We start from the raw sequence: 57,671 nt of genomic DNA, 5'->3' as shown, positions 1-57,671 counted from the left end.
CCTGGTATGATGTTAAGCTTTATGCTGGCGATCGCTTGATTGTTTTAGCCACAAGCAGTAGTTTGCAGCGCATTGAATGGGGTGAAATGCTGCCTCGCCTTTGGCAGGTGCAGATTGAAAAAGCTCTGACTACAAATGCTATGATCTATGGTGCTGAAGAAATAGTCTTGATTACGGGATGTAGTTCTGCTACTGCTAGGCAATGGATGAATAATTTGCCTGGAGTGTTACCAATACAACTTTATAAACATCAAGCTCAACGTCTTGTGCGTGAGCTAACAAAAATACAAGTTTTGGCAAATGTAATCTTCATTGGGCAAGGTAGTAGCTCAACTTGAGCGAACGGGTCTGTAGTTGTAGGGGCGCAATATCAATGTATTATGCCCCTACGCGTGTGGTCTAACCGCTGTAATAGCCTAAAGTTTAGATAAAATAAACGTCGGTTGTACGTCTTTTACAGTGTGGTGAATACTATTTAGAACGAGGAGAACCTGTTACTTCATCAGGATCGCTATAAGCCCGGATTTTATCACGATTACGAGGCAGAAAACCAAATAAACCGGCTAGACCAAGTAAACCTAGCCAACCCCAATCGAAACCGCGATCGCGAGTTCCTTCGGAAGCTGCGATGCCTGTATTCCTGTTAGTACCTGTAGTGTCAGTGCCTGTACCACTACCTATTGTACCACTGCCTGTAGTGTCAGTGCCTGTACCACTACCTGTTGTACCACTGCCTGTTGTGTCAGTGCCTGTACCACTACCTGTTGTACCACTGCCTGTTGTGTCAGTGCCTGTACCACTGCCTGTTGTGTCAGTACCTGTACCACTACCTGTTGTGCCACTAGCTGCGCCACCACCTGTTACACCTGTACCTGTACCTGTTGTACCAGCGCCTGTACCAGTGCCTGTACCGCTACCCGTTGTACCAGTGCCTGTACCACTACCTGTTGTACCAGCGCCTGTACCCGTGCCTGTAGTACCAGCGCCTGTACCCGTACCTGTAGTACCAGCACCTGTACCCGTGCCTGTAGTACCAGCACCTGTACCCGTACCTGTAGTACCAGCACCTGTACCTGTGCCTGTGCCTGTGCCAGGACTTGTACCCGTGCCTGTGCCTGTACCCGTTCCTGTGCCAGGACTTGTACCCGTGCCTGTACCAGCACCTGTACCCGTGCCTGTGCCAGCACCTGTACCTGTGCCAGCGCCTGTACCAGTACCTGAGCTAGAGCTACCACTAGAGCCTCCACTGCCGGAGCCTCCACTGCCGGAGCCTCCACTGCCGGAGCCTCCGCTGCCAGAGCCTCCACCTTGGGCAAAAACAGAAGGAGGTAAGGACACAGAAGCAAAACTCATGGCAAAGACAGTAGCTAAAACAGCTTTAGATAAATAAATTGGCTTCATGGTTATGGTTCCTTTTTTGTTCTAAATTTCTGTGATTGATTTTAAAAACCGATATTGCTTACTCAATCCACTACTAAATTAGGTAAATTTTGATAAGACAGATTGAAAAGTCTATCATCTAGTTTATTTTGGAAGAGTTGAAAGCATTTGAAGTTCCTACAATAACTGACTATTCCTCAGAGTCAAACTAATTCATAAAAAGTAACTACTAATTCATGATTAGGAACCGACAACCAAAGTCGCTTGTTCACAACAAGCAAGGAATAATAATGTTTATTCATCATAAAAAACTACCTTCACTTGCGATCATAATTTTTAATTACTTATTGTGAATTATTTTGTCATTCTTATTCAGGATAACTGCTAGTTTTTTGCAAGACTTCTACCATAAGAGTAAAACCATTTATATCGCAGGAATGAATTTGGCATTAAAGTTAGTTTATGAATATGAAAATAATGGAACGTTTTCAAGCTTGCAATTAGATAAGCAGACCTTAAGATAAGCACAATCTTCCCATTGGGGGTTTTATTCGAGATTGGTACATCCATAGGAAGAGTTCACAAAACATTCAGAAGGATCTTTATATGTCCAAGATTTTTTGAATATAAAGCTGCTTACTTATAGACAAAAAATATAGTATCGTACCAATCATAATGAATATAAGGATTTTTGAGTTACTTATCTTATTTAGATGCTGGACGGTGGGTACCGAGGCGAAGAATTTATCCGATGGGTGATGGATATGTTTTGGTGGATTGTAGAAATTGTTCTTAGACATTTGGAAAAAAGGGTTTTGTCTATTTACCAAAGCGTTGAGTTGTCGAACGAACTTTTGGCTGGCTTAATTGGTGCCGATGCTTGAGCAAAGATTATGAAAGACTACCCGAATCCTCAGAGACATTTATCTATATTGCCATGATTCGTATTATGGTCAGACGACTGGCATGATTTTTGACTGGTTTCGACTTTTAAAACATCCTTTTAGAAAATAAAGCCTTAAACCTTGAGCAGAAATTATATTACATCTTCATTGCTAATGGTGTGCTTACAATTGGGATAATTTTTGCAATTCCATCTTACAGACTTTCATCAACCACCAAACCATTGGATAAATTTTATACCTATGATGGTTATTTATCATTTGTTTGTAATAATAAATACTTGCCTTCTAATTACTAACGTAGACAGTTTATTTGAATAAATTATCAAATCATTGACCATAAATATTTTTGAAGATACCAAAAAGATAACTTGTGGTACAGACTAATCTATTTTATGTAATAAAGATTACTTAGTTTTCAGTATTAGCCATCGGGATGGCTACGCTCGCCGTTCGCCTTGGTATCGTAGAGAAGACATCGCTCCCCTTTTAGGGTGATCTAACAAAATCGCATTGCTCTTACTCCCACTTACCAATTGCTTTGTCAAAAAAGTTGACATAAGTAGTTTTTATGTGGTACAGTATATTACATAAAGGATGAGTTAAATTAAAAAGACTTCCTAGCCAGTAGAGCACAGTGGAAATAAAATTACCATTTGTACGCAATTAGTTGATATTATAAGAAAAATTTTTCAAAATATTATACTTCACACAAAATAACTCAATTAATGCTGCATAACTAACAAATATGGATTTTGACTATTTTAGAAGTAATGAAGGCAATCCTACAAATAATACCCGGCAAAGCTTGCTTGCTAGCGGTTGGCGACCGTTTAACCGAGAATTAGACTGGGAGTTTTTGTGGCAACTATTGTACAGTGACTCCCGCGAATTAACTCAAAAAAGTTTGAATTTAGCGAGTAATGTTGCTGATATTTTGGGACGAAATAATTATGCTTGGTGGGCTAATTTATTAAGTGTTGTATCTGATAATACCCGCTACGAAGTTGAAAAGTTTTGGAATTACATCACGCCAGATCCTCAATCACCAGATCATCGCTACAAAGATGTTTTGAGTACGGAAACACCCATTGTGCAATTTGTCAGTCGTAGTAGCATTCCCATTGATTATGTTCTTAACCGACTCCAAGAAATTACTATATTGCGAGTTTTACATGTGTTGGGTAGTCCCGACATTATTACCCAGTATTATTCAGAAAGAGATTTTTATTTTCCTAGAGATAAATTTGTTAATTGGGAACGTTTAGACGTTATCAATACTGTTTATGCTTACTGGTCGAAGGATGACGTTTGGTTGCAAATTGACCCCTACGATCGCGGACGACGACAATATAGTTTAATGGCAAAAAATCTCGCGCCCCTAATTAACAAAGCGACTTACGACTTAGCAGTTATGCTGAGTGGATATCAAAGTCGTGTAGGCAAAGTTCATAGTCAATTTCCCATTCGGACATTTCCCGCAGATATACAAAACTTTACTGATTCTGTACAGCAAGCGATTCTTAATCAAAACCAGTTAGCGGTTGTTGTACATGGGCAACCAGGTACAGGTAAAACAGTCTGGACACAGGCAGTGGCAAAAGAAATTCTTGTACCTTTAGGGTATGTAATTTTTATTTTAGATCATGATGCGATCGCTAATTTTGTCCCACCAACTTACATAGAGCGTATTTGTATCGTTATTAACGAAGCTGATAATCTAGCGCAAAATCGTGCTTCCGAGGTAGCGCAATACAATAACAAAACCGAACACATTCTGAGTTTGCTGGATGGCACTTTGTATCAGAGTGTAATTGATGACTCTGGTATTCAGATGCAGCAACGGTTAGTTGTCTTGATGACTTGCAACACTACTGAAAGATTAGATCCAGCCATGTTACGTAAGGGCAGGGTGGATTTAATATATGAGTTTACCCAACTATTTATTTGAATTGGGTAACTCAATTGCACCGTAGCCTTTTAGGGGAGAGGAATGGAAGTGAGGTTTCTAGATAAGAGTGAAAAGTCAGATATCAGGCTACCTATTTTTTTTAAGTTCGTGCATACTTCTCACGATCTTTGTGACTAAATTTCTGGGTGTAAATCTGACACTTTCAGTCAATATCTTATTTTTCATCCCAGGAACGATAACAGTTTTGTTTGTCATTAAGCCCTGATAACCAATCTTAGCAACGGTTTCTGTCTCCATCATTCTCTTAATGCGAGCAATTTTTGAATCTTTCATTGCAGCTGTTCGTTGAAATTCCGATGCTGGTGGCCCTGGACAAAGAACAGTCACGCTAACACCTGTGCCCTCTAATTCATTAGCGATCGCTTCTGAAAATGATAAGACATAGGCTTTAGTAGCAAAATAAACTGCCATTAAAGGCCCTGGTTGAAAAGCAGCGGATGAGGCCACGTTTAATATTTTTCCATAGTTTTGCTCGATCATATTCTTGAGGAATAACTTAGTTAAATGAGTTAGACTCCCTATATTTAGCTGTAGCATTTTCAGTTCAATGGTGAGGTCTGTTTCGTTAAATACTCCATAAGTACTAAAGCCAGCATTGTTAATCAGCACATCAATTTTGATGGATGCTTGCTGTAGTTCGGTGAAGATTTCTTCTGGGGATGTTGGGATAGATAAATCCTTAGCAAAAATTTTCATAAAAATGCCAAATTTTTGCGGAAATTCATCTATAATTTCATTAAGTTTTTCTTCATTATTATCCACTAACACCAGATTATAACTATGACGAGCAAAAATCTGGGTTAATTGATAGCCTATCCCACTAGCCGCTCCTGTAATTAGAGCAGTTTTTTTTCGCCGACTTTCAGATGTTTGATTCATGTTACAAAAATGACTAATTTGAATTAATGAATTTAACTTTTATAAAAGTAGCTACAGCAATATATAATATTTGCTGTAGCTATTTTTATGGTGACAAAGAATGATGCTATCCACCTGAAATCAGTATGTTTCAATCCAGCATATTAAGCGCAAATATAAAAATCTGTATCCATATAAACAAGAGCAAGAATATTTCATATCGTTATCAATGCCACAGCATAATTCCGTTGCTATAACTGACGTGCAAGCAGCACAAGAGCGGATTTTGGGGATTGCCCACCGCACGCCTGTGCTGACTTCTAGAATTGTTAACGATCGCACCAATAGTCAAGTGTTCTTTAAGTGTGAAAACTTTCAACGCACTGGGGCATTTAAATTTAGAGGGGCGTATAATGCTCTAGCCCAACTATCGGTAGCAGAAAAACAAACAGGCGTTCTCACCTATTCATCGGGAAATCATGCCCAAGCGATCGCTTTAGCTGGACAACTACTAAATATTCCCACCACCATTGTCATGCCTGATGATGCTCCGGCTGTCAAACAAACTGCGACTCGTAGTTATGGTGCAGAGATAATTTTGTACAATCGCCAAGCCACAAACCGGGAAGAATTAGCCCAAAATCTAGCACAGAAGCGCTCTTTGACACTCATTCCCCCTTACGATCATCCCCATGTAGTCGCTGGACAGGGGACAACTGCTTTAGAACTGATCCAAGAAGTTGGTGAATTGGACTTACTATTAGTTTGTTGTGGCGGTGGCGGATTACTTTCCGGTTGTGCGATCGCAGTCAAAGCATTGTTACCCAATTGTAAAGTAATCGGGGTAGAACCAGCACTTGCCGACGATGCTACCCGCTCCTTTCACACCAAAACGCTGCAAACCGTCGAGAATCCTGATACCATCGCTGATGGTGCGCGAACTCCTAGCCTTGGTCAAATTACTTTCCCCTTAGTGCTGCATTACGTCGATGATATGGTGACGGTATCTGAAGAAGCGATTCTTCGCACCATGTTTTTCTTGTGGGAACGTCTGAAAATTGTAGTTGAACCCACCGGAGTCCTCGCAGCCGCAGCCTTGCTAGAAGGTGTGGTGACAGCACCAGAGGCGAGGATTGGTGTGATCATCAGCGGTGGAAATGTAGATTTGGCACAAGTTGGTAAATTGTTTTCTGTAGGATTGTATTGAACCGAGTATGCACTGCCCAATTTATCAAGTGTCTGTTAACCCAGAAAGGAGAGCGTGGTTTCTATTTTTACGATCCAAATGGTCATAACCTGGAAATATTAATCTGTGCATAGATTTTTAGTTGACACATCTTATGCTAAATTACCCGCTTTTGCGAACAGGGAATTTGAATGATAAACTCTGCACCCTGTCCAGGTGCAGAAATGCACTCTATTGTACCGTGATGTTTATCTACTACGATTTGATAAGTGATTGATAATCCTAAACCAGTACCTTGTCCTACAGGTTTAGTAGTGAAAAAAGGATCAAATATTTTTTGTCTAACACTATCACTTATACCTACCCCATTATCCTTAATGGAAATGACGACTAAATCAGGATTGACTATTTGGGTACGAATAGCGATCGCACTAGAATTACTCTTAATCTCCTCTACTTTTCTTTCCTGATTGAACTTTTCCAAAGCATCAATCGAATTATTCAGAATATTCATAAATACCTGATTGAGTTGCCTAGCATAACATTCAATTTTTGGCAAATCACCGTAATTTTTGATAATCTCAATTGCAGGCTTACCTGGTTTGGCTTGGAGACGGCTTTGCAAAATTAATAAGGTACTCTCAATTCCCTCATGAATGTTAACAGGTTTCATGTCAGCCTCATCTAACCGAGAGAAATTACGCAATGTCAGCACAATTTCCTCAATGCGTTGCGTACCAATTCTCATAGAAGATAAAGTTTTAGGCATATCTTCCTTAAGAAAATCAACATCAATATTCTTTAAAATCTCTTTAATTTCTGGTGTGACATCGGGATAAAGATTTTGATAAATATTAATTAAATTAATTAAATCTTGTGTGTAATTTTCAATATAATTTAGATTGCCATGAATAAAACTTACAGGGTTATTAATTTCATGAGCAATACCAGCAATCATTTGCCCAAGACTGGACATTTTTTCTGTTTGAATAAGCTGGCTTTGAGTTAGTTTCAATTTGTGCAGCGTTTGCTTTAATCGCACATTTTTTTCATTTAATTCCCTAGTTCTTTCCTGTATTTTCTCTTCTAAGTTAGCGTAGAGTCGGGCATTTTCTAAAGAAATAGCTGCTTGTGAAAACAGGATTTTTAATATTCGTATTCTATCCGAAGTAAATGCTCCCACTATTAGATTATTTTCTAAATAAAGTAAACCAATTAATTTCCCTTGATTCACGATAGAAGTACACATGAGCGATTTTATTTGATGGTCAATAATATATTGATCTATCGTAAAACTTCCTTCGTTAATGGCATCAGATAAAACTACATCTGTTTGGGTTCTTGCAACATAATTAATTACAGAAATAGGTAATTGTTGATTATTTTCTAATGGTATTGATTGACCAACAGTTAAATCATCTTGCTCTACACTTGCTTGAGCTTCAATAAATAACCTTCCTCCTTTCTCTAGAAGCAAAATACCAGTCTGAGCGCCAGCATTCTCAATCACAATTTCCATTAATTTTTCTAGTAAGTTTTCCAATAAAATTATTTCTGATAAAGCTTGTGATGCTTTAATAACTGTGAGCAAATCTAGTCCACTTGACTTTTCATTGATAGTGGAAGTAGTAATAGTATTACTTGTAAACCCTACTTGAGAATGAGTAGAAATCTTAGCAATTAATTCTGGGTATTTTAATTCTAAATCTTTAAATTTAGCACCTGCTCCCCAATAACGATAACCATAATGTGCCTTTGTCATATATAACGAAGCAAATTCATTTCTTCCTAGACTAAGATAAAATTCTGCTGCACATTCATAAGCTAGCGCTTCTTCATGAATATATCCAGAATTATGAGCACCTTGAATTGCACGATCATAGTGTTCCATTGCTACTAATACTTGTCCTAAAAATCGTGCTTTTTCTGCTTCTACTAGTTCATATTTGTGCTGATTATTTACAGGTGCGTGAGTCGCCCATTCTTTTAATTGTTTTTGATTGTCTTCTACTTTCTCCATAACAGTTTTTATATCTGTTTCAGAAGTAGTATTTAAACAGACAGCCAACAATGCTAGAGAATAATAAAACTTATATTGAGGTGGATAAGCAGTCCCACTAGCTGCAACTTCATACTGTTGTGCTAATTGAGCATTTTTAACAGACTGCTCATAATCTTTAAAAAAATAGCTTAAAATACTTTTTGCAAGATAAGCATAAAAAATGGCTGTAATATTTCCTGCCATTCTCTGCATTACTGATTCATTAAAGCTCTCACCCTCTAAGTAAGATTTATTATCCTGTCCTTGAACTAGTTCAATTACCATCTGTTTTAAGATAAGCAAACAAATAGTAAAATGTTCTTGGTGTATCTTCTGTGCTAAATTAATATATTGTTCTAATCTTTTTTCAAGAATATCTAAATTTTCTCCAGCCCAGAAACAATGCCAACAAACTAATAACCCATTGTAACCCACATACTCAATATCGCCTGTATCTAAACCGCTTTGAACACCATCTTGTAAAGGTTCTATAGTTGCTTGAATATGTTCTTTCCAATGTCTAACAAAAATATTAAATAAGGCGTAAACTTTAGATTTAATTTCTCTAGCGTTGAATTGATCTAAAATTTGTAAAGATAATTTACCAAAACGATATCCTGATTCAATATTCTTAAGAGGGCCACATAAAATTAGCCCATAAAAACCATAGGCATAAGCTGCAAAAGATGAATTGCCATATTGCACACATAAATCAACCATCGTAAAAGCAATCAGTGGTAAAAGTGCAGGATCTGCTAAATAAGCGGGAGGCATGGCTGTCATTAGTATCCTCATTGCAGCTAGCTTATGAGCATCAGTCATTTCTGGCAGATTGACTAATTCTTCAATTGTTAGCTCTGCTGGTGGAGTTTGAGACAATGAAACTCCCAGTATCTCTAGCACCTGCAAATCTAAATCTAATGCTTCTCGCATTCGATTTTGAGCCACATAAAACTGAATTTTTTTCTCATATACTTTAACAGCATCAAGAATAGTTTTACTGTTACTTGTAACAATGATGAATAATGCTTCTGCCTGCTCAAAATTTATATTTAAATATTCTACTTCTACAGTTTTTACATGAAGGTCGAGAGTTAATTCATAATAATTTTGCCAACAATCGACTGCAAGCAAACTTAGACCTTTCTTAAGAAAATTTCCAGCAGATTCGTAAGCAGCAGAATCCTTAGCTTTACGTCCAGAAATAAGATTTAATTCAGCTAGTTTATATCTTTCATAGGGAGAATAAATTAGTTCACTACCGATATTTAACTGGTTAACAATATCGAAGATTTTTTCTTCTAGTAAACTTTCGTCTATATTCTTTAATAGCAGTCTACCAATATTTAAGTGAATCTCCTTTTTCTGTTCATCGGGTATCAATGCATAGGCTGCTTGTTGCACGCGATCATGAAGAAACTTATAATCAATTACAAAAATAGCAACATTATCTAATAGCTGTGGTAGTTTATAGCTATCACTTAAAGGTATAACCAAACCAGCTTGTAGTGCTTCCCAAATATCTAATGCTGTGTCATTATGAGATTTTCCGTTAACACAAGAGAGTATATTTAAATTAAATCGATTGCCAATACAGGCGGCTATTTTTAAAACATTTTGTGTAGTATCTTTGAGTTTTTGAATTTTATTTATCATTAATTCAACAACATTGTCAGTAATTTCTAAGCTCTGAATGTGCTGAATATTCCATTGCCATTGACTAGTAACAAAGTTAAAATGAAGTAGATTTTCTTGATGAATAAATTTGATTAATTGATTGATAAAAAACGGATTGCCAGCAGTTTTATTGAAAATTAATTTTGCTAATTTTTTAGAGTTTTTTAAACTAGATTTTAAGGTGTCGCTAACTAATTGAGAAACATCAGCAATTTTAAGATTTTGACAATGAATAATCTTTACAGAGCGACTATTTTTTTCAATTTCCTGCAAAACTAACATTAAAGGATGACTAATATCAACTTCATTATCTCGAAAAGCTCCGATTATCAATAAATATTGAATATCAGTATCTGTAGCTAATAACTGAATTAATTTTAATGTAGCTAAATCTGCCCATTGTAAATCATCTAAAAATACAACTAATGGATGCTCTTTTTGAGCATACAAATTGATAAACTTTTGAAAAACCAAATTAAAGCGATTTTGTGCTTCTGCTGAAGCTAGTTGTGGTACTTCTGGTTGTTTACCGATAATCAGTTCTAGTTCAGGAATAACATCAATAATAATTTGAGCATTTGGGACTAGAGCTTCTAAAAGTTTTACTTTCCAAGTTGCTAGTTGTGCTTCACTTTCTGTCAGTAATTGCTGCATTAACTCTTGAAATGCTTGAATCAGGGAAGCATAAGGAATATTGCGCTGAAATTGCTCAAATTTACCAGCAATAAAATAGCCTTTATTTTTGATAACAGGTTTATGGATTTCATTCACTAATGCTGATTTACCAATACCCGAATAACCAGCAACTAATATTAATTCTTTATTGCCTTGATTAACTTTTTCAAAAGCAGTCATTAAGATATCTATTTCTGCTTCTCGTCCATACAACTTTTCGGGAATTTGTAGTTGGCTAGACTGATCCTGCTGACCAATGGAAAATTCGATTATAGAATTAGTTTGCTTTAACTGATTGAGACAGTTTTCTAAATCAGCTTTAATCCCAAAAGCACTTTGATATCTTTCCTCAGCAGTTTTGCTGAGTAATTTCATAATAATTGCAGAAATTACTTGAGGGATTTCTGGGATTAACTGATCTACTGTTGTAGGTTGTCTGGCAATATGACAATGAATTAACTCCATTGGATCAATTACTCGAAATGGTAACTGACCTGTGAGCATTTCATAAAAAGTTACACCTAACGAATAGAAGTCTGTACGGTAATCAACTGTTCGGTTCATTCTTCCTGTTTGCTGTGGAGACATATAGGCTAGAGTTCCTTCAAGCAAATCAGGATTACTGAGTTTGGGTTTTTCTTCAAAAAGCAGTGATGAGATAGAAAAATCAATAATTTTAACTTGATGAGTTTCTAAATTAACAATGATATTCTGTGGTTTAATATCTTTATGAATAATATAATTTTGGTGTAATTCACCTAGAGCTTGAGTAATTTGAATGCCTATATTGAGAAAATCAAGTAACCCTATTTTTTCTGTCTGGATAATTTTGGAGAGAGAAGTACCATCAAAATTTTCTAACACAATGGCAAAACCATTGTTGTATTTTTCTAGGCTATAAGCTTTGATAACTCCTGGAATATCTAAATTTTTGAGTAGTTCATATTCATGTTTGAATGCCGCTATATCTTTTAGCTCAGGGTATTGTATTTTTAAAAGTTTAATAACTACTAGTTTACTATCTTTATTTCTACTAGCTCGATAAACAGTAGTTTTGGTTCCTTCATAAATTAATTCTATAATTTGGTAATTAGATAATGTAATCATTTGTTATATTAATAATTGAAGCAATTTTTCAAATTCGGGAAATGAGGATTTTATTATTTATCTAATAAATATATTTTTAAAGTCGGTAGATAAGAAACTTTAAAAATGTATAGTGACACCAAATAATATAGGTTTTTTCAACCTAAATAATGCTAAATTTTGTTGAGTTTGTCAAAATGCACCTGATTAATTTGAATATACCTTTATAACCAAGAATCCCACTCACCAATAATTTTTTTGGTGTATTTTATATGGAAGCATTGGTGTAGAATAGCTCGTGTTGCTTGCATTGCAGACATTACTGTGGCTTCCACGCAACCAGAATTGTAACCGTTGTTAATCCAGTCCCCAGTTAGATAAAGATTATCAAATCCAGATTCATCAGTTTTGAGTCGATACTTGGTACTTCCAGGTACAGAAAGTACATAGCGTTCTGATGGGTTAATGTTAATTCGCCAGTATTGAGCTTGAAAGCGTTCCACTCCCTGACGGTTTTGAAAATCTACTAGTAAATTCCAATTCAAACCTTGGGGATTTTTAGGGTGAGTACGATCAGCCCAAAGGTGTCCGATGTAATTATTGAGGAAGTGAATTGCTTGTTGCTCTACTTTTTTTTGGGCTTTGGCTGGAAAATCATATTCTGTGTGGGGAGGAATACCTGGATCTGCAATTACGCCGGTGAAATAAGCTACAGTGTAAGGATAATGCTGAGAAGGCCAATTTTCTCGTACTATTGACTCGCTCATATCTGCATAAACATCAAGTGGTTCAATATAAGCTCCTAGTACGTGACTAGATTTTTGCCATCCCAATTGCTGTAAGGTAGGCTTAAGCCATATTTGTCCGCCTTGAGTAGTTACTGTCTTAACTTGAGTTAACATATTGTACCATTTTTGATGCACTGGATTTTTTTTGGCATGGAGCAATTCACCACAAATAGAGGGTAAGGCGGCTATAGAAATTCCCAGCAACACAATATCAAAATCATCGCCTTTGGTGAGGGTAATTTTGTCTACATTCTGCCAAGGTGTCCAATATGACTCAAGGTTAATTTCTTGGTCTTGGAGTTTTTGGGCTTCTTCATCGACAATCTGATCATAAAGAGGTTCACTAGGCCAGCAACGAATGTCTTTAACTTTGATGAGTGGTTGATATTCTTGCTCTGGGTTTTTTAAATTTACTTGGCGAGCCAAAGTGATACTTGCAATTGATTGCTGATCTTTATCTAAGTGCAACTGCTTGGCAACATGGAAAAACTTAAATTTTACACCGCGACGCTTTAGCACTTCATATAGTGGAGTGATGACTACCTCCGCCATCCCTGATTGCATTTTCCACATGATTGCGCCATTGTATTTGAACAACATGGTGGTGAGGATACGGATAGCTGTTCCTGCTGCTAGTTGCGGTTCATTGGTATTACCTTCTGGAAAACCATACACTAAATCGTATAAGACACGAATAAATGCTGATTTAATACTTGATTCTCTAGCTCCGTGTTTTCGTAGCCAGTCTATGTAGTTGTACTCATCTAAACTATCTAGGGAACGAAAATGAATTACCTCATCTACAAATAAACCCCGGATGTTTGCTAATGCTAGGTCGATGAGTGTTAAACGCCAAAAGATGTCAGGATTTTGCCCGCTTTTAGATTCTATCTGAAGGCTCAAATGTTCTTTAAAACGGTCTATTAGCTTAAGAATTAACTGGTGATATTCACGTCTATGAGTTTTGATATTTTGAGGCAGTGATTGAGCTATGTTATAGGCAAGATTTAAAAATATTCCTTCAGAAGTAAAGTCTAGATCTTGGAAGATATCGCCAATGTATTGGTTGATATTGTTAAGCCATTTTCCCCAAAAACTAGGTTCTTGGAAAAATAACTGAATCAACTGGCTAGGAAATTGCAAAAGACTACTATCTGAGAAAAATTCTATTACCTCTTTGCCTAATGCTATTTGTTTGGCAATAGATGCTGAGGAACTTTTAAAACCATAGGACTGGTCGTAATTATCAATTTCTGCGTAAGTCTGAATGACGAATTTGATGGTGCTACAAATATGTTCCCAAAGAGAAGAAATATCGCCACCTTCCCAAGGAACTAGAGAATTGGTAGAAAAGTTAAAAGGCAAAGTTACCCAACTTTGATTGATGTATTCTTCTAAGACGATGAAACTATGGGGTTTGAATGCGTCTTCTATGGTGCTGAAAGGCCCGTTGCCACCAAGTTCGTCATAGCATTGCTTGAGTAGACGAAAGGCATTTTCGTAGAATCCAAAAAAAATGTGGAGTCCATGTTCTTCGATGCGGTAGTCTGGTTCATAATCAGGTGCATGGGGTTTGATATTGCGTCCAGTTGCACATTTACCACCTAAACGCCAACCTGTTTGATAAATAGTAATCTCGTAGAGACTATCCCACCCTGGTTGACTGGTTAATTCATAGGCGGTGGTTAATGATGCTATTCCACCGCCTAAGATAGCGATCTTTTTTGGCTTAAAAATTTCAGACATATTTGTTTTACTTTGCGTAGTAAGGGTAAAGAAGGAAACAGAAGATAAAGGAGATAATTTAATCAGTATGGGCTAAACTATAGCTATCCACTAACAGCACTCACTAATTTTTTTGTGGTGCTTGCCAAACAGTTTTCCCATCTTTGAGGGTGAAGTCGAAATGCATCACAAAACCAAGCTTTACGGAGATATTTACTGATTCGCTACCTGCGGGATAACCTTTGTCTAGTCCTAAGTCTTGGACGATTGGTTGGCTAGCAAAATTATTGATTTTTAATTGAAATTGATCGCCAAAACCATTGAATCCAAAAAGTTTTCCACCATAGAAGGTTTGTAGTTGCATGGGGGATTCAATCAGTGCTTGATAGCAGGCTTTTTTGCTGTTTTCTACGTCGCGGATTTGTTTGAGGGTAACCAGAGGGACGACTCTGTTTAGGAGATATTCGAGGAGATTCAAGGGTAACTGTAAGCCAGGAATGGCAATCTCATTATTGTTAAATAATAAGTTAGCGATCGCTCTTACTGCTTCTTCAAAAGTGTCCCAAGTTTTGATAGCTTGATGTTTATCTCCTGTACTGATGCGTTGAACTTCCAGCAGGCGCGTATCTAGAGATTGACTGGTAGAAGAAAATTCTTTAAATACTAAAGTATCTACGGTTAATAAATCCGGTTCTTGATTTAAGTCAGGAATCTGAAATGTACCAAGTTGTTTAAAGAAGCCGTAGACTTCTCTACCAGAAATTAGGATGGGAGAATTATTCACGTACAAGTAAGGCATGAACCAAGCTAGACGTTCAGCAATGAATAAAGGCCCAACTCTTTTACCTACCACTGTTAACATCCAAAAGATGGCTTCTTCTTCATGCACAGTTCCTTTGTCATAGTCGGGTGGATAAATAGAAGTTAAAGAATCTATCTTATTGAATGTCAAAATGAGATAGTTCATCGCTGGGCGATATTCAATCTCCCCGTTATTAGGATCATTGAGATATTTATCACACACCTCTTGTAACTTCGTCATTGAACCTTCAACGACAAAGCCGTACATTTTTGTCCCTTTGATTTCGTAGGGTTGATTAAACGCCTGTCCATCTGCTCGTTCTATATATTTGGGGTATAGTGATTTGTTACCACCTCCCCAAAAGTAACTGTTGAAAAAACTAGTCATATCTTGTTCCATATTTTTGCCTTTTACCGCTAAATCTTGGAACAATTGATCTGGTTTTTGTTGTATTTGGGTAAGGTAATTTGTGAGTTTTTGGGGTTCTTGAAGTAGGGCAGTAAATTCACTAACAGCGCCTAAAGCCGTATAGAAACTTGTTTGCATTGTCTGCAAAGGGTTGTTGGTGTTCATAGGGTCTTGGGTAATTTACTAGGTTATTTTTATACCGATTTATGTTGATTCATATGTACAGAGATATGAGAATATTAGATACCTCTGTGTTTCTGTACTATTGTGTCAAAGGAGTTTTAATTTGTCCTTACTAAAACCCGATAATCTGTTAAATAAATCACAATCAAATTCTTCAGCAGAGGGTCTTGTTTGAAGTGTTCCCTTTACACTGGCTTTTCTAACAAATTGCTCAGACAGCGAATCTTGGCACAAGGTTTACCACCAATGCAACCAATGTCAATCCAATAGCCAATGTCAGCAAAGCTCTTGATGTTCTTGGGGGGTTGGATGGTTTGGGGCGATTGGCTACAGCATTGGGGGAGAGGGCGCGATCGCACCGATGCATTTCCCCAAAGTACAACTTAATCAAGTGCTACAAGTGACATTTATAGTCTAAAAGTTGTGTTGATAATCAAGTAGCGATGTCTACGACGGGCTACGCCTACGCTTACTTACCACAAAAATTTGGTTAAAAAAGCAGGAACATCAGGGTTTTTGCGAATAATATTTACATATGTTAATATTGTTAATTTTGTTTAAGTATAGTATTCAGTATGGTTGCCATAAAGACTGTTCTCAAAGATTCAGAGCAAATCACTCGGTTGTTTTCTCATCTCGAATTTGATGGAAAGAAACTCAATCATCAACCGGGTAGCGTATTGGGAAGTACTGCATTGATTGCGGGAACCACCATTGGGGCTGGGATTCTCGCCTTACCAGCTGTTACCCTGCCGTCTGGTATTGTGCCATCCACATCTGGGCTGATTGCTGTTTGGCTCTACGCTTTAGTTTCAGGGTTATTGGTTGCAGAAGTGATCTTAAACACGATGCGAACAGAAGGGTGTCCGAGTATAGGTTTTTTGGGAGTTGTTGAGAAGATCCTTGGTAAGCTAGGAGGGCGAATTGCTGGCGGCGCATATTTATTCATGCACTATGCTCTCTTGGTGGCATACATCACTGAAGGTGGAGAGATTTTAGGATCTGCGGCGGCAAAAGTCTGGGGTGTGCAGATATTACCAAAGTGGGTGGGTACAACGACTTTCACGCTCTTATTTGGTGGGATTATGTATCTTGGGCGAGAAAAGTTTATTGAAAAATTAAATAGCGCCTTTGTCGGAATTGTTATCGTTTCCTTCTTGGGACTATTGTTTCTGGTAGGAGGGCACATTCAGAGTGCCCAACTATTATTTCAGAATTGGAGTGCCCTTGTTAGTGCCATTTCAGTAATGTCTGTGGCGCTATTTTTCCAAAACGTTGTGCCGCTGGTTGTGACGCAACTCGAAGGGGATGCCCACAAAATTCGTCAGTCTATCTTTATTGGTTCTGTGATTCCTCTAATTATGTTCTTGGCGTGGAATGCCGTAATTTTAGGAAGCGTCAGTCCTGATATCCTACATGACACATCTGATGGTAGAACTGTTTTTGACCCGTTGCAAATTCTCCGAACAGGTGGTGTGGGGGAATGGTTAGGAGTGCTAGCATCCATTTTTTCAGAGTTTGCGATCGTCACATCATTCATTGGATTTGTATACGGCTTACTGGATGTGTTCAAAGATATTTTCCTAATTACACAGGGCAAACTTTCTAGTCGCCTATCCCTCTATTCGCTGGTTCTTTTCCCTCCTATGACTCTGGGAACACTCAATCCCACCATCTTTTTTACTGCCTTAGATTATACTGGAACATTTTGTATCTCAGTTCTAGGTGGAATTATTCCAGCGTTAATGAGTTGGAAGCAACGTCAAGAACAAGAAAACTCAGATAGCATAAATCAATCACTCGTTCCTGGTGGGAAGGTGACACTCATTGTGATGATTGGAGTGGCGTTAGCCATGATGGGAAGACAAATTCTGGCAATTGCCACACAGTCAAACCATCAATGAAATTTTATGTTACATAAATAGCTATAATTGTAGTATAAAAATGACAAACACAATCAAATGAGTGATTCTCGCCTCGTCGAAATCAGCAAATATCTCAGTAAATATCTGCGACATACACCGGATGCAATTGGAATTAAACTTGCTCCTGCTGGTTGGGTTGCTGTTGATGAACTACTTACTGCTTGTGCTAAAAACAAGTTTCCGATTAACCGTCAGGAATTAGAGGCGGTAGTTGAATCTAACGAGAAACAACGGTTTTCTTTTGATTCTACAGGGACTCTGATTCGGGCGAACCAAGGACATAGTGTAAAAGTCGATTTACAATTAGAACCTGGTGTTCCGCCAGATGAACTTTATCATGGCACAGGACGTAAATCTGTAGAGTCAATTTTACAAACAGGACTTTGCAAAATATCACGACATCATGTCCATTTATCGAAGGATATTGCAACAGCCCAAACTGTTGGTGCAAGACATGGAAAAGCAGTGGTTTTTGCTGTATATGCTGTGGCAATGCATCAGGCGGGTTACATATTCTATTGTTCTGCTAATGGTGTTTGGTTGGTGGATCATGTGCCACCTGAGTATCTACAAAAAATTTGAATTTTCAGAGGTTGTTAAGATTTATTTAGAAATTCTAAAAAAGGAACTATTGCATTATTTTGAGTATTTGATAGCATTTGGTCTACCCGCAGCTTCTGCGAAATATAAAAGTTACGCATAAAAATTACTGTTTTCTAAGACATTGGCAATGTATTTTTAGAGTGAAACACATTGAGAAATCTTAAGTAATCCGCAGTTGCCTCCTGTGAATTTTCCATTAGCAGCAGATGTCCTGCCTTTGGTAATCGGATCACTTGGCTTCCGGGAATACAGGCTTGCAGCCGATCAGCTCCACGAATGTCGTAGATATTGTCTTCTCTACCCCAAATAGCAAGGGTCGGAAGCTGAGTTGATCGCTCCTGACAGAGAACGTCATCGTACAGGTTTACGATGTCCCAAACCTGTTGATAGTGACGGTTACGAGTGATGTAGTCGTTCACTTTCTCTGTTTTAACAGAATCAGGGATGGTGGGAGGTGTGACAAACAGCAGGCTAATTTCCAAGTCAAACTGTTTTTTGGTGATTGGAATAAAGGGATTTATCCCGTCAAAGATGGAATTTCTGACGCTTGAAGCCCAATCAATCACACCTAAAGGTGAACCGATAAAGGCAAGGCTACGCAACTGTTCTGGGTAACGCTGGCTGTAAAGGGTGGCGATCGCTCCCCCCATCGAACTCCCTGCCACATCAAAGGAGCGAATTCCTAATTGATTCATTAATTGGTGCAGCAGTGCAACCTGATTCTCCAGGGCATAGTCTCTCGTTGCGAACCCAGTGCTGTTGCCGTAGCCTGGTAAGTCGGGAGCGATCGCCTGATAACCCGCCTCAGACAACTGACACATCATACTGTTCCACTGCTCTTTGCTGGCAAATAGTCCATGCAGCAGTAAGATCGGTTGTCCGTTGCCGATCTGGTTGTAGGACAACGTTCCATTGCTAATAGGGGCGGAACGGGTGATGATCGCGCAGCCGGAAGCAGACGCTGGGCTATTCACAGCAGCGTAACCCACCAATCTACATAGCACCAGAATGACGAAGATCAGCCGGAGGATGAGTTTTTTCATGGTTATTTTTAATTCTGGAGCAAATCTGCACCCAACAATACATCGTTGTATGGTCTACTGTAAGCCCCGTTCCACATCTCCTCCAAGTTGCGGAACTCAAGGGATAGCGCAGATACTAATGCACGCACAGCAAGATGATGTCAGATTGGAAATGACGCCACTTAAAGGGGTGCTTGGGGTTCATGAACGAGGTGGGTTGGATGAGCGACAATAGCGGTACTTAAACAAAAAAGATTATAATGCATGTTGAGTATAGCTTTCACGTCAAAGTAACTAGCGTCTCAAGCGTCGATTGAAGATTTTTTGTGGCCCGTGAAGTGGCTGATTGGATTGAGCCGTTAGATTCGCCATTCTTAAAAACTGTAGGCACGATAGAGGAATATTACCAAAAAAAACACCTCTTAAGCCAATTCCTAAATGTGAGTTGGAAGTATTTTTAAATAGCTACAAAATTATCCGGCAGTTTAACATGGCTCAATAAGATTCAAACTGCTGCAAGTTATTGCAAAAAAACTTGAAATAATATATGTCTCACATTATTGTCGAAGACCTCAGAAAGACTTTCTTTGTGTCTGAACGCTCCTCTGGGCTTTTCGGTTCAATACGAGGGCTTGTGCAGCGAAAAACAAGAGTTGTTCATGCGTTGAAAGGAGTTTCATTCACCCTTGAACGGGGAGAACTTGTAGGGTACATCGGCCCAAATGGAGCTGGTAAATCGACTACTATTAAAATTTTAAGTGGTATCTTAGTGCCTGAAGGTGGAAAATGCATAATTGGCGGACAAACTCCCTGAAAAGATAGAATCTGGCATGTTGGTCGTATTGGGGTAGTGTTTGGTCAAAGAACGCAGCTATGGTGGGATCTGCCAGTAATTGAGTCTTTCGATCTGCTGCGGGATATTTATCGCGTTCCCCATTCCGAATATCGAAAGACACGCCAAGAAATGATTGATTTGCTTGATCTATCAAGCTTTCTCTCTACCCCTGTGAGGCAATTAAGCCTTGGTCAAAGGATGCGATGTGACTTTGCTGCTGCAATGCTTCATAGACCTGAGATCCTTTTTCTTGATGAACCTACCATCGGGCTGGATGCGGTTTCAAAACTTGCTGTCAGAAAACTTATTAGAGCGCTGAATAAAACTCATAAAGTAACCACCATTCTGACTACCCATGATATGGATGATATCGAGGCATTGTGCGATCGCATAATTATTATTGGTGGAGGTGAGATTCTTTGTGATGGAACTCTGGCAACACTGCGTTCTCAAGTTTCTTCGCGTCGCTACTTAAGAATAGACCTGACAAACGATGATTTCTCCTTTGCAGAAGAAGGGGTGAGTATCATCTCAAAAGAAGGTCACACGGTAACTCTCGCCTTCGATCCCACAAAGCTTTCTGCTGCCTCCCTGATTAGCCAGATTACCTCAAAACACGAAGTAGAGGATCTTTTTGTGGAAAATCCACCTATTGAAGAGATAGTTGCTGAACTTTATGCATCAGGAGGGATTTTCGGATGAAAGCCTATTGGTCATTGTTTGTTGCAAGATTTGCACTACTGCTGCAATATCGTGCTGCTGCTTTGGCAGGGATTGCAACTCAGCTATTTTGGGGGTTCTTGAAAGTTATGGTTCTAGAGGCATTCTTCACTCATGCAACCTCTGCTCAACCTATGACTTTTCGTGAGGCTGTAGGATATGTGTGGCTTGTACAGGCGTTTTTGATGGCGGTTGTCCCTTGGTCAGGTGATAGAGATATTCAAGACTTGATACGTTCTGGTGCGGTAGGATACGATCTTCTCCGACCCACTGACCTTTATAATTTTTGGTTCACTCGCGCTCTGGCGCTTCGTACAGCGCCCCTAATCCTCCGTGCTATTCCTCTGCTTTGTGTGACAACTTTTCTTTTTCCCATTGTCGGGCTTTGGGAGCGATCGCTTTCTTTTCCACCCTCCTTTGCTTCTTTGGTTGCCTTTTTTCTATCGTTTATTGGTGCAATTCTGCTTTCGTCTGCATTGACTATGCTTCTGACTATATCAATGATGTGGACACTTTCTGGTGAAGGAATTAATAGTATCCTCCCCACTCTGATTATTATGTTCTCTGGAATGATTGTTCCTTTGCCACTTTTTCCTGAGTGGAGCAAGCCTTTCCTGAATGCACTTCCTTTTTCAGGGCTTGTTGACCAACCTTTTCGTCTTTTCACTGGTAATCTTTTACCAAATGCACTGTTTCATGTATTGCTGCATCAAACTTTCTGGATAGTTGTCATTGTTATCCTTGGGCGTGTCCTTGTAAACCGTGGTGTAAGAAAGCTTGTAATTCAAGGAGGATGAGTGTGAACACTTTTTTTCTCTACCTCCGATATATCTCTGTATCTTTAAAATCACAAATGCAGTACAAAGTGTCCTTCTTGCTTCAAGTAGTAGGGCATTTTCTCGGAACCGTTATTGAATTTTTTGGAATCTGGGCACTTTTTACTCGTTTTAATAGTATTGGTACGTGGACTCTAAGTGAAGTTGCTCTCTTTTATGGAATGGTTAATATTTCTTTTGCCTGTGCTGATGCTCTGGGACGAGGGTTTGATTCATTTGGAAAAATAATTAAGAGCGGTGACTTCGACCGTTTACTTCTTCGTCCACGCACCACAGTACTTCAACTTCTGGGCACAGAATTTCCTTTGAAACGAATCGGACGATTTTCTCAAGGAATTGTTGTTACTGGCTGGTCGCTTTCAACTCTCTACATTCCTGTTACTTTTAAAACATGGTGGCTTTTGGGCACCTCATTTATTGGTGGCGTCGCCCTCTTTGTCGGTATCGTTATTGTGCAAGCAACGCTCACATTCTGGACTATTGAGTCGCTCGAAATTATGAATATCGTCACTTATGGAGGAGTTGAAACCGCTCAATACCCTCTTTCAATTTATGGCAAATGGTTTCAGCGATTTTTCACTTTCTTTATACCACTTGCCTGCGTGAGCTATTTTCCTCTGCTTGCAGTGCTTGAAAAAGAAGATGCTTTTTTAGTGCCTTTGTGGTTTTGTTACGTCTCTCCAATCGCAGGTATTCTATTTCTGATAGTTGCGCTTAAACTTTGGAAACTAGGCGAACGATACTACTGTTCCACTGGTAGCTAAGTAGGTTGGCGTAAAAATTTGTCTAGTCACTAGTACCGCAAGGCGGAAGTCACTCATTCAAAAGTCAAAAGTCAAAAGTATTATGGAATAAGCTCTTTATGGCTTTTTAATGGTCTGCTTATTTACGCCGTGCTGTATTAGATGGTTTTGCTCCAACTATGTTGGCACAACTACAACCCTTCTCCACAACTGGGACAGTTTTCCAATTTACAAGTGAGTCTCACTTATAAACAGTTTATTAGCTTGATAGTTACCTATTTATAAGGTAGAGAACGATGGCAAGTTTCTTTACAAGATTAAGCTAAACTATTTTAAAAAGAGATAAAAATTAATTTTGTTAGGGTTTAATTACCAAATAATATGGTAATTTACTCAATAAGTTGGTACTATCTTCTGTAGATTACACAGATACACTATCCATTTTGAAAGACGCAAATCTAATAAGAGGTTTGTGGCTAACTTTGGCGTAAGGATTCATTAGTTTTTAATAACTCATATTGAAAACTAGCTATTTTGTATCGTCTGATAAGGAGTTGAAAGTTTAACGATAGAACCATTTTGATTTTAATCTTACAAAATTTATTGTCAACTTGCTCAGTTTTGGCGATAACGAGACTAATTTTTGGTGAGCAAAACTATCTAATCTTTTCAATATTCAATAGTAAACGGAGAAATGTTTTATGCGTTTTACCCGCACGATACCCCTTGCATCATTAATACTATCGGCACTAGTTTTATGGCAGCCTACTTTAGCTGACTCCAGAAGTAGTCTTCCGTTGCAAAAAGCAGAAAAAATAGCATCTCTCTCGGATAAAAATAAGTGTCTTGGAGGTTTTTCGCCAAGTTTTCGCTTGGGTGGAGAAATCAAGAATCCAACCATTTATAACTTGCAAAACCTGAGAAATTTGCGAGATACTTTAAAAAAACAAAATCCAGCATTAGTTACTGAAATCACTGTGAGCTTTCAAACTGGCTCAGGTCCACGAACAGAAACATACTATGGAGTTCCTCTATGGGAATTGATTAATAATCCAAAAGCCGGAGGTGGTCTCAGACCTGGGAATTCTGGTTTGAATTCTAAAAACTCTTTTCTGCGGCAATATGTTCTAGTTGATGCCACAGATTGCTATGGTGCAGTTGTAGCTATTGGTGAAATTCAACCTAACTTTGAAGGGAAAACAGTGTTAGTTGCATATGCAAAAAAAGGTGCTGATGGTAAAGTTGTGCCTTTAATAGATGAAGGATTTGCTCGTTTAGTAGTTCCAGGTGACAAAGCTGGAGGTCGTTACGTTAGTAATGTGACAAATATCCTTATATTATCTGCTCCTGCTTCTCCTTTGAAACCAAAAAATTTCTGATATAAAGGCTAAGGTTGTCGGTGTCAAGCCAAGAGCGCAATAACTTCTGGAGACATTTGTAAATATATTGAGTGTGGCTGGCAAAAAGCTTGTTTACACCCACCATGTCTTCAATAATTAACAAAGTCCAATACGATTCAGATAAGCTATTGAGGCAGGGGAAAAAAAAGAGTTATTGAGCAATAATTCTTTCTTCCCCTACTGAATTGCTGCTCCTCCTGATTGCCTTAACTGATAACTTTCTTAACCAAACCGTATTGTCAGCCAACATTTATCTATATAAAGTAATTGACATTTTTCCAACTAAATTGGTAGTCTGAACTTTGAGGATAAAATACCCAAAAACTTGAAGATTTTAGTGAACAGATGAAAAAATATTTTTTGACAGGTTCTTTGGCAGCTTGTGTCTTTAGTGTTGTGATACCAAATCAAGCTTTTGCTGCTAATCTCAACTTATATGGAGCAGGTAGTCTAAGAAATGCACTAACGGAAGTCAGCCAAGACTTCACCCAAGAAACAGGAATAGGAGTGAGTACACTATTTGGGCCCTCAGGGATTAGAGAACAAGCAATAGAAACAGAACTCCAACTTGGACAGCCTACTGCTGATGTCTTTGCTAGTGCAGATATTGGAAATCCACAAAAACTCTACATTAAGGGGTTGAGCAGTCAGCCAGTGGAATTTACTAAAAACCAGATTGTAGCGGTGTTTTCCTCAAAGTATTCCCAGGCAAAAATTACACCAAATCAGGTGTTAGATTACTTACTAAATCCCAACATCAAGTTGGGAACTTCAACACCTATATTAGATCCTCTTGGAGACTACACTCAACAGATATTTACTCAAGCTAATTCCAAAAACCCTGGTAGTTTTGATACCCTCAATAGTAAAGCCTTGCGATTAACAGGTGGAACGAATACCCCAGTAGTCCCATCAGGACAGGACAGCTTAGTGTATTTTCTAAACAAGACTCAGCAAGCAGATGTTTTCTTGACTTATTATACTGGCGCGATCGCATCGAAAAAAATTGATCCGAGTCTGCAAGTAGTTGGGCTACCAGATTATTTGTCTGTTGCAGCGCCATTTGGTTTAACAGTTATCAAAAATGCTGATCCGAATGCACAGAAACTAGCAGATTATATTTTGTCAGATAAAGGACAGCAAGTTTTGCATAAGTATGGATTTATTAGCCCCACCAAATCAGTACCCGAACCCAACTATGTTTACGGACTATTACTAGCTGCGGCTATGGGTTTAGCACTCAAGAAAAAATTGGCAGAGCCAAAGCAAAAGATACAAGTTGAAAATCTTAGATAAAGCGATAGGAAAATGATTGTTGGTAGCAACAATCATTTGTAATCTCATCCTACAGTTTATTTATAGTAGTAATAGACACCGCAATTTTTAAACAAGAAATATCAGTTTCTTATCCGTAACTCTACAGGCATTATTTTCTGATCGCTTGTCTTTGGTCTAAACTAAAGTTAAAACTTCATCACTCAAAACGTCAAAAAATAAAAGCGATCGCTCCCTTCAACTAAAGAGCGATCGCTTTTATTTATAATGCAGAATACAGCTTAAGCAGCAACAGGTTCCAACAATTTGATATCAGAAAAGACAAATTCCTGAATAGATACTTGTCCTGCTGTCTCGGTGCGAATCTCCCGACGATTTAGGATGAAATAGTCACCAACTTTTTCATACTCATCGGTAAATTCGCTTCTACCACCCTTTTGTTCTCCAGTTTTGGGGTCATGGTACACAGAGTCATAGGTATGGGACAGGTAGCCTGACCCGGTGTCGTGACTGCTGAAGGTGTCAATTGTCACAAAAGTACCGTGGATTAGACGGTGAACATGGCATACTTCATTATTGCGGACTTTATATTTATCGCCCTCAGCCTTACCACCCATTAAAAGCTCAACCGCACCAGTTTCGTCAGTTTTACCATAGCTAAACGTATTGGCGCTGTGGGTGTCTTCAAAGCTGCGGCGGATGCGGTGAATTGCTATTTCCCATGCTTGACCATGAATTGCCTGCTTGGCCGACTCGTCATTTACATCCAAAACTTCCGCTTTGAGATTGGCGCTGATGATAACTTTGCCTGTAAATATTTTATCATCTTGCTTAAAAGTGATATTTGCGGTATAACCAGGGAAATTTTTGTCCCAAGTATAGCGGTTCTCATAAGCAGCCCGGAAAAGTTCCTGAGCAGAGAGTTTTGTAACTGTCATGTGCTTCTCCTAGTCGCTACTATTAATTAGCGTTTTAGTTTTCTTGGTATTAGCATAGAAGTAATTGTTGAGGCTTGGATAGTCCCCAACTGGGTACACTTATGGCAAATTCTCTTCACGCCGTATTTCATGCGATCGCCAATGTCCAAAATGAGCAAGAATTAAGACTAGCTCTCACGGATAAAATTGGTGAGCATTTTGGCGTGCAAAATTGGGGTATTTATTTCCTAAATAAACAGCCAACCACTGATATTGATATTCAGGGTATTCCGGCAGTATGCTTAGAAAGCAATCCAGTCGGGCGTTACGTGGTTGAGCGTCATGCTCCCGCCCATGAGCAGTTATTATTATCACCAGGAGACTGGAAGCATTTTTGCTCGCGTTCTGATCATGAACACGTAATGACTGGGCCAATTGTTTGCGATGGTCGTCTTGTAGGAACGCTTAACTTAGCTCGTGACAAGGGAAATCCTGCTTTTAATGGCAACGATTTAGCTGATCTGAGTGCCTTATGCATTCATTTATCAGCAAAAATGGCAACTCTACGGACAAAACCAAAAATATCCAATTCCCTTTTGGTCAGTCCTCTTACAGTGCGTGAGTTAGAAATTGCCGAGTTAGTGGCGCAGGGGTTAACGAACGCCGAAATTGGAGAAAAACTTTGGATTACGCAAAATTCCGTCAAACAAGCTTTGAAGAGGATGTTTCGTAAATTGAAGGTTTCGGCCCGTGCGGAAATGGTGGCAAAGCTGCAAGATATACAAGTTTCATAAACAATACCTTTGCCAAAATACCCTTATAATCTGATACTGACGACTTTCTATTCCGTCTTTAGCATGTTTATAAAATTGCTCTAGTTCAGAGCTATTTTAATGCTCGGCTATACTGATTCGTTTTGGCATAAGTCATATTTTTATTTCCTAACTTTATCGTAAGCGATTATCCGGACATGATATGACTCGTTGGCGCAGCCCAAGGTAGAGAAGAGGCTGACGCTAGTAAGCATTGCGTTAACAATGTAGCAGCATCTGACTCGCTACCGCTTCTCTACAAGACCAAGGCGAACCTAACGCTATCGGTGATGTTTCTCAAAATTAGCAATTCTCCTTTGGATGAAACAGGCATTAGGGGCGCACAGCTAGCTATGCGCCCCTACTAAAGTCCTATATTTTATGCAACTCAGAAACGCTACGATCTTTCATCAGCAAGGGTAAGCACCTTACCCAAGTATTAGAAAAGTTCCTTGGTTAGACACCAGCGTTTCTATTGATTGTGACTCATTTATTGGCGAAAAGTTATTGGTACTCCCTGCCAATAGAATATTGTAACGTATTTAGCGTCCAACTTTGTTAGAGATATCTTTGGCTGTGTCTGCCGCACTGTCCCCTACATCACTAGCAGTTTTTTGAGCACCCTCTACGTACCCAGATCCAAATTCTTTAAAGGCTTCTGCTGACTCTTTTCCAATCTTCTTAACTCGTTCACCAGGAGAACCTTTCGTTTCACGAGCTTCTTTATTCCACTGCCCTACTGTTTTCGGTCTTTGAGCATCATTTTGCTCTACCTGTTCGCGAACTCTTTCGCCTAATCCTTTGTCATTTTGCCCATAACTAACATTCGTCGTCAGCACTATAAAACCAACTAAGACAACAGCCAAAAAAGATTTTACCTGAAGTCCTTTAAGCAGAGAACTGATGTGACTAATCGTCCTAGAAATCAAATTTATCATGCTAATTAGCTTGTTTTTTGGAGTACAAATTAAAGATTAACTATAAAAAGGTAATTATCCTTCTAACAAAAGACATATCTCAGTTATAAAAAAGAAATGCTTTTTAAATCCTGGGGAAGAGGTGACTTGTTAGATGCATGGATATTTGCAATTAGTTTATGGGCAAGAGCATACAAACAGGCATCTGCACAAAAGTTTTTCCCCAAAAGAACCAAAGCCAATTTATAGCATCCGTCGTTCACTGCAAGGGGAATATTTGAATATTTTGCTAGAGATAATGTTGGGTACTACTGATATACCTGAAGATGGTTGTACATTGGCTTAGTAGGAATTGTGCCAACTGCAAAAAGCTATTATTGTCAGCCTAAACCAACAAGACGTGAGCAGCGCGTTGGTGGGGTTCCCCTGCTTGTTCCTTGCGTGTCTCCCTTAGGAGAAGCGACTGCGAACTCGGAGGGTGAAAGCCTTGATATTTACATCCTAGCCCACTTGGAAGTTTCTAGCGATCGCATCACTAAAGCATTAAACGCACAATTCCTCTCTAAATAACTATCATAAACTGGGCATTGGGTATGGAGCATTAGGCATTGGGCATTAATAGTTGTCCCCCTTGTCCCCAATCCCCAGTCCTTACTCCCCTGTTACCCAAGATACCGTTGCAATAGACCAATGAGAACTTCTGGTATTTCCAAATGAGGTAATATTCCTGCATCTGCGATCGCATAAAAATCTTGAATTGCCCTTATATTTAAATTTGCCAAGCGTCGTCCTAGCTTAATGTTGGTAAATTGTGCCTTTTCTCCCCAAAAAATGATAGTCGGAATTGTCAGTTGCTGAATATATAAACTCAGGTCAAAGTAAAGATCGCCCCGCAAAAATGCCAAAGCGGCAAACTTGGCATTAGGCTGTTGTGCAGAGGTTAAATAAGCCTCCACTATCTCTTGGGATACTCGTTGTGACTTAGCAAACAAAAAACTTTGTAAAAAATTTCGGACTGCAATTTCATTTTCAGCACCAAGGATATAAATTAAATTGTCCAACAGAGGCATATTGATTACCGAAAGTGGAAGTCTGCGTCCAGCACCTTGTCCAAAATCATCAAATCCAGAGGGGGATATTAACAATAGTGCTTTGAATAAATTGGGTTGAACAATAGCTAGGCGGATAGCAAAAGCGGCTGTTAGAGACGAGGCTACTACTGTCACTGGCTGGCGACAAGTTTGGATGATAAACTCTGCGATCGTGCTGAGATAATCCCTAATTTTATAATCCCGGACTGGATGAGATGATTCTCCCCAGCCGATTAAATCGGGGGCTAAAATGTGGTAATTAGAGGCAAAAGCTGGGTAAACTTTAGACCATTCATATGCAGATGCCCCACCACCAAAGTTATGGAGAAATAATAATGGGGGTAAATCTTCAGTATCAGCGATGGCTCTTCCAACACCTTGGGCGTTCGCCCAAGGCGTATTCGTTTGCGTATAGTAAACCATTGCCCCCAAGGATGTATGGATGACTTTCTGTCCAAAGCCAGGAGGTTGAAACTGAAGCATAAAATTAAAGAGTTTAGTTTAATGACACTTTACCTAAAGGCAAAATTAAGAAGTATAAAGTAAAGCTTACCGATAAATCTCGGAGGAAGTAAACTTTTTGTCTCCTAAGCTGTTCCATATTTAATTTGCATACAGTCAAGCTAATTCATAATTGATAATTCATCCTTGCTTTTTGTCATTATCTCCTGTGATCTGAACAAGTTGATGGAGGTGATCACCACTAATGTGATAAGCTCCCCCAAAACCAACTACAAAACGACCTTCACTCGGAGTTAGCTGGAAAATCCGAAAGTCAGACAAGCCGCGCAAAACCTCGATAATTTGACCAAAGCGCCCTTGAAATTGCTCAACAATTTGATTCCACTTGTCAGTTTCACGCTCTATTAAAGTTGCCGTACAATCAAAACTCAAACGACGACGGGCAAAAATTAGATTACTCTTAGCTTCATCCTCAATAAACAAGACACTAACATGAGGATTGCCATAGAGATTTTTGGTATGAGTCGAAAGACCACTGACGTAAATGTAGATATTCTTGGAATCATCGATTACAAATGGAGCATAACTAGCATTGGGTATTGCCTGTGCACTCACGGTGCTAATGATTACACTTTCCAATTCTCCTGGAAACTTTTCGTACTCAGCTTGAATGTTTTCAAGTTGGCTCATAAGTAAATTACCGTTTGATTAGGAACCCCTAATTAAGTATCCTAACGTGATTGAGCAATGTCTACGATGGTCCCTGAGCTTGTCGTACCACTTCTCCTTCTCCTGACGGAGAGGCTGCGCCAACAAAGACGCTAGCGCGAACGTGGAAGCAAGCTAGCAAGAGCGTCTCCAAGAGTTGTGCAGGCTACGCCTACGCATGAAATGCCAAAGATTTAGCTTAATTGTAGCTAGTTTTAAACTTGTGAGAGCAAAGGTATTTTTCTGCTTTTTTGTCCCAACTCCAACCAGCAATCGCAAAACCTCTTAGCAATACGCAAAAAAGCAACCATAGTAGAACATAAGTACTAATACTTATGTTTTACGCCAGAAAATATCAATTAAGGGCTGTTTTTGTTGTTTGTCAGTTCTTACGCCGCTACGCCATTACTAATGCACCAAGATGCTTTTACCGAAGAAGCCAGACGCTAGAGTATTCCTAACCCCAAAGGGATGTTACTTGTGGGTATTCAGGGAACAGGTAAATCTCTTTAATTGATTTAGCTGGATAACTTGATGATTAAATTCCAGCACCCGCTTGTTGGGAAAATCAATGCGATAAGTGTTGGGTGCTGGTGTTTGTGGCGAGTCATGAGAATACCAGGATGCTTGACAGCATAACCAAGGGCTGCTGCGGTAGATTCATCGACAATTTGTACTGCGGGAATATTTAACTTGTCGCCCAAGTTGTGGAACCAGTCAAGATATCGCTCAAAGGCACTTACGGGAACTGTGAAAATGACACTACTGGGTTGTAATTGCTGTTCAATCTGTTGCCAAATTTCCCTAAGAAACAGTTTTGAAACTACCTCAGCACTGTAACTATTACCATCCAACTGTCGGGGAGGTGAGTAACATGGTTGATATTTTATTAGAGAATTACAAGCACTTTTATAAACTCAAAGCTTTGTCTATATTTCCTGTCAACAATTTAACAATTATAAGGAAAGTTAGTCCGATTTTAAAAGCGTACATTCTTAGTTGGACAGCTACTTACATGCCCAAGGGAGCGATCGCTCTCTCTCAATCTACAGAGATGAAACTCATTGGGCTAGACTGGAGAAAGTTATGAGGACGCAAATATGACTGATAAAAATCGTTCTCAATGGGACTTAGGCAGGTTTATCGAAACCCTGACTTACTTTGAGGTAATTCCTTTCCTTAACTGGGTACAGCAGTTAATCCAAGGTCGTCCTAAGGATAATCAAGATAGACCCAATGGAGGAAGAAACGTGGGTGTAATATTAGTAGCAGGTGCAACAGGTGGTGTAGGTAAACGAGTGGTGCAGCGATCGCTCGAACGAGGTTATAAAGTTCGCGCACTAGTTCGAGACATTGACAAAGCGCGGTCATTTCTTGGTAATGATATAGACTTGGTAGTTGCGGATATCACTAAACCAGAAACTTTAACTCCTTTAGTTATGGCTGATATCCAAGCTGTAGTTTGTTGCACAGCAGTGCGCGTCCAACCAGTTGAGGGAGACACAGCAGATAGAGCCAAATACTACCAAGGTGTTAAATTTTACCAACCAGAAATTGTTGGCGACACTCCAGAAAATGTAGAATATCAAGGTGTTAAAAACTTAGTCCAAGCGGCTGCAAAATATTTACCTCAAGCAAACGAAAAACCGATATTTGATTTCACAAAGCCATCAGCAGAATTAAAGGATAATTGGGGGGCGCTGGATGATGTCGTCATGGGTGGCGTGAGTGCCAGTAATATCCAATTAGTAGAAAATACAGCTTTGTTTGCTGGTAATATCTCCACGGCTAACTCTGGCGGATTTGCTTCTGTCAGAACTAAGAATTTTGATCCCCCCTTCAACTTATCTGGTTACGAAGGTGTGAAATTGCGCGTCAAAGGTGACGGTCAGCGTTATAAAATATTCTTGCGGACAGATACAAAATGGGATGGCATTGGCTACAGCTATTCTTTCGATACCGTAGCTAATACCTGGATAGATGTTCAGATTCCCTTTGCAGATTTGATTCCCGTATTTAGGGCAAAAACTGTCAAAGATGCGCCGCCACTTGAGCAGAATAGAATTTCTTCATTCCAACTGATGTTGAGCAAATTTGAACATGATGATGCTTTAAATCCCAAATTTTCTCCCGGTGGTTTTGCTTTGCAGTTGGAATCAATTAAAGCTTATGGTGGGACAAGATTACCACAATTTCTCCTCGTCAGTTCGGCAGGCGTGACTCGTCCCGGACGCCCTGGCATTAATTTAGATGAAGAACCGCCAGCAGTGAAATTAAATGACCAATTGGGAGGAATTTTAACTTGGAAGTTGAAGGGAGAAGATAGTTTAAGAGAAAGCGGAATTCCTTATACGATTATTAGACCTTGTGCCTTAACTGAGGAAGCAGGGGGTAAGGAATTAATATTTGAGCAAGGCGATAATATTAAGGGCAAAATCAGCCGTGAGGATGTAGCAGAACTTTGCGTGCAAGCGCTAAAACTAGGAAAAGCTTGTAATGTCACGTTTGAGATAAAACAGGGAGATAATACTCTTAACTCTATCGATTGGCAGAAGCTATTTTCTAACTTAGAACCGGATAAATAAGTGAAGTGAATACAGACTTATACTCTGTAGCCATAGCAACACATCTGGTCTAAATAGACTGTTGTAATTTAGCTATTTACATGAAAAAAATCCAAGTGCTAATACTTGCTGGGATTTTAATAACAATTATCTGGGGCGGGTTATTTTCCAAAACTGCTTCATCGCAGCAAGTGGAGTCCCGTATCAACAACCTGGAAGCAGACTTTAATCGTGTTGAGTCTCGGTTAAACCAGATAGAGTCTCAACTGGGTCAAAGTCGCCAGTCTCCATCCCGAAGAACAACACTTACCCCACGACAGTCAACTGGTTCCAGAGGGAACTTATCACAGCAAGATCGGATGTTTGATCGGCTGGCAACTTTGGTGGTTGAATTGAAGCAACAAGTCAATAAATTAGAGGAGCGAGTTTCTAATTTAGAAACTCGCTGAATATTTCAATTACCCTGTCTATTTTTCAGAACTTATTACTAGTACACTGTGGCGTCAGTTTGCCTACCTTTAGGTTGGGGAGGATCAAATAGTGTAAGCTGGCTCCAACTTCCGCAGGAAGTTAAGCATGGTTGAAACCACAGCATCCGGCGACTCAATTAAGAAGCCATGACCCTCACCATCGAGGACTACAAGTTCAGTGTTGGAAATGCCTTGAGCAAGTTGCTGGGAAAACTTTAACGGGGTGAGAATATCTTGTTTACCAACTAGAACTAGGGTAGGACAATGAATTTGTTGAAGGCGGTCTGTTGTGTCAAAGTCAAGCATGGCTCGGCTGTGATGATAAACTGAATGAGTCGCAGGCGGGAACGGATATCTGATCGCAAATTCAATTCGACCTTCGATCATTCCTGGAATCGAGTAGAACGTATCTGTAAATATCCAGGGTAATACGACTTTTTCATAAAGTTTCAGGTCTACATTACCGCAGAGTTCGCCCCAAGTCTCAATGATGCTATTGAATAATGCATCACCCTTTGGCAACGATGAAAGTAGCATCAGACTTTGTACCTTTTTAGGATGTGCTAACACTAGTTCTTGGGCTATTTGACCACCCATTGAATGACCTGCTAGATGCACCTTATTAATCCCGATGTAATCGAGCAATGCTGCAACATCACTAGCCATCTGCCTCAGACTATAGGGGCTTTCGGGAGCAGAACTTCGCCCCATACCTCGGTTGTCCAAGCGAATGACTTGATACTGCGAAACCAGCGATGGCATGATCAGTGACCAATAGGCATGATCACAAAGGAAGCCAGCTATTAATAGCAAAGGCTCACCGGTTCCCTTAATGTCGTAAAACAAATCAATCCCGTTAATCTGAACCTTGGGCATAGTCAATAATTCTACTAAACCTTATTTTTAAGCAGGGATAAACAAGGCTACACTCCTACGTCTTAAATCTCTCGTCCACCGGAATTTGATAGCCGTTGGCGAGGCGATTGGTCATGTTGGCAGTGGCTGCGATCGCCATTACTTCCCCAAACATGGTATCATTCATCCCTTTGGCACGCGCTGCTGCTGTGTGCGAGGCAATGCAGTACTCACAGCCATTCGTCGCACTCACGGCGATGTAAATTAGTTCGCGCATCAGTGGATCAATCTCACCAGGGCTGATCATCACTTCCTTTAGCGCTTGCCAAGTTCGTTGCAAGGTAGGGGGATGGTTAGCTATAGCTTTCCAAAAGTTATTGATATAGTCATTTTGGCGAGTGGTGCGGATATCGTCATATACTGCACGTACTTCGTCGCTGGCTTCTTCGTATTCAATCAGCTTAGTCATGTTTATAATGTTTTTACCTGCGAATATTAGCGGTGATGAAATTCGACCTCTTTTTCTAGAATCTTAATATCATAGTTGCCAAAAAAATCGTGACCCAGTAAGCCAATGCTTGCTTTAGGAGCGATCGCTACCTGAAGATTAGTGGCTGTAATTCCACCTACTGCAATAGATTTTACCTTACTGGTTGGAAATTCTACTTGGCTACCATCGGCAATTTGAGCTTGCATTGAACCTGTAGCCTGGAGTTCAAGTGTATTCGCCATATTTAGAGTGATAATGGTTTCACTGGCACCTGTATCTACAATCATTTCAAAAGTTTTTTTGTCGTTGAAGGTGACATCAATCACAGGAGTTCCACCAAAGTGGCGTTTGACTGGGACTCGAAAAACTTTGTTGTCTGAAGGTGCGGCTATATTACCACAAAGCCTTCCCAATCCAACGGTTTTACCAGAGGAGGTTATCATGTAACATCCTCCTGGATCGTCAGCTGTTGCCTGATGAGAGAATGCTAAAAATACCAGCGTCGGCATTAGTGCCGCAGCTACGCCCGTTGTAAACATCGCAGCTAGGTTAACGGTCGTAATCCAACGCCTCCAAGCATTCTTCATGTTATATTTCTATCCAATTTTGCTGAGATTTTTTAATAATTAAATTATTCAGAATAACTGTAATAATTACTGCTGAAAGCCCAGCTTATTAAAATAACAATATAATATTTTTAAACTTATCTTACAACAAATATTCAAATATATTGTATTATTTTGATTATAATTATCTCTAAACTAGATTTAAGCTATATACACAATTTTTGTCCTTTCAAGTTAGATAGTGATTTTTTTGCTTATGTGTCTCTATAAAATAAAATTGCATCTGGCTCAATACATCTTACCTATAATTACTGATTGATAAATTAAAGATTAGGCAAAGAGATGAAAAAACTAAAGGCATATTAAATCTGGCATACCAAGAAGTTAGATAAGAGAAATTTGTTAGCTTACTCAAGGGTTGCTGCTGCATGGACAGCAGTTGCGATCGCATTTTTAACGGCAATTTCTCTCTGTTCTAAGATGATATTTTCACCATCAGTACGCGAAGCAACTACACCGCAAATAGCTGCTGCGGCAAAATTATATACTCCTGCCATTTTAAATAGCGTGCCGCATTCCATCTCATAATTCAAGATATTCAAGCGCCGATATTCTTCTGTGATGCCATGCAGCGATCGGATTAAATTTGGATTTGCAGAATCAGTGCGTTCTTGTCCTTCATAAAAAGTATCAACTGATGCCGTAATTCCTATGTAATGTTCAACCTTTAATTCTCGCGCGGCTTTAACTAAAGCGACTGTGAGAAACGGATCGGCTGCGGCTGGATACTCCGCAGGTGCAATGTCATAAGCTGCACCTTGGCGACATAATGCTGCACTGCTAATAACAACGCTACCAACTGGTATATAAGGTTGAATTGATCCGCAAGTTCCAATGCGAATAATTTGCCGGATTCCTACTTGGATTAACTCATTCACCACAATACTTAATGAAGGCGCACCCATCCCACTAGTAGCTGATAAGATGCTGCGACCATTTGGTAAGTATCCCATATAGCTATTGAGGCCGCGATTTTCAGACAATAGGCGGATATCCTGGAAATAAGTTTGGGCAATTAGATGCGATCGCTCTGGATCGCCAGATAATAGGGCAATGCTAGGAGGCGATGAACCTAAATCATCTTGTCCAAAACCAATGTGATAGAAGCGTTTATTTGGCATTCAATTTTAAATTTTAATTTTTGGATTATCTTACTACTTAGCTTACTTATGAACCGTCTTTACCTCTCCATGTAAGATGGCATTGGTCATATAAATTAAACGATAGAATAATTTTTTGGCGAATTTCTGCCATTTCTTCGGAGCGGTTAATACTTTGCATTAAATAACCACTCTCAAAGATAAGTTGATGAACTTCCTCATATTTATAAGTAGGTTGAAAGCCAAGATGAACATATAGGCTATTAATAAAATTATTGCCTACTAATAAGGAACGTGGATTAAATAAAATGCAAAACTTCATCCTGTCTCTAGCTTCCCTCTCCTTTATAAGGAGAGGGATTCAGGGTGAGGTAAGCCAGGGACATAAATTGTATGTTATTTAATTCTTATTCCTAAGCTTCCTGTAAATTCCACAGGATAATTGATGTCAAAGTCAATTTTTTTAACGAACTGCAAAGTACGCATTCGCGTAGCGTCTCCTTGGCGTAGCCTCTCGTAGAGAAGAGTTGGACACAAAGGAAGAGAAGGAAGAAATGCTTAACAGAACTGTATTGCCACTTGCTCTACTTAGGGATACCTAAATGGAGCAGTTGGCGTCAATTAGAAGGGAGTGCGCGAAGCACACAAGGTTTCAGGTTTTAAATGCGTAAGTCCTGCTTTACCTAAAATCTCCTCCTTCCCATATCTGAAGTTGTCTTTGGGCCGCGATTATGCAATTAAGATGCTTGGGTGGGTAGAGAAAATGATCATAAGCTAAAGCCATCTGTCTAGCAGCTTCAGTATATGGCACTCGTCCTATTCCTGTACCCAATCCAGGACAAGCAATAGTGTTAATTTTTTGCTTGGCGCGTTGGTTATGGTGTCGAGCTGCCAGCAGCATCGCCCACATCGCAATATAAGGAATATCTGTCCCAGCAATGATCATGGGGACTCGCATAGTCGGTGTATGAGCCAAAAAAGGATGCTTGTGATCACCTGTTTCCACAATCATTGATGTTCCCACAGGTTGTTCACCCAAATAATCCTCAAGAATGCGCTCCTGGACTCTTGCCATTAAGGAATGACCGAAAAAACGGACAATTGCCGCATCTATGCCACCATCCATCATTCCAAAAGAGTTAGCAGGGCTGACCATACAATCAAAATCTGGCAACCACTCGAAATAGTTATTCACTATTTCTACATTGGGTAAGTGATTAAAATGCTGTTGAAAGGCTGCACACAACAAAGAGTCGGGAGCTACCAATATCAATTTCAAGCTTTTATTTCCTCCGCTTGAATACCTATTTTAAACGTTAGCTAGGGCAACAATCAACGGTTTTTCTGTATTATCAGCCTTTTCTTTTTCATATACTACATATATAATACAAAATATATCACTACTCAAGTGGTGGCTGTTTGTCGCTTGAACAAAAGGAAATTTTATGATTCCCCGAAAACGCATCCGTAATATTGGTATCTCTGCCCACATCGACTCTGGTAAAACTACGCTTTCAGAGCGAATTCTCTTCTACACGGGCAGAATCCACGCTATTCAGGAGGTGCGGGGAGGTGGCAAGGGTGCAATGATGGACTTTATGCCAGAGGAAAAACTGCATGGTATAACCATCACTTCCGCTGCTACCACTTGCCAGTGGCACGATACCCAAATTAATCTGATTGATACACCTGGACACGTAGATTTCACAATTGAAGTGGAACGCGCCCTGCGGGTATTGGATGGGGCAGTGATGGTGCTGTGTGCTGTGGCGGGTGTCCAGTCCCAGTCCATTACAGTGGATCGGCAAATGAAGCGCTATCGTGTGCCGCGTTTGGCGTTCATCAACAAAATGGATCGGACGGGGGCAGATCCATTTCGAGTAGTACAGGGAATACGCGATCGCTTGCAACTAAATGCGATGTTGCTCCAGTATCCTATTGGCAGTGAAGACCAATTCCAGGGAGTGATTGACCTGGTAGAAATGACTGCTGACTACTTTGAGGGTGAAAACGGGGAAAACTGCGTGAAAAAATCAATTCCCGAACCTCTTAGGGATGAGGCACAACAGGCACGTGACAAGCTGCTAGATACTTTATCGCTGTTCTCAGAATCCATGACCCAGATGCTACTGGCGGGTGAGGAGATTCCCAAAGAATTAATTTGGCAAACCATCCGACAGGCAACCTTGAGCCTAGAATTCACGCCTGTACTGCTGGGTTCGGCATTCAAAAATAAAGGAGTGCAAAACTTATTGGATGCAGTTGCGCTCTATTTACCATCTCCGATAGATAGAGAAGTGGTCAAAACCGCAGAGTCAGTGAGTGTCTACCCTAACCCCGATGCTTCCTTAGTGGCATTGGCATTTAAACTCACTGTTGAGTCTTTTGGGCAGTTGACCTATACCCGGATTTACTCTGGGACACTGAAGCCGGGCGATACCGTCTACAACTCGCGGACTGAACAGCGGGTGCAAATCGGTCGCTTGGTGAGAATGCACGCCAATAAGCGAGAAGAGGTAAAAGTTGCCGTGACCGGGGATATTGTTGCCCTGTTGGGTGTGGATTGTGCTTCTGGTGATACATTCTGTACAGGGGAACCACTGATATCTCTGGAAAAAATGTTTGTACCCGAACCAGTGATTACTTTGGCGATTACGCCCAAAAAGCAGGAAGATAGCGATCGCCTTTCCAAGGCACTCAATCGTTTTCAAAGGGAAGATCCCACCTTCCGGTTGAGCATCGACCCCGAATCAGGAGCAACTCTAATTTCTGGGATGGGCGAACTCCACTTGGAAATCTACGTGGAACGCATCCAACGGGAATATAATGCCGAGGTCTACGTTGGTACTCCCGCCGTGGCGTACCGGGAAACCATTGGGCAACGAGCTAACTTTGACTTACCGATTCAAGAAACAGTCAGGCGGCCCCGGTCAGTACGCCCATATTACTGGGTGGATTGAACCCACAGACGAGCCGTTTGTCTTTGAAAATCAGGTGGTTGGGGGTGCGATTGGCTTTCCGGTCAGCCTCCCATCAAGCAATTGAGGGTGCGATCGCCAAAGCAAAACCCTACATCCTCGAACCCATCATGCTTGTAGAGGTGGAAATACCCAACGAGTTTATGGGAAGGGTTCAAGGCGACTTATCCTCCCGTCGAGGTTTGTTGTTGGGTTCCGAGACAATGCAGGGATACACGGTAATTCGGGCAGAAGTAGCGCTGGTGCGAATGTTTGGGTATTCTACAGAATTACGCTCTATCACTTCTGGCATGGCTAGTTTTTCAATGGAGTTTGCCTGCTATCGCCAGTCCTGAATCTACATTAGTAATCAGCATCTTGAATATTTAGGGACACAGCATAACTGTGTCCCTTTCAATTATCCCACTAAAAGATTGCTGAATTCTAAATAGGACTTACGTAAAAACTCTCCCAAACTCTTATTCCTTTGTGTCCTTTGCAGTAGCCTGCGGCAAGCTGCTCTGCATCTACGTTTTTTCATAATTTCGTGTAAGTCCTGTTAAATTCTGGCAAATGTATTCTTCTTCAATCGGTAAACTAAATTGGATACTCAGGAGTTTTTTATGCTAACTTTGAGAACCCTACAACCTGGAGATGAAGTATCGCTAGAAGAATTTCTTTTGCAACACAGCGATACTTCGATGTTTTTGCGCTCTAATTGGCGAGCTGGGGGATTGCTTGACCAAGGTGCAAGATTTCAAGGAACTTACATAGCAGCCTACATAGATGAAACTATAGTGGCAGTTGCAGCCCACTTTTGGAATGGGATGATCGTAGTTCAAGCACCTGTACATTTGCCAGAGATGGTGCAGGAAGTTGTGGCACAATCTAGACGTGTTATTTCTGGAATTAGTGGCCCAGCAGCACAAGTCGAAGCGACAAAAAGCATTTTGGGACTTAGCAACCGACCAACTCAGCTTGATGAGCCTGAGATATTGTTTTCTCTAACACTGCGTAACTTGCAAATACCTCAAGCTTTAGCATTGTCAAAAGTGCAGTGTCGTTTGCCACATTCAGAGGAGTTGGAATTACTCACTGAATGGTGCGCTGCTTATAATGTGGAAGGTTTAGGACAAAGAGATAGTCCTAGTTTAAGATCTGTTTGCAGTCTCGTAATTGAAGCACGTCAATCTACGGCTATGCATTGGATTTTGGTAGTAGGGGATACCCCAGTTTCCTACTGTGCTTTCAATGCCAGCCTACCTGATATTGTGCAAATCGGTGGAGTCTGGACACCGCCAGCGCTGCGGGGTAAAGGCTACGCCAAAAGTGTAGTAGCAGGCTCATTGTTAGATGCGCGATCGCTCTTAGTAAAACGTGCCATCCTGTTTACAGGTGATAATAACCAAGCAGCTCAAGCAGTTTATCGAGGAATTGGCTTTTTGCCTACTGGCGAGAAGTATGGCTTAGTGTTATTTGAAGAGACTCAGGCTTGAGAAATATTGGGTTAAACACAAATATTCTTAAAGGCGCAACACCTTACCGAATTTTAGATTTTAAATTTTAGATAATGGAATTGAATAATTAAATCCAAAATTCTTGATACAAGAAAGAGCATTCATCCGGCGCGACTCAATCTTTCGTGGTAAATAAAGCAGCAAAGGGCGAACGTAATGACAGAATAGCGATCGCACATTCGTACATTTATAACTTCCAAATTTTGACTTAAGGGACTGACAAAAAATAAATTATCCAAAATTATTTGTACATTTGTAGGGTATCTTGGCCTTGCGCCCCTACGTTCGCGGAGCGTCCCGCAGGGATGGGATGTTTTTTAACTGGAAGTCCCTAATTTCCCACAAGTTTGCTCTTTTGTGAATTAATCTGTATAGCCTTGAATATTCTCTGGTTCAAATTGACGCAGTACGCGCGTAGCTTCGCGGGTTAAATCCTCGTTCCCAGTAACTACAATTAGGTATTTGCCAGCATTCAGACGGTTCCTATAGGGTAAAGCATCGCCACTACCAACAGGTAAACCGACTCCTCGACCAATTAAACCAGCGCCCAAGACTCCGGCTATAGCTCCTAAGATCCCAGCAAGAAATTGATTGCAAAATCGAGCAACCTGGGGAAATATTTCAATCTCTGTGAGATAGTTGAAGGCATAACCTGCAACAAATCCAAAGGGTACAAGCCACCATAAGAGCCGAGTTGATTGTTTACGGGCTTGCTTGTCGGGATCAATTAGTCCAAATTCATCAGCACTTAAATAACCATCGCCCAAAATATTGACTTGTGAAGTTGGCAAGCCTGCTTTTTCCAGAGCAGAATTGGCGGCTTCTGCTAGTATTCGATCTGGTAAAACTGCAACAAGGTAATTCATAAGACCTCGCGGAAGATATGAAATATCAAGTAAATATGTAGACACCTTACTGGCGTCTACATCCAAATCCAAGAGCAATTAAAACTGATATTTATAGCAATTGCTTCTTTTACAATTTCTCTATCGCGGTAGTGGTCAGGTAAAATTAGGCGATCACATTATTTGATCACTTGGCATTTCCAGTAGATTTAGCTGTAAGGGTGCGAGCATGTTGCAAATGCTCTTGCAGAGTCGGCAAAGTTTTAGTTGCCCAAGCTTTCAAGTCCTGATCCTGTCCTTGATCTGCCTCACGTTGGAATAAGGATACAGTTTTAACATGAGCCTTAACCATCTGGTTCATGTATGCTTGGTCAAAGGTCGCACCAGAAAGCTTTAAGAGATTAGCCTTCACTTTCCTATTTTCACGCCCGATGCTTTTTGGAAGAGTGATACCCTTCTGGGTAGCTAATTCTTTAAGTTCATTGTTTGCCTGAGTATGATCTTGAACCATACCCTGCCCAAACTGTTTCACCTCATTCTTTACCGCCCGTTGCGAAGCCAACTGCCCAAGCTGTACTTCTGTCATACCGCTCCTAGCAGCTTGGGTAACAAATTGTTTATCTGTAGAACTGACAGCATTCTGAGTTGATCTAGTTGGAGTTTGATTTGACTGAGCTGTGGTTATATTTTGTCCAGATGCAGCGGTAAATGCGCCAATGGCTACAAGCGCAGCCATAATTATTTTTTGTTTGTTCATAACTAAATTTTATCCTCAATAAAGCTTTTTTTGTGCAGAATTAATCAAACTGCTTAATACGATCCGAGCTATTCTGGCTTTTTGTGCCACTGCCCATCATTGCCTTTTTCGTAATCGTGCTTTACCGCACTCCAAGCAACTGTACCTGTAAATTATCGCATTTATAACAAACAGGAGGGGAAAACCAAAAATGATTATTTGCAAGAGATGATTGCTCAGGTTTTCACTTGGGGGTTAAGTCCAAAAATAGTAACGACTGACACTCTTGTTTCGAGCCAAAAAAACCTAAAATTCTCTAATAGACTTGCGAGTTAGGGTTTTTAACTGGAATAGCTAAAAATTGCTCATGCTCAGTTGATGGTAAAAATTTTACCCAAGTTCAAAATCTAGAAATTCCAGAAACTGGTTTAATAGTGCATCTGAAAAAGTTTTGTGAGGTGAAGGTATTTCGCAGAAGTTTCAAAACAAAACTTCCAGATATTACATTATGTACATCCCTGAAAACGATGCACTTTCTTCAATCTCTAAAGCCGAATTTCAAGACTTATATTCAATACATTGGGGAATTGAGTGTTACCACAGAGCTATTAAACAAGTATGTGGTGTTGGTCAATTTATGATTAGGACAACTGAGGCAGTCAAAACTCATTTTTTTAGTGCAATTCGAGCTTTTACACAATTAGAATTAATGCGTATAGAAGAGTTAATTGAAAATTGGTATGAACTCCAAAGAAATTTATCTCTTTAAGTAGCTCGTGACTTTATTTTAGAACATATATTATAGTATCAATTTTCTGTCAATACGTAAGTCCTAGTATTATTTTATTTTTCTATGTTTAGGCAATATCTAAAATAATATTTATCATCTCGCTTTTTGAACTAGAAGATAAAATCAAATCAATTCTGCCTCTTCAAATACCTGCCTTGTGGTCAATTCCAAACCTGGAAATAGCTCATCTACAATTGGTGTATTATCTGTGTAAACTTGACTTGAACTATTAGGAAGAAAAACTCTAATACTTATTGCTTCAGGGTCTACAACCCAAACCCTTGACACACCCGCAGCAAAATAATCCTGCGCTTTATCTTCAAATTCCTTCATGGTTTGGTCTGGAGATATAATCTCAATTACCAATTATGGAATCGCTGGACAAGCTTCATTACGCTTCCAACTTTTGGGTAAACGTTTGTAAGATATGTATGTCAAATCTGGTAATGGTGCCCAATCTTTACCTTGACGCTTTAAGAGAATTGCCCACTCAGGAAGGACTCTACCTTTACCTTTGCACCAAGCACGAATTAGTAATCCTAAAGCTAGCTGTAAAGTCGAATGAAAAAATTTTGGAGACACTTTAGGGATTGCCTGACCATTGACAAGCTCATAGTATACATCTCCTTCGGGTAGAGCCAGAAATTCTTCTAAAGAGAGTTGACCTGCTGCTATGTTAAACATAAGCTGCATAAACGATCGCCTACATATATCTTACACACGCCATAAGTAGCAAAGCTTCAATAGTGAAAGTTTATAAGATATTGCAGCAGCGATGTCTACGACAGGCTACGCCTACGCAGATGATCACAAGAGTTATTATATTTGCAATTGTAAAATTTGTACCCTCAGAATGAGCCTCTTCAACCTATAGCAGGAGTGTAATGTTCCATTAAGCACTTACTATAAAGAACTAGGAAATTAAATTGCAGTATATCTGCCTTTAAAATTATGGACTGGAAGTATAGGTGGAAAAATGGCTCTCAGCCAAGCCGAGATCAAGCGGCAAAAAACCCTCATTTGTTAGATGAGAGTCAGTTCGAGAACGAGCAAGACCGAAAGCTAGCTGAAGAATCTGCAAGGAAGCATTTGGGCATACCTGCATCAACCTTAGATGAGGAGCAGTCAATATTACCTCGTGCAGCTTCGCCTGATGAAAATCTTTTATAATAACACCATTTTCAAAGATATTTGCAACAAATAAACTGGCTGGAGGGTCATACAGATTTACGCCCCTAAGCATCTATCCTTAGCAGGAACTTTGTGAAATAATATAAGGCTTGGGCATTTTATGCCTATGTCCGCTCCGCACCATTATAAAATTCGACAAAATGCAGATTTATCAACTTTTTAATCGATTAAACAATAGGAAATTCACTAAATTACTCACTCAGACTGTAGCTTTAAGCGTAGGTGCTATTGTTTTACTCTTAAGTACTAATGCTAATGCTGCCGAGCAAGTTGTTTTAAAGTATGGTAATTTTCAGGGGCAAATATCTGTTCAAGAATTAAGTCAGTTTACAGAGACTGGCAAGACTACCCCGACGTTAAGAGCTTATTTGGAGGCTGCCAAACAAGACCCCGCAATAGCTCGTAAGGCCCTGAAAGCCCCAATAAAAGCCGATCCTGCCTTTTTAAATAATTTACTGTCTAGCTGGGCTGGGCCAATTTTAGTTGACCAAATTGGTGAGGTAGTTCACCCTCCCACAGGACAACTAGATCAGCAGGCCCTGCGAAGTGCTTTAAGTGCATCTATTAAACAAAATGGTGAAGTCACACTGCTTGGAGCGATTCAGAATTATCCAAATACTTCTGTTGAACTTGAAGGAGATCGTCTGATCGCTGTTTATCAACGCCTAAGCAATCTTGCAGAACTCTTATAAGGGCTACTTAGAGATAAATATATAGGACTTACATTTGATTTTTGAAATAAACGTAGTGGAGTAACATGGTGCAATAGTCGTAGGGTGTGTTATACCCTTGGCTAACGCACCGTTTTTATGATCTATTGCGGTGCGTTAGCCTAACGCCATAACGCACCTATGATACTTAGATTTATTTCGCGGTGTTCAGATCCCCGACTTCTCATAGAAGTCGGGGATCTAACTTTTCACGAATGATTTAGGATTGCCATAGTTAGTTGTGCTCATATCACTGGTTTGATGCCTCAATAGTCGTAAAGTTTAGTCATGAACAGGATTAAGTTAATACTGATGAGTCTATCTTAGGGTTCATACCTTATTACTTATAAATTCCCTAACCTAAATGTAGAGTTGAGTCTAAGCATAGGGAAAAGATTTGTATGACAACTGATGTTTCTAGAGATATTAACAAGGATGTTAATGGGTCACTTATAATTGGTGTTCTCTTAAGTATTTTGGGGGTTGTTGCGATCGCACTGCCTAGTATCTCGACCATATTCGCCGAGACTTGGGTTGCAGTGATTTTGATTTCTGCGGGATTTACAAAACTAGTTTACGCCACTCAAACCCGCCAGCAAGGAGGTTTTATTTGGAAACTTCTATTGAGCGGAGTCTATATTGCAACGGGCGTGATGTTGTTTGTTTATCCTTTTACAGGTGTTCTCACACTAACTCTGTTGCTTGGTACCTTTTTGCTAACTGAAGGCACATTTGAGTTAATTCTGGCATTCCAGCTACGTCCGCAACAGAACTGGACGTGGATACTAAGTAATGGCATTATTACACTGGTCTTAGGCGCAATGATTTGGTTCCAGTGGCCCTTTGATGCGCCCTGGCTGCTGGGGATACTAGTTGGTGTCAGCATTCTTTTCACTGGCATTTCACGCGCAATGCTGGCATTGAATGCGCGTTCTACCTCGAATCCTTCTGACCAAACTGCAAAAACCAGTTAGTAATTAAATTTGGGAATATGTTGCAATGCCAATGCGTCGGTCGCATTGTTAATGTGTTCCCTTACAATGCCAATGCATCGGTCGCATTGTTAATGTGTTCCCTTACAATGTCAATGCATCGGTCGCATTGTTAATGCGTTTTCTTACAATGCCAATGCATCAGTCGCATTGTTAATGTGTTCTCTTACAAATGCACAAATAACTTTGGATAATTTATTTTTTGGAAGTTTATAAAACAATACAGTTTAAATAAAGCTAAAAACTATAACTTATGTAAGTTGGGGAGCCAGTACGTTACGGTGAATCCAGTGGGTTTCCCACCGTAGGCGACTGGTGTTACCGCAGCGTAAAGCCTGCGACATGGCTTCTCTACGAGAGGCTGCGCCAACGCTTAGAGCGAGTCTTCTCCCAAAGGGAGACGCCAAGGGCGAACGAGCGTCACCCGAAGGGAGTTCCAAGAGTTGTAGCAACTGGCGTTTGAGGAACGAAATCCAACATTATCAAGACTTTGTTGGGCTTTGCTGTTGCTTAACCCAAGCGTATTGGTTTATAAGACATTGCAGCAGCGATCGCTCTGAATATTGCTAAATTAGCTAAGGAAATCAAAATCAAGGCCAGCTAGCTGCAATCAACAATGGTATCTATTACTACTCCCTTCTCGGATATTCAAAACCATTGGGCACGCTCATTTATTACAGCCTTAGCCCAACGTGGTATTGTCAGTGGGTCGCCTAATGGCACGTATCGCCCCGACAACTCAGTCACCCGCGCTGAATTTGCCGCCATCATCGCCAACGCATTTGGGACAGTTTCCAAGAAGCGGCAGTATGTCCCCTTTGTTGATGTACCCACTAATTATTGGGCAGCAGCCGCCATTCAAGCAGCTTACGAAAAAGCATTTGTTAGCGGGTTTCCTGATAAAAGTTTCCGTTCCGCTAACCGAATTACGAGGGTGGAAGTCTTAGTTTCCTTAGTAGGAGGCTTGGAAATTGCCACGAAGGTAAAACCTGGACTCCTCTCACAACTCCCACAAATTTATCAAGATTCTGTTCAGATTCCTGAGTATAGTAGAAATCACATAGCTATTGCCACCAGCGCTGGATTGGTGGTTAATTTCCCAAATATCAAATTACTCAATCCCAATCTCGCAGCCACCCGTGCAGATGTGGCAGTGATTATTTATCAAGCTTTGGTGTATTTAGGTGAGGTAGAAAAAATTGCCTCTAGTTACCTGGTGCAGCCGCCAATACCAACGCCCACACCAACACCACTACCCACACCGACACCGACACCAACACCAACACCAATACCTCTCGGTAGTATTAGGGTAAATCATAACCGGGAATTCCGGGGGGCGTGGGTAGTATCTGTATGGAATGGTGATTGGCCTTCCAAAGCGGGACTGTCTGTTGCCCAACAAAAAGCTGAACTCAGCGAGATTATTAGTAAATTACAAGCGCTAAACTTTAATGCCCTCATCTTCCAGGTGCGACCGGAGGGAGACGCCTTATATGAATCCAAATTAGAGCCTTGGAGTGCTTGGATTACAGGAACTCAGGGTCAAGCACCAGAACCATTTTATGATCCTTTAGCGTTTGCGATTGCAGAATGTCACAAGCGCAATATTGAACTTCATGCTTGGTTTAACCCCTACCGCGCTAGCACTTCCACTGACCCAGCCAAAACAGTTCGTCCTCACATAGCAGTTACCAATCCAGAAAGCGTTTATTTGTGGAAAACTCAACGCTGGATGGACCCAGGACTGAAAGTAGTTCAGGACAGAGCTTACAACGTAATTATCGACGTAGTGAAGCGCTACGATGTTGATGGCATTCACTTAGATGATTATTTCTATCCATATCCCATCGAGGGACAGTCTTTTCCTGATGACAAAACCTACGCTGTATATAAGGCGGCTGGTGGTACATTCAGTCTTGGCGACTGGCGACGGGACAACGTTAACAAAATGGTACAGCGCCTCTGGCAGGGGATTAAAACAACTAAACCCGACGTTAAATTTGGTATTAGTCCCTTTGGGATTTATCGCCCCGGACAACCTGCTGGGATTACTGGGTTGGATGCTTACAATGTGTTGTATGCTGACTCGAAGAAATGGTTAGAACAAGGCTGGATTGATTATATTGCTCCTCAACTTTATTGGCGCACAGATCAACCACAACAAAGTTATTCGGCGTTGTTAAAGTGGTGGACACAGGTAAATACAAAGCAAAGACATGTTTACGCTGGTAATAATCTGACAGAACCAAGCAACAAGAGTCGGGAGAGTGACGAGATTGAAAAGCAGGTGAAAATTAGTCGTAGCCAAGCTGGACAGTTGTCACTGGGGAATATCTTCTTTAATCTCAGTGTTTTGACAGAAAATAGTCAAGGCATTGCTGATACATTCCAAAGTCTGCTTTATAACAAACCTGCGCTACCTCCAACTTTGTCTTGGCAGGATACAACACCACCCCCTCCACCCATTGGACTACAAGTGAATAACCGTAAACTGAGTTGGCAGCCTGGTGATAATCAGCCAGTTCGTTCTTGGACACTTTATCGGCAGAGTGGCAATACTTGGACAATTCAGCGAATTTTGTCTGCTGGCACAACCTTTGCTACTGTCCAACTAGCGGGAACTTATGCCGTGTGTGCGGTGGATAGATTGGCAAATGAGAGTGTGGGAACAGTTATTATAGTTAGTTGAACAAAAGTGCTACCCATGAGTGCGATGCCTGGAGCGGGCAATGCGATCGCTCTTGATTAGCTTTTTAAATGAGTATTTTTTTTCACTTATAAGAAATCTGAGCTTTCTTCTATTCTTGATCCAAATTCATCAAATATATTTGGGGCATACTGCCGTCAGCAAGATCGCGCCTACCGCTCAATAAATAGGGATTAATCAGATTAATTTGAACTCTGTTGAGTCGGATCAAAATATTGAATTCCGATGAAGGAAATATAAATTTGTTGTAAAGGCGTTCTTGCACAAACACGGTAAATGGTAATGTCTGACTGTAATATGCAGCAATTAACCTCATGACTGCACTTTTTGTAACCGAATCATAGAAATATTAACAAGTTAAATTCTGTGCTACGTACAAGTCAGTATTAGGTAGAATCTTCAAGAAATATTACTCTTCTTTAAGGGTAATGGATGAAGTATGCCGAAAATATCAATTTTGAACCAAGTCATTTGTGCCTTGAAACAGCACAAACTACAAATTCAAAACTGAAGTTACTTAAAAATCAATTTAGGTAGGTAAAAATAATGGCAAATATCATTGGAACCAACAGTAATGATACTTTAGTCGGTAGCAACAACAACGATACTATTAACGGCAAAGCAGGCAACGATACTCTCATTGATAGTCTGGGTAATAATACCCTCAATGGTGGTGCTGGTGATGATACCTTAAATGCTACAAATTCATTAGGCAATAACCTGCTTTCTGGGGGCAATGGCAAAGATTATCTAGACCTCTCTGGCATTTTGACTGGTAATTCATACTACTATTTCAACGACGACAGGTCAACGGGCAATAATACCCTTAACGGTGGTGCAGGTAATGATACCTTGAATGGTACCGGTTCAAAAGGTAATAACCTGCTCTTTGGGGACGATGGCAATGATTTTCTAAACATCTCTGGCAGTAATCAGGCCCAATCCTATTTTGACTATGGCTCTCAATCCATCGATCAAACAGAAGGGAAGAATACCCTCAACGGTGGTGCAGGTAATGATACCTTAAGTGCTAGAGGTTCAACAGGTAATAACCTACTCTCTGGGGATAATGGTAATGATTATCTAGATATCTCTGGCCATGATTTAGAAACTTCAACAGATTATGGCACCAATGATTACATCGCGTATTATTCCGAGACCAATCGATCAACTGGCGAGAATACCCTCAACGGTGGTGCAGGTAACGATACCTTAAATGCTAGTGGTTCGACAGGTAATAACCTACTCTCTGGGGGTGATGGTAATGATTATCTAGATATCTCTGGCTATGATTCAAAAACTTCAATGGTAGATCATAACCTCAATGGCATCAAGAGTTCTGACAACGACAGTCGATCAACCGGCAATAATACCCTCAACGGTGGTGCAGGTAACGATACCTTGAATGCTAGCGGTTCAACAGGCAACAACCTACTCTCTGGGGGCGGTGGCAAGGATAAATTTGTTTTCAACGACTTAGGCAACAGCAGTGATACGATCACCGATTTCGGTGGAGTAGGTAAAGGAACAAACCCCACAGCAGCAGTCATTGCCGAAGTGGATACCCTAATATTCCAGGGCAAGGGCTTGACTGCCCGAAATCTGCTGCTGACCCGGAATGGCAACAATCTGAAAATTACCTTTGAAGGAGTAAATAGTGCCCCAGTTATCCTGCAAAACTTTGCCTTGGAAAATCTCGATAACCTAAGTAAATCTACAGGAGCCACTGTAGACTTGGGCAATATCTTGTTTAATGGACAAACTAGCATCACGGATAGCTTTGATGTCTTCAATGCCAACTCCACCCAAAGCACTATCTTCAACAAGAATACAGTCACCTTCCTTAATGACCTCAACAATAACGTCAACGGCTTTGACAACTCAGATGATGTCATAAATGGTCAGGGGGGTGATGACATCATTGACGGCAAAAGTGGCAATGACCTTTTAAGGGGTGGTACGGGGAATGATACTCTCAATGATAGTCTGGGCAATAATACCCTCAATGGTGGTGCTGGTGACGATAACTTGAATGCTGAAAGTTCATTAGGCAATAATCTGCTCTCTGGGGGAGATGGCAATGATTCTCTAGATATCTCTGGCCGCTTCGTGTACGATGGCGGAACAGATGACGAGATATCAAAGGGCAATAATACCCTCAATGGTGGTGCTGGTAATGATACCTTGAATGGTACTGGTTCATCAGGCAATAATCTGTTCTTTGGGGGCGATGGCAATGATTATCTAAACATGTCTGGCGGTTACTATGATGATATTGAATCCGGCACAGACTCTGACAATAGGCCAAAGGGCAATAATACCCTTAACGGTGGTGCAGGTAACGATACCTTGACCGCTAGCGGTTCAAAAGGCAATAACCTACTCTCTGGAGGCGATGGCAATGATTTTCTAGATATCAGTGGTACTAGTTCACAAGATGAGTACGGCGACTCCGGCGATCAATCATCAGGCAATAATACCCTCAACGGTGGTGCAGGTAACGATACCTTAACCGCTAGCGGTTCATTTGGCAATAATCTACTCTCTGGGGGCAATGGCAATGACTACCTTACAGGTGGCTTGGGTTATGATACCTTTGCTTTCAATAGTTACAAAGAAGGTGTTGATACTCTTTATAACTTCGACGCCACTCAAGACCTGATTCAAGTATCGGCTAATGGTTTTGGTGGCGGGTTGTCAAAACATTCACTCTTCGCTAATCAGTTTACCATCGGAACATCTGCAAGCACTAGTAGTCAACGATTTATCTACAACAACATTACAGGTGCATTGTTCTTTGACCTTGACGGTAGTGGATCTGGATTTACTCAGGTAAAATTTGCACAACTATCAGCTGGATTGTCACTAACCAAAAACAATTTTGTAGTTGTTTAATCGTCATTAACGTTTGACCATTACTAAGCAGTATGTATTGCGAGGTGCTTAAAATAGCACCTCGCATTCGATTGCTTAATGCAAGTCATTTTGAGCAGCGATGGTCTATGGAAAATTAGGAATTCACCTTTCGGTAGATTTAGACAGAATTATCAAAACTGTATATTTGGATGGAGTAACACATAATTTGCCACAAAACCTCATGCCAAATCAGTAATTTCAATATCAACAGATGAAATTTTGATTGAATTATAGTTAATTTGTACCTTAAGTTCCTCATCAGCCATGACACCCCCTGAGCCTCAAACTGATTTTGGAGACAAACCTCCAGAAAACTCATTTGAGCCACCTTCTGGAAAACGGCGGTGGCTTTGGTTATTTTTACCTGCACTACTATTGTTAGGAGGCGGAACATCTGTAGTTTGGCGTTTGCTCACTCCGCAAAATTCAGCACCTTCAACTGCTAATGTTCAACCTCTAGGGGTAAGAGTTAAAATATCGACTGTACAAAGCGGCATAATTGAGGAAAGTTCAGATTTTATTGCTAGCCTAAAGTCTCAGCGCTCAGTCACGCTTCAGCCGAGGATTCAGGGCCGAGTTACCCAGATATTTGTCAAATCGGGAGATCCAGTTGCAGCAGGAACGGCAATTCTCCAAGTAGATTCTACACCACAAGGAGCGATCGCTCTAAGCAATCCTGTGCCTCAAGCATTTTTAGTACAACTGGAAAATGCCCGTGCTACACTCAAATTTCTGGAAGCACAACGACCATCCTACGTTGCGAATGTGCGATTGTACCAGCAGAACTACGAAAAGTTTGTCAACCTAGCTGAGGAAGGAGCCGTGTCTCGACAGACTAGCAATCAGTTTGCTGACCGGCTAGCCACTGCTAAAACTAGTCTTGATGCAATCGATTCTAGGATTCAAGCACAACGAACCACCATATTGCAAGCTGAAAAATCCTTGCAGCAAGGTAATGTAAATACTCAAAACCAACAAGTCCAGATCCAGTCCGACAAAATTACCTCTCCTTTTAGTGGCACAGTTGGCAATATGCCGATGAAAGTCGGTGATTTAGTTAATACTTCAACACAATTAGTTAATATCACCCAAAATCGACCTTTAGAAGTCAATATCTCTGTGCCACTACAGCAAGGTCCCCAATTGCATAAGGGAATGCCAGTGGAGGTGATGAATGCACAAGGTCAAAAGCTTGGCAGAAGTAGAGTATTTTTCATTGCACCTAATGCTAGTAATCAAACACAAGGGATACTGATCAAAGCACTTTTTAACAACCCTAATGGTCAGCTACGTGCAGATCAATTGGTAAGGGCTAGAGTGTTTTGGAATCAGCGCCCTGGAGTTTTAATTCCCACAACAGCAATGACTCGTATCGCTGGGGACACTTTTGTTTATGTAGTTGAAACCGAAAAATCTCCCCAAGGTGTATCCCAACAAGTAGCTCGGCAAAGGCGAGTCAAGTTAGGCGAGATCAAAGGTAATAATTACCAAGTTATTGAAGGATTACAGCCAGAAGATCAAGTTATTATCTCAGGGCTGCTCAATCTCAGGGATGGCGTTGCGATCGTTCCAGAATCTTAATTAAGGGGAAAAGGGGACAAGGAGAATAACCCATACCCAATGCCCCATACCGTATACCCAACATGAATGCGATCGCTAAATTTAATCTTGGTACAGTCCTTTAACAGCAGATAATCTCTTTGGTGAACCAAAATAAAACTAGATTAATTTATGGCATCTTTAGCTGGAAAAGTTGCAATTATCACTGGTGCATCGCGGGGAATTGGACGAGCGATATCTTCGACGGGCTACGCCTACGCACTAAAATTAGCAGGTAAGGGCGCATCTGTTGTTGTTAACTATGCGGGTAATGCAGGCAAAGCACAGGAAGTTGTTGCGGAAATTGAAAAGTTGGGAGTAAAAGCGATCGCTATCCAAGCTGATGTTAGCAAAGTGTCCGACATCCAACGGTTATTTGAGCAAACACTTGAACACTTCGGTAAACTCGATATTTTGGTCAACAATGCCGGAATCATCTTCTACAAACTAATTAGTCAGGTGACAGAAGAAGATTTCGACAAAATTTTTGCCATTAACGTCAAAGGCACTTATTTTGCTTGTCAACAAGCCGCGCAACACATGGCAGAAGGGGGACGGATTATCAATTTTTCCTCATCAACTACGGTGATGATGCTGCCAACTTATAGTGCCTATGTAGGAACCAAAGGTGCTGTTGAACAAATCACGCGGGTATTAGCTAAAGAATTGGGTACAAAGGCGATCGCAGTTAATGTTATTTCTCCTGGCCCCACCGATACAGAACTATTCCGAGAAGGCAAAACACAAGAACAGATAGACCGTACAGCCCAAATGGCTGCTTTTGGCAAACTGGGAGAGGTGGAAGGTGGAAGAAATCGCCGACGTAGTGGCATTTCTTGCAGTGACGAAGCTAGGTGGATCACTGGACAAAACATCCGTGTAAACGGCAAAGCCGCTTGAATTTAAAGGGATTGGGCATTGGGCAGTTGTATTGAGCAGTTTGTCCTTCGACCCTTCTCTTCGAGAGGCTGCGCCAACGGCAAGCTCAAGGCATAGCAAGCTCAGGGTAACGCAGACTCTTTTTCCTCAAAAGCTTTAACAGCTTATCCGAACCGTATTGGAATATCTCTATGTGATTGGGGCGAGGTTTTTAGATAAGGCAAGGTTTAAGAAAAGGTGGGTTTGTTTTTGCTAGTCGATACAATCGCATACATAAGAAATATGTTTAGGGAATGAGAGTCTTTTCAATGCGACGGTCAGGGATAAGCCATATGACCGCAACTAAAACGTACAATGCACAGGCAAACCATGAGTTCAAAAATGCAATTGGAATTGCTACAGCATAAAACACCACTGATACTTTTTCCTTAAGGGTTCCACCGACTGCGAGCGCTAGAGATGAATCCTTACCGTGGTGAGAAATGAGAGTGCGGGTAAGGATGAAGTAAGCGATCGCAGCCAACAATAACACCGTACCATAAAGGACAACTGGTATGGCAGCAAAGTGATTCTCGCCCATCCAGCCAGTGACGAAAGGGATTAGCGATAGCCAAAACAGCAGATGCATATTAGCCCAAAGGATACGGCCATTAACGTTTCGGACTGCTTGTAGTAGGTGATGGTGATTGTTCCAGTAGATGCCGATATAAATAAAACTCAACACATAGCTGAAAAATACCGGGATCAGCGGACGTAGCGCAGCTAAATTGAATCCATGCGGCACTTTTATTTCCAGTACCATAATAGTGATGATAATGGCAATCACCCCATCACTGAATGCTTCTAATCTCCCTTTTACCATGTACGCATTCCTTTTCTATTTACTTGAGAGTAAGTTGTGACATTCTGTACTTTATCGTACCAAGTGGTCGCCGTTGATGAAGATTGTCTGTGATTGCAATCCTTAATATGACTTCCCTTAAGCTACTCCATACCCCGTATACGGACGCTTATAGGGCGGATGTAAACCCAGAATAATATCTTCCTTGGGCACACCAATTTCTACCAATTCCTACGCAATATCTACATCAGTCATATTGCGCTGAATCCAAATTTTCCCATCTTTAATGTCCAAATGGATGCATACAGTTGTAAACTCGCTTAAGTCCCTGCCAGCCAACTTCTGAAAGCTAGTAGTGGTGATGTTCTGTATCAAACATAAGCTGAGACTCAATATCTGAATTGCCATTCTCAAAAGTAGTGTGAGACGTTAATACTTGGTGGATGTTTTGGCGGTACTGTTCTACTCTTTCCATTCAACAATCACCTCCTGAAGTGGATCATAACTTACCAATTTCACTTGATAAAGCTTGACAGTTTCTTGAGTGAATCGCTCTTGAAAGAACGAGTCAAAGGTATCGACAGGAACCGCTAAAGAAAGTATTCTATCTGGTTCACTTATCTGTAATCTGAGGCGATAGTTCAAAAACTGCCCCAGTGCTGAGTGAAAGTCAGTGATTATAGAGCTATTAAGAAAGCTTTTGATTTCAGCTGCAATTTTTCGCCCCGCCTTATCAGCTGCAAAGATTTTTTCTGCCGCTAAGTACAGTTTTCTGTAAAAGCGTAGCGTTATTTAATGCGGAAAGATGCATTGGCATTGCAAAGGAACGCATTAACAATGCAGCCGACGCATTAACATTGTATTGGAATGCATTGGCATTGTATCAAAACACATTAACAATACGGTCGACGCATTGGCATTGTATCAAGACACATTAACAATGCGGCCAACACATTAACATTGTATCGGGATGCATTGGCATTGCAAGGTATTGCCTTTGATTAATTCGCTACGAATCAATGAAATGCTGCACTAAGTCAATCTCAAATTTTACACGCTCAATCCTGATTTTTAGCGGATCTGCTGTAATCACCCACTGCTCTTTTAAAAGTGCTTGTTTAGCAGTCATTTGTCCTCACATTGAAGTGTTAGCGTAGCCCACCTTTAGCATCGCGATGCCTTTGCTGCAAAACACTAGGTGTAGCTTGCTTCCCGTTGACGCAGCTTCTCGTAGAGAACGGTACAGGGGGTACGCCAACACAAAATATTTAATTCTCACTCGCCAATTTCCGTCGCAATTCCCGAATAGCAGCGCTAGTATTACGCTCGTAGGCAATTTTCAAACACTCTGTGACTACCTCTGACACATTCTTTACGCCCATGTTCTGCTAGCGGTGCCATCAAGAGAATTTCTCCATCTCGATACTTAATCCGAGGAGAGGAGCGATCGCCTAGTTGCTCATTCAGTGCTTGATAGTCTTGCCAACTTCCAAGTAGGCGTATTACCGCGCCTGGGGGTAAATGAATCTTCTCTGGCGTGACAACAGCGAACATAGAACTGACACCTCGATCTCCACTGTAAAACTTAAATATCAATTGCTGCGGCTGAAGAATACAGCAGCTAGGACTATTAAACCTAAAAGTGATAAGGGAACCCAGAGATTAGGGATATCTGACAAACTCATAAAGGACTTCCAAATAAGTAGGGTGTGTTAGGCAAAAGCCATAACACACTGCAATAGATAGAACATGATGCCGTACTTTCCGTGCTAACACACCCTACCATGTACTAACTTTTGTCGTTAGCTCAAAAACATTAAATTGTTAAGCCGATGCCTCCTTTAGCGAATTCTTCAACCGTTTTCTGTGAGAATTCATGAGTAGCGATCGCCTGCAACATTGCCAATGGTAAAGTCAAATGATCCGCCCCGGCTTGCAATGAGGCGGCTGCTTCTTCGGGAGATTTGATACTAGCTGCCAAGATTTCAGTATTACTGCCTTTGAGGACGCTAGCCATATCCCGGATTAAGGCAATACCGTCACCTAACAACCGTGTAGCTCGATTTACATAAGCTATGGTAATTTTAGCTCCTGCTTCCCGCGCTACTGCTGCTTGTGCTGCACTGTAAATCGCTGTCACCGAACAGGTAATTTCTGGTGATAGACTCGCTACCACTTCAAAACCTAACGGTGTTGCAGGAATCTTTAAAATTGTTTGTGAACCAATAATCTCGAAAGCTTTTCTACCTTCAGCTAGCATCCCGGCTTTATCAGATGCCATAAGTTGATAGTATAACGGGCCATTCGTCAAGGCAACCAATTTTTTGAGCGTAGTTTCTGGTGGGCTATCGCTTTGAGCCAACAGCGTGGGATTTGTTGTAATGCCTTTCACCCATCTCCAAAGCTTAACAACTTCAGCTTCAGATGCGATCGCTGAGTCCAGATAAATTGTCATAATTCGTCCCCTTAATGGTCTTGCTATAACTCTGCATTCATTTGAAGATACTCAGGAGTAATTTTAGATGCGTTTGCCCTGGGGTAAAGAAGGAGCAGGCGACAGAAAGAATTATTGTTTAATAACTCTTTTTCCCTAAGAGCCTCAAGAGCTTATCTTATCTGAACTGTATTGGGTGTGAAGGAATAATGTTGTGCAATTACACAAAATAAAAACCTCAGTAGCAAAAGTCTATTTCTCCAGTAGCATCTTTTAACCCTCAAGAATTGCTTAATGTTGATCGGGATATTAATTCTGCGGTAAATATTAAGCGCGGCGGACTGTGACTTTTCCCGACAATAAATCGCCGTCAAGGAATTCAGTAGTAATTAACTCTACGACTAATAATACTTATAGAACCCATTTGATATCTTTTAGGCGAACAAGTAGAATCGACACGAACAGGTGAATTCAAACAGGTAAGGAGTGAAAATGGGGTATTC

General features: G+C 40.5%; 49 protein-coding genes and 8 pseudogenes (1 of these 57 running past the window's edge). 29 read left to right on the top strand and 28 right to left on the bottom strand.

The features are described from left to right. A protein-coding gene (locus tag V7K48_RS28725; protein WP_335077717.1) for a potassium channel family protein crosses the window boundary here: on the top strand, window positions 1–338 show its 3' portion. The gene continues 1,723 nt to the left of window position 1, outside the view; only the last 338 of its 2,061 coding nucleotides appear in the window; its start codon lies off the left edge, out of view; the stop codon is at window positions 336–338. Between the two features lie 133 nt (window positions 339–471). Here the strand turns inward: V7K48_RS28725 and V7K48_RS28720 are convergent, their stop codons facing one another. Continuing rightward, window positions 472–1,401: a WGxxGxxG-CTERM domain-containing protein gene (locus V7K48_RS28720; RefSeq protein WP_335077715.1), complete on the bottom strand. Its 930-nt coding sequence runs from the start codon at window positions 1,399–1,401 to the stop codon at window positions 472–474. Window positions 1,402–2,093: 692 nt separating this feature from the next. Between V7K48_RS28720 and V7K48_RS35210 the strand changes: the two genes are divergently transcribed. The 3 genes and pseudogenes from V7K48_RS35210 (at window position 2,094) to V7K48_RS28710 (ending at window position 4,233) form a co-directional block, all read left to right on the top strand. Then, on the top strand, window positions 2,094–2,264 hold the full coding sequence (locus V7K48_RS35210) for a hypothetical protein (protein ID WP_442949492.1): 171 nt from the start codon (window positions 2,094–2,096) through the stop codon (window positions 2,262–2,264). Then, a pseudogene (locus V7K48_RS28715) lies at window positions 2,195–2,350 on the top strand (transposase); the annotation flags it as partial. The gene V7K48_RS35210 and the pseudogene V7K48_RS28715, both read left to right, overlap by 70 nt. A 680-nt stretch (window positions 2,351–3,030) precedes the next feature. Further along, window positions 3,031–4,233: an AAA family ATPase gene (locus tag V7K48_RS28710; protein ID WP_335077713.1), complete on the top strand. Its 1,203-nt coding sequence runs from the start codon at window positions 3,031–3,033 to the stop codon at window positions 4,231–4,233. 87 nt (window positions 4,234–4,320) lie between these two features. Here the strand turns inward: V7K48_RS28710 and V7K48_RS28705 are convergent, their stop codons facing one another. After that, window positions 4,321–5,133 carry an SDR family NAD(P)-dependent oxidoreductase gene (locus V7K48_RS28705; protein WP_335077711.1) on the bottom strand — a complete coding sequence of 271 codons (813 nt, stop codon included), beginning with the start codon at window positions 5,131–5,133 and terminating at the stop codon, window positions 4,321–4,323. Between the two features lie 208 nt (window positions 5,134–5,341). Here V7K48_RS28705 and V7K48_RS28700 point away from each other — a divergent pair, with 208 nt between their 5' ends. Then, entirely contained in the window at window positions 5,342–6,319 is a 978-nt protein-coding gene (locus tag V7K48_RS28700; protein ID WP_335077709.1) for a threo-3-hydroxy-L-aspartate ammonia-lyase, read from the top strand. A gap of 136 nt (window positions 6,320–6,455) precedes the next feature. Here the strand turns inward: V7K48_RS28700 and V7K48_RS28695 are convergent, their stop codons facing one another. From V7K48_RS28695 to V7K48_RS28685, 3 genes are all read right to left on the bottom strand, one after another. Continuing rightward, window positions 6,456–11,798, bottom strand: coding sequence for a trifunctional serine/threonine-protein kinase/ATP-binding protein/sensor histidine kinase (locus V7K48_RS28695; RefSeq protein WP_335077707.1), 5,343 nt, complete (start codon window positions 11,796–11,798; stop codon window positions 6,456–6,458). Window positions 11,799–12,001: 203 nt separating this feature from the next. Beyond that, window positions 12,002–14,311 carry an NAD(P)-binding protein gene (locus tag V7K48_RS28690; RefSeq protein ID WP_335077705.1) on the bottom strand — a complete coding sequence of 770 codons (2,310 nt, stop codon included), beginning with the start codon at window positions 14,309–14,311 and terminating at the stop codon, window positions 12,002–12,004. Window positions 14,312–14,414: 103 nt separating this feature from the next. Then, the gene (locus V7K48_RS28685; protein ID WP_335077703.1) at window positions 14,415–15,665 is read right to left on the bottom strand and encodes a hypothetical protein; all 1,251 of its coding nucleotides are present in this window, start codon (window positions 15,663–15,665) and stop codon (window positions 14,415–14,417) included. A gap of 593 nt (window positions 15,666–16,258) precedes the next feature. Between V7K48_RS28685 and V7K48_RS28680 the strand changes: the two genes are divergently transcribed. Both V7K48_RS28680 and V7K48_RS28675 read left to right on the top strand, forming a co-directional pair. Next, window positions 16,259–17,587 (top strand): amino acid permease, encoded by a 1,329-nt coding sequence (locus V7K48_RS28680; RefSeq protein WP_335077701.1) that lies wholly within the window; start codon window positions 16,259–16,261, stop codon window positions 17,585–17,587. Window positions 17,588–17,644: 57 nt separating this feature from the next. Then, a complete protein-coding gene (locus V7K48_RS28675) occupies window positions 17,645–18,190 on the top strand; it encodes an RNA 2'-phosphotransferase (RefSeq protein ID WP_335077699.1) in 546 nt (181 codons plus the stop codon). A 134-nt stretch (window positions 18,191–18,324) separates the two neighbouring features. Here the strand turns inward: V7K48_RS28675 and V7K48_RS28670 are convergent, their stop codons facing one another. Continuing rightward, window positions 18,325–19,254 carry an alpha/beta fold hydrolase gene (locus V7K48_RS28670; RefSeq protein ID WP_335077697.1) on the bottom strand — a complete coding sequence of 310 codons (930 nt, stop codon included), beginning with the start codon at window positions 19,252–19,254 and terminating at the stop codon, window positions 18,325–18,327. On the opposite strand from V7K48_RS28670, the gene V7K48_RS28665 reads away from it, so the two are divergent. From V7K48_RS28665 to V7K48_RS28640, 6 genes and pseudogenes are all read left to right on the top strand, one after another. Further along, window positions 19,253–19,468, top strand: coding sequence for a hypothetical protein (locus V7K48_RS28665; protein ID WP_335077695.1), 216 nt, complete (start codon window positions 19,253–19,255; stop codon window positions 19,466–19,468). The genes V7K48_RS28670 and V7K48_RS28665 overlap by 2 nt on opposite strands. A gap of 312 nt (window positions 19,469–19,780) precedes the next feature. Beyond that, window positions 19,781–20,770, top strand: a pseudogene (locus tag V7K48_RS28660) (ABC transporter ATP-binding protein). Continuing rightward, a complete protein-coding gene (locus V7K48_RS28655) occupies window positions 20,767–21,585 on the top strand; it encodes an ABC transporter permease (protein WP_335077693.1) in 819 nt (272 codons plus the stop codon). The pseudogene V7K48_RS28660 and the gene V7K48_RS28655 overlap by 4 nt, the downstream one beginning before the upstream one ends. 2 nt (window positions 21,586–21,587) lie before the next feature. Continuing rightward, entirely contained in the window at window positions 21,588–22,388 is an 801-nt protein-coding gene (locus V7K48_RS28650; RefSeq protein WP_335077691.1) for an ABC transporter permease, read from the top strand. A 680-nt stretch (window positions 22,389–23,068) separates the two neighbouring features. Then, window positions 23,069–23,746: a hypothetical protein gene (locus V7K48_RS28645; RefSeq protein ID WP_335077689.1), complete on the top strand. Its 678-nt coding sequence runs from the start codon at window positions 23,069–23,071 to the stop codon at window positions 23,744–23,746. 366 nt (window positions 23,747–24,112) lie between these two features. Continuing rightward, complete coding sequence (locus V7K48_RS28640) at window positions 24,113–25,063, top strand: extracellular solute-binding protein (RefSeq protein ID WP_335077687.1); 951 nt, start codon at window positions 24,113–24,115, stop codon at window positions 25,061–25,063. 260 nt (window positions 25,064–25,323) lie between these two features. Here the strand turns inward: V7K48_RS28640 and V7K48_RS28635 are convergent, their stop codons facing one another. Beyond that, entirely contained in the window at window positions 25,324–25,980 is a 657-nt protein-coding gene (locus tag V7K48_RS28635; protein WP_335077685.1) for a DUF3386 domain-containing protein, read from the bottom strand. A 101-nt stretch (window positions 25,981–26,081) separates the two neighbouring features. On the opposite strand from V7K48_RS28635, the gene V7K48_RS28630 reads away from it, so the two are divergent. Then, window positions 26,082–26,753 (top strand): LuxR C-terminal-related transcriptional regulator, encoded by a 672-nt coding sequence (locus tag V7K48_RS28630; RefSeq protein ID WP_335077683.1) that lies wholly within the window; start codon window positions 26,082–26,084, stop codon window positions 26,751–26,753. A gap of 560 nt (window positions 26,754–27,313) precedes the next feature. Here the strand turns inward: V7K48_RS28630 and V7K48_RS28625 are convergent. Then, the gene (locus V7K48_RS28625; RefSeq protein ID WP_335077681.1) at window positions 27,314–27,709 is read right to left on the bottom strand and encodes a hypothetical protein; all 396 of its coding nucleotides are present in this window, start codon (window positions 27,707–27,709) and stop codon (window positions 27,314–27,316) included. 133 nt (window positions 27,710–27,842) lie between these two features. Here V7K48_RS28625 and V7K48_RS35205 point away from each other — a divergent pair, with 133 nt between their 5' ends. Together V7K48_RS35205 and V7K48_RS35200 are read left to right on the top strand one after the other, a co-directional pair. After that, the gene (locus tag V7K48_RS35205) at window positions 27,843–28,034 is read left to right on the top strand and encodes a hypothetical protein (protein WP_442949485.1); all 192 of its coding nucleotides are present in this window, start codon (window positions 27,843–27,845) and stop codon (window positions 28,032–28,034) included. Window positions 28,035–28,042: 8 nt separating this feature from the next. After that, window positions 28,043–28,258, top strand: coding sequence for a hypothetical protein (locus V7K48_RS35200; RefSeq protein WP_442949484.1), 216 nt, complete (start codon window positions 28,043–28,045; stop codon window positions 28,256–28,258). 92 nt (window positions 28,259–28,350) lie between these two features. Here V7K48_RS35200 and V7K48_RS28615 read toward each other — a convergent pair whose 3' ends face one another. The 3 genes from V7K48_RS28615 to V7K48_RS28605 form a co-directional block, all read right to left on the bottom strand. Continuing rightward, window positions 28,351–29,262, bottom strand: coding sequence for an alpha/beta fold hydrolase (locus V7K48_RS28615; protein ID WP_335077679.1), 912 nt, complete (start codon window positions 29,260–29,262; stop codon window positions 28,351–28,353). A gap of 159 nt (window positions 29,263–29,421) precedes the next feature. Beyond that, entirely contained in the window at window positions 29,422–29,931 is a 510-nt protein-coding gene (locus V7K48_RS28610) for a HugZ family pyridoxamine 5'-phosphate oxidase (RefSeq protein ID WP_335077677.1), read from the bottom strand. Window positions 29,932–30,467: 536 nt separating this feature from the next. Continuing rightward, window positions 30,468–30,803 carry a hypothetical protein gene (locus V7K48_RS28605; protein ID WP_335077675.1) on the bottom strand — a complete coding sequence of 112 codons (336 nt, stop codon included), beginning with the start codon at window positions 30,801–30,803 and terminating at the stop codon, window positions 30,468–30,470. Window positions 30,804–30,823: 20 nt separating this feature from the next. Here V7K48_RS28605 and V7K48_RS28600 point away from each other — a divergent pair, with 20 nt between their 5' ends. The 3 genes from V7K48_RS28600 to V7K48_RS28590 all read left to right on the top strand — a co-directional run bounded on the left by V7K48_RS28600 (window position 30,824) and on the right by V7K48_RS28590 (window position 32,962). Beyond that, window positions 30,824–31,039, top strand: coding sequence for a hypothetical protein (locus tag V7K48_RS28600; RefSeq protein ID WP_335077673.1), 216 nt, complete (start codon window positions 30,824–30,826; stop codon window positions 31,037–31,039). Window positions 31,040–31,049: 10 nt separating this feature from the next. Beyond that, window positions 31,050–32,534 (top strand): CIA30 family protein, encoded by a 1,485-nt coding sequence (locus V7K48_RS28595; protein WP_335077671.1) that lies wholly within the window; start codon window positions 31,050–31,052, stop codon window positions 32,532–32,534. 80 nt (window positions 32,535–32,614) lie between these two features. Beyond that, window positions 32,615–32,962, top strand: a complete 348-nt coding sequence (locus tag V7K48_RS28590; protein ID WP_335077669.1) for a hypothetical protein — start codon at window positions 32,615–32,617, stop codon at window positions 32,960–32,962. 84 nt (window positions 32,963–33,046) lie between these two features. Here the strand turns inward: V7K48_RS28590 and V7K48_RS28585 are convergent, their stop codons facing one another. The 5 genes from V7K48_RS28585 to V7K48_RS28565 form a co-directional block, all read right to left on the bottom strand. Then, window positions 33,047–33,859, bottom strand: a complete 813-nt coding sequence (locus V7K48_RS28585) for an alpha/beta fold hydrolase (protein ID WP_335077667.1) — start codon at window positions 33,857–33,859, stop codon at window positions 33,047–33,049. A 55-nt stretch (window positions 33,860–33,914) separates the two neighbouring features. After that, window positions 33,915–34,307, bottom strand: coding sequence for a carboxymuconolactone decarboxylase family protein (locus tag V7K48_RS28580; RefSeq protein ID WP_335077665.1), 393 nt, complete (start codon window positions 34,305–34,307; stop codon window positions 33,915–33,917). A 26-nt stretch (window positions 34,308–34,333) separates the two neighbouring features. Further along, entirely contained in the window at window positions 34,334–34,915 is a 582-nt protein-coding gene (locus V7K48_RS28575; RefSeq protein ID WP_335077663.1) for a retropepsin-like aspartic protease family protein, read from the bottom strand. A 386-nt stretch (window positions 34,916–35,301) separates the two neighbouring features. Then, a complete protein-coding gene (locus V7K48_RS28570; protein WP_335077661.1) occupies window positions 35,302–36,075 on the bottom strand; it encodes a nucleoside phosphorylase in 774 nt (257 codons plus the stop codon). Window positions 36,076–36,733: 658 nt separating this feature from the next. Continuing rightward, entirely contained in the window at window positions 36,734–37,333 is a 600-nt protein-coding gene (locus V7K48_RS28565) for a macro domain-containing protein (protein ID WP_335077659.1), read from the bottom strand. A gap of 166 nt (window positions 37,334–37,499) precedes the next feature. Between V7K48_RS28565 and fusA the strand changes: the two are divergent. Beyond that, window positions 37,500–39,367, top strand: a pseudogene (gene fusA, locus V7K48_RS28560) (elongation factor G). Between the two features lie 267 nt (window positions 39,368–39,634). Beyond that, on the top strand, window positions 39,635–40,507 hold the full coding sequence (locus V7K48_RS28555; RefSeq protein ID WP_335077657.1) for a GNAT family N-acetyltransferase: 873 nt from the start codon (window positions 39,635–39,637) through the stop codon (window positions 40,505–40,507). Window positions 40,508–40,890: 383 nt separating this feature from the next. On the opposite strand, the gene V7K48_RS28550 is transcribed toward V7K48_RS28555, so the two are convergent. The 3 genes and pseudogenes from V7K48_RS28550 to V7K48_RS28540 all read right to left on the bottom strand — a co-directional run. Then, complete coding sequence (locus V7K48_RS28550; protein ID WP_335077655.1) at window positions 40,891–41,394, bottom strand: hypothetical protein; 504 nt, start codon at window positions 41,392–41,394, stop codon at window positions 40,891–40,893. 166 nt (window positions 41,395–41,560) lie between these two features. Then, window positions 41,561–42,130: a DUF4142 domain-containing protein gene (locus V7K48_RS28545; protein WP_335077653.1), complete on the bottom strand. Its 570-nt coding sequence runs from the start codon at window positions 42,128–42,130 to the stop codon at window positions 41,561–41,563. Window positions 42,131–42,198: 68 nt separating this feature from the next. Further along, window positions 42,199–42,243: pseudogene (locus tag V7K48_RS28540) on the bottom strand (ChaB family protein); the annotation flags it as partial. Window positions 42,244–42,268: 25 nt separating this feature from the next. Between V7K48_RS28540 and V7K48_RS35195 the strand changes: the two are divergent. Continuing rightward, window positions 42,269–42,878, top strand: a pseudogene (locus tag V7K48_RS35195) (transposase); the annotation flags it as partial. 144 nt (window positions 42,879–43,022) lie between these two features. On the opposite strand, the pseudogene V7K48_RS28530 reads toward V7K48_RS35195, so the two are convergent. Further along, a pseudogene (locus tag V7K48_RS28530) lies at window positions 43,023–43,583 on the bottom strand (Uma2 family endonuclease). 267 nt (window positions 43,584–43,850) lie between these two features. Here V7K48_RS28530 and V7K48_RS28525 point away from each other — a divergent pair. From V7K48_RS28525 to V7K48_RS28515, 3 genes are all read left to right on the top strand, one after another. Then, window positions 43,851–44,069: a bromodomain-containing protein gene (locus V7K48_RS28525; RefSeq protein ID WP_335077649.1), complete on the top strand. Its 219-nt coding sequence runs from the start codon at window positions 43,851–43,853 to the stop codon at window positions 44,067–44,069. A 161-nt stretch (window positions 44,070–44,230) separates the two neighbouring features. Then, window positions 44,231–44,782 carry an alpha/beta hydrolase gene (locus tag V7K48_RS28520; protein ID WP_335077648.1) on the top strand — a complete coding sequence of 184 codons (552 nt, stop codon included), beginning with the start codon at window positions 44,231–44,233 and terminating at the stop codon, window positions 44,780–44,782. A gap of 419 nt (window positions 44,783–45,201) precedes the next feature. After that, window positions 45,202–45,774 carry an HdeD family acid-resistance protein gene (locus V7K48_RS28515; RefSeq protein WP_335077646.1) on the top strand — a complete coding sequence of 191 codons (573 nt, stop codon included), beginning with the start codon at window positions 45,202–45,204 and terminating at the stop codon, window positions 45,772–45,774. A 269-nt stretch (window positions 45,775–46,043) separates the two neighbouring features. Here V7K48_RS28515 and V7K48_RS28510 read toward each other — a convergent pair whose 3' ends face one another. Beyond that, on the bottom strand, window positions 46,044–46,244 hold the full coding sequence (locus V7K48_RS28510; protein ID WP_335077644.1) for a hypothetical protein: 201 nt from the start codon (window positions 46,242–46,244) through the stop codon (window positions 46,044–46,046). Window positions 46,245–46,408: 164 nt separating this feature from the next. On the opposite strand from V7K48_RS28510, the gene V7K48_RS28505 reads away from it, so the two are divergent. Further along, window positions 46,409–48,481, top strand: coding sequence for a glycoside hydrolase family 10 protein (locus V7K48_RS28505; RefSeq protein ID WP_335077642.1), 2,073 nt, complete (start codon window positions 46,409–46,411; stop codon window positions 48,479–48,481). Between the two features lie 109 nt (window positions 48,482–48,590). Here V7K48_RS28505 and V7K48_RS28500 read toward each other — a convergent pair whose 3' ends face one another. Beyond that, window positions 48,591–48,815 carry a hypothetical protein gene (locus V7K48_RS28500; protein ID WP_335077639.1) on the bottom strand — a complete coding sequence of 75 codons (225 nt, stop codon included), beginning with the start codon at window positions 48,813–48,815 and terminating at the stop codon, window positions 48,591–48,593. Between the two features lie 230 nt (window positions 48,816–49,045). Between V7K48_RS28500 and V7K48_RS28495 the strand changes: the two genes are divergently transcribed. The 3 genes from V7K48_RS28495 (at window position 49,046) to V7K48_RS28485 (ending at window position 53,914) form a co-directional block, all read left to right on the top strand. After that, on the top strand, window positions 49,046–51,394 hold the full coding sequence (locus V7K48_RS28495) for a beta strand repeat-containing protein (protein WP_335077637.1): 2,349 nt from the start codon (window positions 49,046–49,048) through the stop codon (window positions 51,392–51,394). Between the two features lie 285 nt (window positions 51,395–51,679). Next, entirely contained in the window at window positions 51,680–52,996 is a 1,317-nt protein-coding gene (locus V7K48_RS28490; RefSeq protein ID WP_335077635.1) for an efflux RND transporter periplasmic adaptor subunit, read from the top strand. A gap of 150 nt (window positions 52,997–53,146) precedes the next feature. Next, window positions 53,147–53,914: an SDR family oxidoreductase gene (locus V7K48_RS28485; protein ID WP_335077633.1), complete on the top strand. Its 768-nt coding sequence runs from the start codon at window positions 53,147–53,149 to the stop codon at window positions 53,912–53,914. 265 nt (window positions 53,915–54,179) lie between these two features. Here V7K48_RS28485 and V7K48_RS28480 read toward each other — a convergent pair whose 3' ends face one another. From V7K48_RS28480 to V7K48_RS28455, 6 genes and pseudogenes are all read right to left on the bottom strand, one after another. Beyond that, entirely contained in the window at window positions 54,180–54,755 is a 576-nt protein-coding gene (locus V7K48_RS28480) for a TMEM175 family protein (RefSeq protein ID WP_335077631.1), read from the bottom strand. 117 nt (window positions 54,756–54,872) lie between these two features. Then, window positions 54,873–55,209 (bottom strand): annotated as a pseudogene (locus V7K48_RS28475) (XisI protein). Continuing rightward, the gene (locus V7K48_RS28470; RefSeq protein ID WP_335078060.1) at window positions 55,197–55,502 is read right to left on the bottom strand and encodes an element excision factor XisH family protein; all 306 of its coding nucleotides are present in this window, start codon (window positions 55,500–55,502) and stop codon (window positions 55,197–55,199) included. The pseudogene V7K48_RS28475 and the gene V7K48_RS28470 overlap by 13 nt, the downstream one beginning before the upstream one ends. Before the next feature lie 241 nt (window positions 55,503–55,743). Further along, window positions 55,744–55,863, bottom strand: coding sequence for an element excision factor XisH family protein (locus V7K48_RS28465; protein WP_335077629.1), 120 nt, complete (start codon window positions 55,861–55,863; stop codon window positions 55,744–55,746). A gap of 245 nt (window positions 55,864–56,108) precedes the next feature. After that, window positions 56,109–56,288: pseudogene (locus tag V7K48_RS28460) on the bottom strand (Uma2 family endonuclease); the annotation flags it as partial. A gap of 262 nt (window positions 56,289–56,550) precedes the next feature. After that, complete coding sequence (locus tag V7K48_RS28455) at window positions 56,551–57,189, bottom strand: transaldolase family protein (RefSeq protein ID WP_335077627.1); 639 nt, start codon at window positions 57,187–57,189, stop codon at window positions 56,551–56,553. Between the last annotated feature and the right edge of the window lie 482 nt (window positions 57,190–57,671).

The organism is Nostoc sp., assembly GCF_036919615.1.
Lineage (GTDB): Bacteria > Cyanobacteriota > Cyanobacteriia > Cyanobacteriales > Nostocaceae > Nostoc.
This window is presented reverse-complemented; position numbering and strand designations above follow the sequence as displayed.

Excerpts from the sequence above, each read along its gene's own strand:
- V7K48_RS28720 (WP_335077715.1), bottom strand. The coding sequence starts at position 1,401 with ATGAAGCCAATTTATTTATCTAAAGCTGTTTTAGCTACTGTCTTTGCC.
- V7K48_RS35210 (WP_442949492.1), top strand. The coding sequence starts at position 2,094 with ATGCTGGACGGTGGGTACCGAGGCGAAGAATTTATCCGATGGGTGATG.
- V7K48_RS28710 (WP_335077713.1), top strand. The coding sequence starts at position 3,031 with ATGGATTTTGACTATTTTAGAAGTAATGAAGGCAATCCTACAAATAAT.
- V7K48_RS28705 (WP_335077711.1), bottom strand. The coding sequence starts at position 5,133 with ATGAATCAAACATCTGAAAGTCGGCGAAAAAAAACTGCTCTAATTACA.
- V7K48_RS28700 (WP_335077709.1), top strand. The coding sequence starts at position 5,342 with ATGCCACAGCATAATTCCGTTGCTATAACTGACGTGCAAGCAGCACAA.
- V7K48_RS28695 (WP_335077707.1), bottom strand. The coding sequence starts at position 11,798 with ATGATTACATTATCTAATTACCAAATTATAGAATTAATTTATGAAGGA.
- V7K48_RS28690 (WP_335077705.1), bottom strand. The coding sequence starts at position 14,311 with ATGTCTGAAATTTTTAAGCCAAAAAAGATCGCTATCTTAGGCGGTGGA.
- V7K48_RS28685 (WP_335077703.1), bottom strand. The coding sequence starts at position 15,665 with ATGAACACCAACAACCCTTTGCAGACAATGCAAACAAGTTTCTATACG.
- V7K48_RS28680 (WP_335077701.1), top strand. The coding sequence starts at position 16,259 with ATGGTTGCCATAAAGACTGTTCTCAAAGATTCAGAGCAAATCACTCGG.
- V7K48_RS28675 (WP_335077699.1), top strand. The coding sequence starts at position 17,645 with ATGAGTGATTCTCGCCTCGTCGAAATCAGCAAATATCTCAGTAAATAT.
- V7K48_RS28665 (WP_335077695.1), top strand. The coding sequence starts at position 19,253 with ATGGTTATTTTTAATTCTGGAGCAAATCTGCACCCAACAATACATCGT.
- V7K48_RS28670 (WP_335077697.1), bottom strand. The coding sequence starts at position 19,254 with ATGAAAAAACTCATCCTCCGGCTGATCTTCGTCATTCTGGTGCTATGT.
- V7K48_RS28655 (WP_335077693.1), top strand. The coding sequence starts at position 20,767 with ATGAAAGCCTATTGGTCATTGTTTGTTGCAAGATTTGCACTACTGCTG.
- V7K48_RS28645 (WP_335077689.1), top strand. The coding sequence starts at position 23,069 with ATGCGTTTTACCCGCACGATACCCCTTGCATCATTAATACTATCGGCA.
- V7K48_RS28640 (WP_335077687.1), top strand. The coding sequence starts at position 24,113 with ATGAAAAAATATTTTTTGACAGGTTCTTTGGCAGCTTGTGTCTTTAGT.
- V7K48_RS28635 (WP_335077685.1), bottom strand. The coding sequence starts at position 25,980 with ATGACAGTTACAAAACTCTCTGCTCAGGAACTTTTCCGGGCTGCTTAT.
- V7K48_RS28630 (WP_335077683.1), top strand. The coding sequence starts at position 26,082 with ATGGCAAATTCTCTTCACGCCGTATTTCATGCGATCGCCAATGTCCAA.
- V7K48_RS28625 (WP_335077681.1), bottom strand. The coding sequence starts at position 27,709 with ATGATAAATTTGATTTCTAGGACGATTAGTCACATCAGTTCTCTGCTT.
- V7K48_RS35205 (WP_442949485.1), top strand. The coding sequence starts at position 27,843 with ATGCATGGATATTTGCAATTAGTTTATGGGCAAGAGCATACAAACAGG.
- V7K48_RS28615 (WP_335077679.1), bottom strand. The coding sequence starts at position 29,262 with ATGCTTCAGTTTCAACCTCCTGGCTTTGGACAGAAAGTCATCCATACA.
- V7K48_RS28610 (WP_335077677.1), bottom strand. The coding sequence starts at position 29,931 with ATGAGCCAACTTGAAAACATTCAAGCTGAGTACGAAAAGTTTCCAGGA.
- V7K48_RS28600 (WP_335077673.1), top strand. The coding sequence starts at position 30,824 with ATGGTTGATATTTTATTAGAGAATTACAAGCACTTTTATAAACTCAAA.
- V7K48_RS28595 (WP_335077671.1), top strand. The coding sequence starts at position 31,050 with ATGACTGATAAAAATCGTTCTCAATGGGACTTAGGCAGGTTTATCGAA.
- V7K48_RS28590 (WP_335077669.1), top strand. The coding sequence starts at position 32,615 with ATGAAAAAAATCCAAGTGCTAATACTTGCTGGGATTTTAATAACAATT.
- V7K48_RS28585 (WP_335077667.1), bottom strand. The coding sequence starts at position 33,859 with ATGCCCAAGGTTCAGATTAACGGGATTGATTTGTTTTACGACATTAAG.
- V7K48_RS28580 (WP_335077665.1), bottom strand. The coding sequence starts at position 34,307 with ATGACTAAGCTGATTGAATACGAAGAAGCCAGCGACGAAGTACGTGCA.
- V7K48_RS28575 (WP_335077663.1), bottom strand. The coding sequence starts at position 34,915 with ATGAAGAATGCTTGGAGGCGTTGGATTACGACCGTTAACCTAGCTGCG.
- V7K48_RS28570 (WP_335077661.1), bottom strand. The coding sequence starts at position 36,075 with ATGCCAAATAAACGCTTCTATCACATTGGTTTTGGACAAGATGATTTA.
- V7K48_RS28555 (WP_335077657.1), top strand. The coding sequence starts at position 39,635 with ATGCTAACTTTGAGAACCCTACAACCTGGAGATGAAGTATCGCTAGAA.
- V7K48_RS28550 (WP_335077655.1), bottom strand. The coding sequence starts at position 41,394 with ATGAATTACCTTGTTGCAGTTTTACCAGATCGAATACTAGCAGAAGCC.
- V7K48_RS28545 (WP_335077653.1), bottom strand. The coding sequence starts at position 42,130 with ATGAACAAACAAAAAATAATTATGGCTGCGCTTGTAGCCATTGGCGCA.
- V7K48_RS28525 (WP_335077649.1), top strand. The coding sequence starts at position 43,851 with ATGGACTGGAAGTATAGGTGGAAAAATGGCTCTCAGCCAAGCCGAGAT.
- V7K48_RS28520 (WP_335077648.1), top strand. The coding sequence starts at position 44,231 with ATGCAGATTTATCAACTTTTTAATCGATTAAACAATAGGAAATTCACT.
- V7K48_RS28515 (WP_335077646.1), top strand. The coding sequence starts at position 45,202 with ATGACAACTGATGTTTCTAGAGATATTAACAAGGATGTTAATGGGTCA.
- V7K48_RS28505 (WP_335077642.1), top strand. The coding sequence starts at position 46,409 with ATGGTATCTATTACTACTCCCTTCTCGGATATTCAAAACCATTGGGCA.
- V7K48_RS28500 (WP_335077639.1), bottom strand. The coding sequence starts at position 48,815 with ATGAGGTTAATTGCTGCATATTACAGTCAGACATTACCATTTACCGTG.
- V7K48_RS28495 (WP_335077637.1), top strand. The coding sequence starts at position 49,046 with ATGGCAAATATCATTGGAACCAACAGTAATGATACTTTAGTCGGTAGC.
- V7K48_RS28490 (WP_335077635.1), top strand. The coding sequence starts at position 51,680 with ATGACACCCCCTGAGCCTCAAACTGATTTTGGAGACAAACCTCCAGAA.
- V7K48_RS28485 (WP_335077633.1), top strand. The coding sequence starts at position 53,147 with ATGGCATCTTTAGCTGGAAAAGTTGCAATTATCACTGGTGCATCGCGG.
- V7K48_RS28480 (WP_335077631.1), bottom strand. The coding sequence starts at position 54,755 with ATGGTAAAAGGGAGATTAGAAGCATTCAGTGATGGGGTGATTGCCATT.
- V7K48_RS28465 (WP_335077629.1), bottom strand. The coding sequence starts at position 55,863 with ATGACTGCTAAACAAGCACTTTTAAAAGAGCAGTGGGTGATTACAGCA.
- V7K48_RS28455 (WP_335077627.1), bottom strand. The coding sequence starts at position 57,189 with ATGACAATTTATCTGGACTCAGCGATCGCATCTGAAGCTGAAGTTGTT.